This window comes from Haloferax marisrubri (assembly GCF_001469875.2).
Lineage (GTDB): Archaea > Halobacteriota > Halobacteria > Halobacteriales > Haloferacaceae > Haloferax > Haloferax marisrubri.
The window spans coordinates 306,129-360,756 of record NZ_LOPW02000017.1 but is presented as its reverse complement, the minus strand read 5'-3'; the positions used below and the strand labels follow the sequence as shown (position 1 = coordinate 360,756).

The following is a 54,628-nucleotide window of genomic DNA, read 5'->3' as shown; positions in this document are numbered from 1 at the left end:
GCGCGAACTCCTGCGGATGCTGGAGGCCCAAAAGCGCCTCTCGGACCGTGACGACCTCCGCGTCATCGGCACCGCCAGCGCCGCCACCGTGGTCGCGGAGACGCTCGACCCGGACGCCGACGACCTCGACGCACAGATTGCGGCGCTCGAACGCGCGACCGACACCGAGGTCGCCGCCGCGGTCCGCGAGAACGCCGACAACGAGCGCTTCACCGGCCTCCTCGCCGACGACTTCAACCCGACCGCGGCGAGCGCCTCGGCGACGATTGCGGTCGTCACGCACTCGGTTCCGCTGGCCGACGAGGCCGGGGCGGGACAGGGCGGCGAGAGCCCGCTCACCCCGATTCAGCGGACCGCCACGCGGGTCGTCGCCACCGTCGGCGGCGACATCTCCGTCTTCGGGTCGGGCGTCATCGCCGACGAGTTCGGGACGGTCATCGCCGACTCGCTCGTCCTCGTCGTGCCCGCGGCCGTCGTCTTCATCCTCGTCTTCCTCGTCGTCGCCTACCGCGACCTCGTGGACCTGCTGTTGGGGACCGCCGCGCTCGGGATGGCCCTTGTCTGGACGTTCGGCTTCCTCGGCCTCGCGGGCATCCCGTTCAACCAGATTATGATAGCCGTGCCGCCGCTGCTCCTCGCGGTCGGCATCGACTTCGGCATCCACGCGGTCAACCGCTACCGCGAGGACCGCGCCGACGGGTTGGCCGTCGGCGAGGCGATGCGACAGGCGACGGACCAGCTCCTCGTGGCGTTCTTCATCGTCACCGCGACCACCGTCATCGGCTTCCTCTCGAACCTCGTGAGCAACCTCACGCCGATTCGTGACTTCGGCGTCGTCGCGGCCATCGGCATCGTCTTCACCTTCCTCGTGTTCGGCGTGTTCCTCCCGGCGACGAAAGTCGAGGTGGACAGGCTCCGCGAGCGCTACCCGATTCCGACGTTCAGCCAGTCGCCGCTCGGCCGCGAGGGGAGTTCGCCCGGGACGGCCCTCCGAGTCGGCGTCGCGCCCGCCCTCCGCGCCCCCGCCGTCGTCCTCGTCGTCGCGCTCGTCCTCTCGGGGTCGGCGATGTGGTACGCCACCGGCGTGGACACCGAGTTCGGACAGGAGGACTTCCTGCCGCCCGCGGAGGCCCCGGCGTACCTGAAATCCCTCCCAGAGCCCTTCGCGCCGGGCGACTACAGCGTCGTCGCCGACATCGAGTTCCTCGAAGAGCGCTTTTCGTCCTCCCAAAGCGGGGTCGTGACGGTGTATCTGGAGGGCCGACCCACGGACGACGCCTACCTCGAAACGCTCGACCGGGTCGCACAGGACCCGCCGGACACCTTCATCGTCGAGGACCGCCGCGCCGACTCGACGAGCGTCCTCACGGTCATCGACGACGAGGCCAGAGAGAACCCCGAGTTCGCCGCGCTCGTCGCGCGCCACGACCGGGACGGCGACGGCGTCCCCGACCGGAACCTCGCCGAGGTGTACGACGCGCTGTTCGCCACCGACTCGGCCGCCCGCGCCGGCGAGTACCTCGCCGACGACTACCGGAGTTCGCGCGTGGACTACCGCGTGCGGGCCGACGCGGACGACGACGCGGTCGTCGCCGACGCCCGCGAGGTCGCCGCGCGCTTCCGCGGCCCGAGCACCGCCACCGGCGCGGTCGTCGTCTTCTCGGCCATCTCGGACCTCATCCTCGACTCCGCGGTGCAGAGCCTCGCCATCTCGATGGCCGGCACCGGCGCGTTCCTCGTGTTCGTCTACTGGTGGCTCGAACGCCGCCCGTCGCTCGCGCTCGCCAACCTCGTGCCCATCCTCGTCGCGGTCACGTTCGTCGCCGGGACGATGCGACTCGCCGGCATCTCCTTCAACGCCTTCACCGCGACGGTGCTCGCGCTGACTATCGGCCTCGGCGTGGACTACTCGGTCCACGTCGTCCACCGCTTCGTGGACGAGCGCGCCGACCACGACCTCGAAACCGCGCTCGACCGGACGGTCCGCGGCACCGGCGGCGCGCTCGCGGGCAGCATGCTCACGACCGTCTTCGGCCTCGGCGTGCTCGTCCTCGCGGTGCTCTCGGTCCTCGGCCAGTTCGGCCTGCTCACCGCCGCGAGCATCGTCTACTCGTTCCTCGCGTCGATGCTGGTGTTGCCCTCGGCGCTGGTCCTCTGGGACCGGTTCAGCGGCAACGACCCGCTCGTTCCCCTCGGCGGCGTCGAACGCGACTCCGGCGCAGCGGCGACCGCCGACTGAGGGTCGCGTCGACGCTCACGCCCCGCTCGTATTCCCGCTCCTGCTCGTATTCCCGTTCCTGCTCACATCCCGGTTCCCACGCCGAACAGCCGCGTCGACCCCCACGAGAGGACGACGATGCCGACGATGAACACCGCGAGCGCGGCCATCATCGGAAACGGGTCGAGCGACGGCCCGCCGAGGAACGGCCCGCGGACGATGAGAAACGAGGTGCCCATCGAGAGGCCGAGTCCGACGCTCGTGACGAGCGTGAAAAACAGTTTTGCGACGCCGATTCCCCGCGTGTCGTTCCGGAAGCGCATGGGGACAGGTTCCCCGAACCCCGCTTGAACGATTTGGCCGTCTCGTTGATGTTATCGGCCGGCTGTCGGGTTCCCGTCAGCGCTCGACCCGGAAGCCGGTCTCGCCGTCCGGCTCCTCGTAGGTGACTTCCACGTCCTCGACGGTCGCCATCGGACTCCCCTCGTGGCACCACTCGACCATCGCCTCCACGTCGTCGCGGGGGCCCTCGAAGACGGCCTCGACGCGGCCGTCGGAGAGGTTCTTCACCCAGCCGTCGACGCCGCGGTCGCGGGCGGTGTCGCGGGTCGTCGCCCGGTAGTAGACGCCCTGTACGTGTCCCGAGACGTAGACGTGCGCGCGGGTTCGACCGTGCTCGCTCATGGCCCCCGATTCGTCGCCCGTCGCCAAAGGCGTGCTGCCTCGGGCGGCCGGTTCGGTGTCTCCGCCGGCGGCCCGGTCGCCGTCGCTCTATCCCCCGCCGCGACCGCCGTGACCGCCCCGTGCGCCCGCCTCGCACGCATCCAGCGAACCGTCAGCATCTAAGTACGACCCCCACAACGCTGGACTATGGAACTCTTCGGCACCGCCGGTATCCGCGGGAGCGCGACGGAGCGAGTCACGCCGGAACTCGCCCTCAGCGTCGGCCGCGCCGCCGGCCTCGCCGCGCTCGAATCGGACGCGCCCGCCGAGTTCGTCGTCGGCCGCGACGGACGAACGACCGGGCAGGGCCTCGCCGCCGCCGTCGAGGCCGGACTGCTCTCCGCCGGCGCGGACGTGACCCGCGTGGGCGTCGTCCCGACCCCGGCGCTCGCGTTCGCCTCGCGGGGTCGCCGCGGCGTCATGCTCACCGCCTCGCACAACCCCCCGACGGACAACGGCATCAAGATGTTCGTCGACGGGCAGGAGTACGACCGCGACCTCGAACGCGACATCGAGACGCGGGTCGAGGCGAACGCGTCCCCGGCCGACTGGGACGACTGGGGCGCGACGGGGACGAGCGGCGTCCTCGACGCCTACCGAAGCGCTATCGTCGAGTTCGCCAGCCGGCACGGGGCGGACCTCGACGGCCTCAACGTCGCCGTCGACTGCGGCAACGGGATGTCTGCGCTCGGCACGCCGCAGGTCCTCCGCGACCTCGGCGCGCGCGTCGTCACGCTCAACGGGCAGATAGACGGCCACTTCCCCGGCCGCGAGTCGAAGCCGACGCCCGAGACGCTCGCTGACCTCATCGCGTTCGTCGCCGACGGCGACTTCGACTTCGGCATCGGCCACGACGGCGACGCCGACCGCATCGTCATCATCGACGGGAACGGCGAGGTCGTCCACGAGGACACCGTCATCGCCATCGTCGCCGAGCATTACGTCCGCGTCGCCGACGCCGACGACCCCGTCGTCGTCACGACGCCGAACGCCTCAGGCCGCATCGACGAGCGGGTCCGCGAGGCCGGCGGTCGCGTCGAGCGCGTCCGACTCGGCGCGCTCCACGAGGGCATCGCCAGCGCCCGCGCCGGCGGCGGCGACGTGGTGTTCGCGGCCGAGCCGTGGAAGCACATCCACCCGTCGCTCGGCGGCTGGATAGACGGCGTCGCCTCGGCGGCGCTCATCGCCCGCCTCGCCGCCGAGTCCGGCATGGCCGGCCTGCGCGAACCGGTCACGGAGCGCCCGTACCGCAAAGTGAGCGTCCCCTGCCCCGACGAGAAGAAGCGGGCGGCGATGGCGGCGCTCGAAACCTCGCTCCCCGAGGCGATGGCCCCCGAGTCGGTCGATACCGAGTACGGCGTCCGACTGGAGTTCGCCGACGCGTCGTGGACGCTGGTTCGCCCGTCGGGCACCGAACCCTACATCCGCGTGTACGCGGAGGCCGACGACGTTGACGCGCTCGTCGACGAGGTGACGGCGGTCGTCGAAGCCGAAATCGAGGACGCCTGAGCGGACACGAGGCGGTTTCGCCCCGGCGGACGCGACTCGGCGCGGCGCGAACTCGACGCCCGCGGACGTGAACCGCGGACCCGTTCTCGGCGGTTTGCAAACATGGTGATGCGACGCTGTTGAAACCGCGAAACGACACCTTTATGCAATTTTCGCGGCCCCTGTCTCAATAGGAGTTCATAGATATGGACAGACGTTCTTTTGTCAAAGCGGCAGGGGTTGCGGGCATCGCGGGCCTCGCAGGTTGTACGGGCGGACCGTCCGAGGGGAGCCAAGAGACGACGGCGACGACGACCGAGTCGTCCGGCGGCGAGGAAACCACGGCGGCCGAGCAGACGACCGAGGAGTCCGGTCCGTCGGCCTACGTCGGCATGGTTTACGCGCTCGGCGGTCTCGGTGACAAGTCGTTCAACGACGCCGCGAAGCGCGGCATTGAGGAGGCGACCTCGGAGTTCGGCGTCGAGTACGACGAGGCGCAGCCCTCGGCGGCCGAGGAGTTCCCGCAGTTCCAGCGCCGGTTCGCGCAGTCGTCGAACCCGGACTACGACCTCGTGTCGTGTATCGGCTACGCGCAGAAGTCCGCGCTCGCCGAGACGGCACCGAACTTCCCGGAGCAGAACTTCATGATCGTCGACGACACCGTCGACGAGGACAACGTGGCGAGCTATCTGTTCCGCGAGGAGCAGGGCTCGTTCCAGGTCGGCTACCTCGCCGGTCTCCTCACCACGCAGGAGTTCTCGGCTGGCTCCGGTTCGACGACGCCCGACTCGAAGAACGTCGGCTTCGTCGGCGGCGTCGACGCCCCGCTCATCCGGAAGTTCCAGGCCGGCTTCGAGGCCGGTGTGGCGCACGCGGACGAGGAAATCACGGTCGACGCGGCCTACGCCGGGTCGTTCTCCGACTCCGCGAAGGGGAAGGAAATCGCCACGTCGATGTACGACAACGGCGCGGACATCGTCTACCACGCGGCGGGCGGCACGGGCCTCGGCGTCTTCCAGGCGGCGAAAGAGCAGGGTAAGTTCGCCATCGGCGTCGACTCCGACCAGTCGCAGACCGAACCGAACTACTCCGACGTCATCCTCGCGTCGATGGTCAAGCGCGTCGAGTCGGCGGTGTACACCTCCGTCGAGAACGTCGTCAACGACGAGTTCAACGGCGGCACCACGACGACGCTCGGCCTCGAAGAGGACGGCGTCGCCGCCGTCTACGGCGCGGAACTCGGCTCCGAAATCCCGCAGGACGTGAAGGACTCGCTCTCGGAGTCCCGCGAGGCCATCATCGCCGGCGACATCGAGATTCCGACGACGACCGAGTAATCCCGCGACCCGACACTCGCATTTCTTTCGACGCCGCGTCCCGAGCGACGGCATCCGGAATGATGGGGCCAATATTGCCGGTTCCGCACCGCGGACAGCCGAACATGCCCGTGGGTTGAACAGTTCGAATCCACCGAGAATCGCCGCGACGCTCCGTGTGGACCACTCCCGCGCCGACTCGAATCCCACGAGTTTAAGCGAACCCCCCCGAAAAAAGGCTCAAGATGAGCACCGCTGTTCATCTCGACGAAATCACAAAACGGTTCCCCGGCGTCGTGGCGAACGACGACGTGGACCTGACCGTCGAGCGCGGCACGGTGCACGCACTTCTGGGAGAAAACGGGGCCGGAAAGACGACGTTGATGAACATCCTCTACGGGCTCTACGAACCCACGGAGGGGACCGTCCACGTGGACGGGGAACCGCGGGACTTCGACTCGCCCGCGGACGCTATCGACGCCGGAATCGGTATGATTCACCAGCACTTCATGCTGGTCGACCCCATGACGGTCGCCGAGAACATCGTCCTCGGCAACGAACCGCGCAAGTGGTTCGGCACGACCGTCGACCGGGAGCGCGCGCGCCAAGAGGTCATCGACCTCTCGAACCGATACGGATTCGACGTGAACCCCGACGACGCCATCGAGGACGTGAGCGTCGGCGTTCAACAGCGCGTCGAGATTCTGAAAGCACTCTACCGCGGGGCCGACATCCTCATTCTGGACGAGCCCACCGCGGTCCTCACCCCGCAGGAGGTCGAAGAGCTGTTCCGCGTCTTCGAGGAGCTGACCGCACAGGGCAAGACGATTATCTTCATCAGCCACAAGCTCGGGGAGGCCATGCACGCCGCCGACGACATCACCGTCCTCCGAAACGGGAAGAACGTCGGCACCGTGAAGGCCGACGAGACGTCCAACGAGGAACTCGCCGAACTGATGGTCGGCCGCGAGGTCCTCCTCGAACCGAAGGCCGAACCGCAGGAACCGGGCGACGAGGTGCTCTCGGTGCAGCACCTCTCGGCCAAGGACAACCGCGGCATCCCCGCGGTCTCCGACGTGTCGTTCGACATCCGCGAGGGCGAGGTGTTCGGCATCGCCGGCGTCGACGGCAACGGCCAGTCGCAGTTGGTCGAGGCCATCACCGGCCTGCGGACGCCGACCGAGGGATCGATTTCCTACAAGGGCGGAGACATCACCGACGCCTCCCGCCGCTCCCGCATCGCCGACGGGATGGCGTACATCCCCGAAGACCGCCACGAGCGCGGGCTCGTGATGGACTTCGACCTCGTCCAAAACGGCATCCTCGGGAGCCAGCACAGCCCGACGTTCGCCGCCGACGGCCGGATAAACTGGTCCGACGCGCGCGACCACGCGGAGCGAATCATCGACGAATACGACGTTCGACCGCCACACGCCGACGCCGACGCGGAGTCCTTCTCCGGCGGCAACCAACAGAAGTTCATCGTCGGCCGCGAGTTCGAACGCGAACCGGACCTCGTCGTCGCCACCCACCCGACCCGCGGCGTGGACATCGGCGCGATGGAGTTCATTCACGAGCGGCTGTTGACCCTCCGAGCGGAGGGGAAGGCGGTCCTCCTCGTCTCCTCGAAACTCGACGAGGTGCAGGGCCTCTCGGACCGTCTCGGCGTCATGCACGACGGCGAACTCATGGACATCGTAGACCCACGCAACACCACCGAAGAAGAGATCGGCCTGCTCATGGCCGGCGAACGCCCCAACGCCGCCGAGACCGACGCGGAACCGCCGGTGGGTGACGCCCAATGAGCGCGGCCGAGAACGCGAAGGCCGTCCTCCGGCGGCTGACGGCCGCCTCCGCGACGGAGCGCATCCTTATCAGTTTCGCCGCGCTCATCATGGCCGTGCTCGTCGGCGCGGTCATCATCCTCGTCTCCGGCCGCATCACGACGTGCCAGACCGCGGCGACGACGCTGTTCGGCACCGGCTTCTGTTACGACCCCGTCGAAGTGTACCTCGTGCTGTTCAACGGGGCGCTCGGCGAGCCGTTCCTCCTGAACGACCCCGCGCTGTTCAACCCCGACTGGAACCCGCTGAACTTCGGGTTCGCGCTCACGCTCAAGGAGACGACGCTCCTCATCTTCACCGGCCTCTCGGTCGCCGTCTCCTTCCGCGCGGGCCTGTTCAACATCGGGACGCAGGGACAGCTCGTCCTCGGCGGCCTCGCGACGGCGCTGTTTTCGTTCTTCGTCGCGCCGCTGCTCCCGTCGGGACTCGTCGGCGGCCTCATCCTGATTCCGCTCGCCGTCGTCATCGGCGCGCTCGTCGGCGGCCTCTACGGCGCGATTCCCGGCGCGCTCAAGGCCTACGCCGACGCCAACGAGGTCATCACGACCATCATGCTGAACTTCATCGCGGCGCAGATCGCGTTCGTCCTCGTCAGCGAGTTCTTCGGGAACCCCGACTCGCAGGTCGTCGAGACGACGCCGATTCCCGACTGGGCGACGCTCCTCCCGGTGGCGTTCCCGCAGGGCGGCGACTTCTCGATTCTCGCGCTCGCGTTCGGCCTCGCGCTCGTCGTCGCCGTCTGGTTCCTGCTCGAACAGACCTCGTTCGGGTACGACCTCCGGACGAGCGGCGAACAGCCCGAGGCCGCCGAGTACGGCGGCGTCGACGCCAAGCGCACGACCGTCACGAGCATGTTCCTCTCCGGCGCGCTCGGCGGCATGGGCGGCGCTATCTGGGTGCTCATGGTCATGGGCAAGTGGCAGGCCGGCGTCCCCGCGCTCGGGTTCGACGGCATCACCGTCTCCATCCTCGCGGGGAACAACCCGTTCGGGGTCGTCCCGGCGGCGCTCCTGTTCGGGACGCTCAAATCCGGCTCGCTCGCGGTCCAGTTCGGGACCGGCGTCCCGAAACAGCTCGTCGGCGTCCTCCGCGGCCTCATCATCCTGTTCGTCGCGATGCCCGAGTTCTTCCGCATGCTCGGCTCCACCATCGACCTCGAACCGGACCGCGAGACCGTGGCCACGGACGGCGGCCGCCTCGGAGGTGACGACGAATGAGTACGACCACTATCGACCGGCTCCGCGACACCGAACTGTCTTACAGAGCGACCCTCGCCGGCGGGGCGCTGAGCGTCTTCCTGCTCATCGCGCTCCTCGGTCTCGCGTTCCCGAGCAGCATCTGGGGCAACTTCCTCGCCATCCTCACGAGTCGGAGCACGCTCTCGTCGGCGCTCCGGCTCTCGGTGCCCATCACCTTCGCCGCGCTCGGCGGTATCTTCTCCGAGAAGGCCGGCGTGGTGAACATCGGACTGGAAGGCCTCCTCATCATCTCGGCGTTCACCGCGGTCATCACGACGGCCGTCGTCGGCCCCGAGATGACCGTCGTCGGTCTCCCGGCCATCTGGATCGGCTTCTTCGCCGGCATCCTCTCGTCGGTGCTGTTCTCGGCGCTGTTCGCCGTGGTCTGCATCCGCTTCAAGGCCGACCAAATCATCGCCGGCCTCGCCGTCTGGCTCATCGCGCTCGGCCTCGCGCCGTTCGCGGCGACCGTCTACTACGGCGGCGTCAACACCGACAACCTCGGGACGACCCTCGGGACGTGGACGATTCCCGTCCTCTCGGACATCCCGTTTTTCGGCGCGTTCTTCGACGCCGACCCCGCGGTGTACATGATGCTCGTCGCGGTCCCGGCGTCGTGGTACGTCCTGAACCGCACGGCGTTCGGCCGCCACGTCCGCGCGTCCGGTGAGAACCCCAAGGCGCTCGACACCGTCGGCGTCGACGTGAGCCGCGTCCGCTACGCGGGCGTGCTCCTCTCGGGCTTCCTCGCCGGCATCGGCGGCTCCGCGCTGTCGCTCGGTCTCGGCCAGTTCGTCGGGAACAACCAGACGATGGTCAACGGGAAGGGCTTTATCGCCATCGTGGCGTACCTCTTCGGGAACTACAACCCCATCGGCGCGTTCGGCGCGTCGTTCCTCTTTGCGGGGCTGGAGGCCGCCCAGATTCGCCTCCAGCAGGTGCCCGGCTACGCCATCCCCGACTCGCTCATCCAGACGATTCCGTACGTGACGGTTCTCGTCATCCTCGCGCTCGTCGGCCGCACCCGCATCCCGGAGGCGGCGGGCGAGCACTACGACACCGGCGACGACAACCGCTGAGCGGCCCGGAACCCTCGCGTTTCCGTTCTCTCTTTCCTGTTTCTCCGTTTTCGCCCGTTCGAGCGCCGCGTCTCGGTGGGGTCGGCCCCCGTCGGACTCGGCTCGCGCGGTCGGTGCGGGAGTAAAGAGTTTTCAGCCCGCGATATGGAGGTGATACCATGTCCACAGACGAGAACGACACCGCCGAGGAGTCCTCGGCGAGCCCACGGACCCAGTCCGTGGACGTGGTGGTCGTCGGCGCGGGAACCTCCGGCTGTTACGCCGCCGCCACCATCGCGAACGCGGGCTACGACGTGACCATCGTCGAGCGAAAGCCCGCGGAGGAAGCGGGGCACATCGCCTGCGGGGACGCCCTGAAAGGTGCTGACGCCTTCCCCGAGGCGATTCCGAAGTCGAAAATCGAGCCCGCGTTCACCAACACCGAGGTCGACCACGGCCGCTTCGAGATTCCGCAGGAGGACACCGTCCTCGACATCCCGGTCCCCGGCGAACTCGCCGTCATCGACCGCTGGGAGTACGGCCGTCTCATCATCGAAGGCGCGGAGGAGGCCGGCGCCGAACTCCACTACGACACGGTCGTCCAAGACGTGAAACAGGACGACGACGGCACCGTCACCGGCATCGTCGGCAAGCACGACGGCGAGGTCGTCGAGTACGACGCCGACATCGTCATCGACGGCGCTGGCTCGCTGTCGCTCCTGCAGGACAAGGTGGACTTCTCCGACGCCACCTTCGACACGAACGTCTCCTACCAGCACTTCTCGTCGGCGTACCGCGAGGTCGTCGAGGTTCCCGAACCCGTCGAGTGGTCGGACGCGCTCGTGTTCAAGCCGGCCGACATCGCCGCGGGCTACGTCTGGTACTTCCCGCGGACGGAGACGACCATCAACGCCGGCCTCGGCTTCCAGATGACCGAAGATCCGATGAAACTCGTCGACGACCTGAAGCAGGACCTCCGCGAGCGCCCCGAGTTCGAGGGCGCGGAGGTCATCGACAAACTCGGTGCCGCCCTCCCGACCCGCCGACCCTACGACTCGGCGACCGCGCCGGGGTACATGGCCGTCGGCGACGCCGCGGCCCACGTCAACCCGACGACCGGCGGCGGCATCGCCGGCGCGGCCTACGCCGGCAAGTACGCCGGCGAGCAGGCCGCTATCGCGCTCGAAGCGGGCGACGTGGGCGAGGAGATGCTCTGGCGCTACAACCAGCGCGTCATGGACCACTTCGGCGGCCGCTACGCCAGCCTCGACGTGTACAACATCCTCTCGACCGCCGTCGACGTGGACGACCTGATGGGTCTCATCGCCTCCCTCCCCGGCGAGAAGCTCGCAGAAGCGCTCTACTCCGGGACGACCTCGTTCGGTCCCGTCCTCCTCGCGCAGACCGCGGCGTCGAGCTACGGTCACTGGAACCAGATTTACGAGTTCTTCAAAATCAAGCGCCTCGCCGACGAACTGCTGGCCCACTACGGCCGCTATCCGAGTCGGCCGAGCGCCCTCGAAGGGTGGAAAGTCGAGCGGGACCGCATCATGGACGACATCTACGAACTCACGGGCGCGGACCCGAAGTACTGACCCCGGACTCCTCCGCGAACGAGACGTTTCGGAACTCGAACCGGGCACCGCCCTTTTCGCCGGTCGTCGCCGTCACCTCCCAGCCGTGGGCGTCGGCGACGCCGGCGACGATGGCGAGGCCGAGACCGGTCCCACGCGGGTCGGTCGTGTAGCCCGACTCGAAGATGCGCTCTTGTTCTTCCGGCGGGATGCCGGGGCCGTCGTCCTCGACGAAGAAGCCGCCCTCCAGCGGGCCGACGCGGACGTTGACGCCGGGCGACCCGCCGTCGGTGGCGTCGGGAACCGGTCGTCTGACCCCCGGATTCGGTGCCTCGTCGGGCGACGGTCGGCTCCCTGCCGAACTGTGCTCGACGGCGTCGTCGGACGAAATCCGACTGCCCGTGGAACCGTGTTCCACGGCGTCGTCGGACGCGTTCCGGCGGCTCGTCGAGCCGTGTTCGACCGAGTTCCGAAAGAGGTTCTCGAAGACCGCGGTGAGCCGCCCTCTGTCGGCGAGCAACTTCGCGTCGGCCTCGACGGTGAGCCCCGAGGCCCCGAGGCTGGTGTTCGTCACCGCGTCGGCGGCCACGGTGGCGAGGCTGACGGGCTCGACCTCGCCGACCGACTCGCCGGCTCGGGCGAGCTGTAACACGTCCTGGATGAGCGCCTCCATCCGGTCGTGGGCGTCGGCGACCGTCGAGAGGTGTTCGGTTCCGTGGCCCTCGCGGGCGAGTTCGAGCCGCATCTGGGCGACGTTCAGCGGGTTTCTGAGGTCGTGGGTAACGACCGACGCGAACTGGTCGAGCCGGTCGTTGCGGCGGCGCAGGTCCGACTCGCGGGCGTCGCGGTGGGTCGACCACCGAAACGCGCCGACCGCGAGCGCGACCGACCCGACGAGGAGCGTCCCGTCTTCGAAGACGAGCGTGAACGCCTCGGGTTGGGTGACGACCTCGTCGACCGCGTCGGTGACGGCGTAGACGGTGAACAGCGCGGTTCCGGCGTACAGCGGCCGCCAGACCGCCTGCGTGTCGCGGACGCTGCCGATGACGAACGCGCCGGCGACGGGAATCGGAATCAAGAGGAGTTCGACGGCGAACCGGAGCCAGCGCGTCTCGGGGCTGTCGGGGAAGGCGACGACTTGGACGACCGCGACGCCGACGGCGAGGCCGACGACTGCGAGACCCGGACGTAGGTCGGCGTCTTCGGTCGATTCGTCTCCGAGGAGCCCCATCGCTGGCGGCTATGCACGGGGGGGACAAATAACCGCTGGCGGTTCGTCGCGGACGCTTCGGCCGAGCGCGCGCCGGTTCCGTCGGGTCGCGGCGGGCGGAGGTCGCTCGAACGACGCTCTCGGCGCGTCTCAGGCTCGTCTTCGTCGGCTCAGGGTCGGTCGGCCGCGATTCGTTCGACGCTTCCGGCGAGCACGTCGACGGCGATGCGGATGGTCGCTTCGTCCACGTCGAACGTCCGGGTGTGGTGGCCGCCGGGGTGGTCGGTGCCGACGCCGACGTAGGCCGCGAGGCCGCCGTGGTCCTGCACGCGCTGCATGAGGTAGGTCGCGTCCTCGCTCCCGCCGAGGTCGTCGCGGTCGAGGATGGAGTCGACGCCCTCGACGCCCTCGCTCACGCCGCCGACGATGGCCGCGAGCGCGTCGTCGCTCCGGGCGCTCGGCGCCTTCCCTTCGACCCCGATTTCGACCTCGCAGTCGTGCATCGCGGCGGCCGACTCGATGACGGTGTGGGCGCGGTCTTCCATGTACTCCATGAGTTCGGTCGTCGCGCCGCGGACCTCGCCCTCGATGAACGCCTCCTCGGCGACGATGTTCGTGGCGGTGCCGCCGCCCATCAGACCGACGTTGACGCGGGTCGCGCCGTCGGAGTGCCGGGAGATGCCGTAGAGGTTCTGGACGGCCGCCGCGGCCGCGAGGTTCGCGTTCTTTCCCTCCTCCGGCTTCGCGCCCGCGTGGGCCGGCGCGCCGGTGAACTCGGCGCGGAAGTGCGACACCGCGAGGAAGCCGTCGATACCGCAGACGACCTCGCCGGTCGGGTGGTCGAGGCCGACGTGGAGCGCGAGCAGGTAGTCCACGTCGTCGAGGTGGCCGCCCTCGGCGACGGCCTTGCCGCCGGCGACGAGTTCCTCGCTCGGCTGGAAGAACACCTTGAACGTCCCCTCGAAGTCGGAGTCGAGGACGGCGTCGAGGACGCCGAGCCCGATTGTCGCGTGGGCGTCGTGGCCGCAGGCGTGCATGAAGCCCTCGTTCTCGGAGCGGAAGCCCTCGGCAGTCGGGAGGTGGTCGCCGTCCTCGGACTCGGTGATGGGGAGCCCGTCGATATCGACGCGGAGGCCGACGGTCGGGCCTTCGCCGCGTTCGACGACCGCGACCGCGCCGGTGTAGCCGCCGGCGAGGCGGTCGAGGACGTCCTCGCGCGCGCCGGCCTCGCGGGCACGCTCGACCCATGCGTCGATTTCGGCGTCGTCGGGGACGGCCATGCGCTCGTCGGCGTCGAGTATCTCCGGGCCGACGTAGAGCGCGTCGAGGTCGCGCGTCTCCAGTTCGTCGACGAGGCGGGCGGTGGTGTAGAACTCGCGCCACGCCGGTTCGGGGTGGCGGTGCAGGTCGCGGCGAAGCGAGACGAGGTCGTCCATCGTCGCTCGGTGGCTCATGTCTGGACTCTTTTGCCCCGGCGATGATAAACGCTCCCGACGTTTCGTGGCCGAGAAACGCAAGTTTGGAAGAAATAGTTGGAGGAAATTCGTGCCTATTATATACCCCAGTCAATCTCTGACAAACGATGCCAGAAGAACCGGACATCGAGCTCAGTTTCCGCGGCGGGCGCCTCGTGAGCGCCCTGCCCATCGCCCTGTTCATCGCGTGGGCGATTTTCCAGAGCGGTATCCTCGGTATCGGCGATACGACCGGCCTCGTCGCGGGGATGCTGACAGGACTCATCGCGGGACTGCTGTTCGTCCGGGGAGACTGGAAGGACTACGCGGACGTCATCTTCGCCGGCATGACCCGTCGGGTCGCCGCGACGGCGGTCGTCGCGTGGCTCTGGGCGGGCATGTTCGCAGAGACCATTCAGGTCGGTGGCTTCGTGGACGGCCTCGTCTGGGCGGCCACGGTCCTGAACGTCGGTCCGGGGCTGTTCCCGGCGGTGACGTTCCTGCTCGCGGCGCTGTTGGCGACCGGTATCGGCACCGGCTACGGCACCGCAATCGCCTTCACGAGTCTCGTCTTCCCGGCGGGACTGCTCCTCGGCGCGAACCCCGTGTTGCTGTTCGGCGCGATTCTCTCCGGCGCGGTGTTCGGGGACAACCTCGCGCCCGTCAGCGACACCACCATCGTCTCCGCGGTCACGCAGGACGCCGACATCGGCGGTGTCGTCGCGTCCCGCGTGAAGTACGCCGTCGTCGCGGCGGCGCTCGCAATCGCGGCGTACCTCGTCGCCGGCTTCGGTATCCCCGGCGTCTGGGGCGGTATGCCGCACATCGACGTGGCCGGTGAGGTTTCGGCGTCGGTGTCGCCGTGGGGGCTCGTCCACCTGCTCGACATCGCCCTCGTCATCGTCCTCGCCGTCCGCGGCCGACACATCATCGAGGCCGTCTCGTGGGGGCTGCTCCTCGCGGCGGCGTTCAACGTCGCGCTCGGCGCGGCGAACCTCGTGGACGTTTCGGCCGGGAGCATGCTCCTGTTCAGCGCGCCGCAGAACGGCCTGACGCAGGCGGTCGAGGCGCTCCCGCTCGTCGGGGCCGTCGTCGAGACGGTCCCCGCGGGACAGGTCGGCGTCGGCGGGAGCGTCTACTCCGGCGCGGCCGGCTTCTTCCCGCTTATCGTCCTGACGCTCTTGCTCGTCGCGGGCGCGGAAATCATGCGCGCCGGCGGCGGCTTCGACGCGATTCAGGAGCTCGTCATCGACCGCGTCGCCACGACGGTCCGCCGCGCGGAGACCACGATGGTCGTCGGGACGGCGCTCGTCAACGCGACGGTCACCATCAACACGGCGGCCGAAATCGCCATCGCGCCCTACATCGCCACCCTCGGCAAGCGCTTCAACATCAACGGCTACCGCCGCGCCAACATCCTCGACGCCAACACCTCGGCGCTCGGGTACATCTTCCCCTGGGGCGGCGGCCTGCTGGCCGGCTACGGGGCCATGCAGGGCCTCGTCGGCGGCGAGGCGACGCCGTGGTTCACGGCCGAGATGCTCGTGAACCCCGCGTCGGTCTTCCCCTACGTGTTCCACGGTTGGTTCCTCGTGGCGGTGTTCCTGTTCGCCGCGTGGACCGGCTACGGCCGCGAGTACGTCTCTGACCGCACGAGTGAGGAGGTGAGCCGCGTATGAGCCGCCTCGGCAAGCTCTTGGCCGGCTGGACGTTCCGCACCGCGACACCGACGTTCGAACCCGGCGAGGTCATCACGGCCTACGTCAGCGAGCGCAACGGCGACGGGCTCACCGTCCGCATCGGCGACTCGGTCATCCGGGTCGAAGACGGCGAGGACGCGGCCGTCGAGGACAAGATTCGGCTTGAGGTCACGTCGTTCGACGCGGCCAACCACGTCGGTACCGGTGACGTGGTCGAGGTGCTCGGACCGGACGTCTGAGCGGCCGAAAAACCGGGGCGAAAAAGCGCAGCCCGCGTCTCTTTTTGCGTTCCGTCGCCGCCGTCAGCGACGGTGACCGAGCGGTTTCTTCTGTTCGACTTCGATTTCGAGGTGGACGCTGTCGGGGAACTCCTTGAGGCCGACCTCGCGGGCGATTTGGTCCGCGCCGTGGATTTCGAGCCGACGGGTGTACACGGGGTAGGACCACGACGAGAACTGATCGCCGGGCTGGAGCGTCCGGTACTGCGGGACGCTCACCTGTTTCGGCTGGTCGGAGTGAGGGCCGCGGCACTCCGCGCCCTTCCGCTCGATGAACTGCTTGAGGTCGTCGACCACTCGGTCGAGGACCGCCTTATCACCGCTTTGAAAGGTGAGTTTCGTGACGAAGGCCATAGCTGGGTACTACTGCTTGTTGCACGCTCCGACGGTAAAAGCGCATCTACACGAACCGGGACTGCTGGGCTCCACACACCGAATCCCGAGTAAAAAACCGTGCGAACGCGCTACAGCCTCCGATACCCTCTTAAAGGGTGGCACGTTTATTTCGGGTAATGGCAGTCGAAGCGGTCAGCGCTGGAGCCATTCTCTTCCGCGACACCCGCGGCCGGAGGGAGTACTTACTCCTGAAGAGCCGTCCCGGGGACTGGGAGTTCCCGAAAGGCGGGGTCGAAGGGGACGAGGAGCTTCAGCAAACGGCAATCAGGGAGGTCAAAGAGGAGGCTGGAATCCAAGATTTCCGCCTCATCGACGGCTTCCGCGAGGACTACAGCTACGTCTTCGAGGCGAACGGTACGACGATTCACAAGACGGTCCACCTCTTTATCGCACGCTCGTTCGAGGCGTCCGCGGAGCTCTCGACGGAGCACCGCGACCTCCAGTGGCGCGACTACGAGCAGGCCATCAACACCATCACGCAGGACGGCCCCCGCGAGATATTCGAGCGCGCCCACGAGTTCCTCGACGAACTCGCCGAGCGGAACGAGGGCGAACACAAGTACCTGAAGTAGCGTCGGTCGGTTCGGCCGACGCCCGAGACGCGACGCCCGCGAGCGACAGCGCCGCGAGTCGGCGCGGGGGGCGCAGGCGGCGCGGACGGCAACACCCGCGGCGTCGGCTGCGTCGTCGTCGGGCCGCGCGCCGAAGCCGCCCGACCGAAACGCCTTCGGCTCCCCGCCGCAACTCCCGGTCGTGAGCGACGCCGCCGACCGCGACCCCGAGTTCGCCTTCGAGCTACGGGTCTGCCGCTGGGCCGAACTGGCGTGGCACCCCGACGGCCCGCGCCCCGCGTTCGTCGCCCGACAGCTCGGCACCCGAGAGCGCCGCTGGGACACCGTCGTCGTCGAGGTCGCCCCCGAGGCGTTCGCCGCCCGGCGCGCCCTCTCGACCGACGGCTTCGACTCGGACCTCCTGCGCGTCGTCCGCCACGCGCCCGCCGAGTGGGCGTGGTACAGAGACGCCATCCCCGAACCCGACTTCCCGTGGCGACACGTCGTGCCGGCGGTCCACCGCGCCGCGGGACTCGGGCTCGTCGAGAAGCGCCGCGGCTCGCGGAACCGCGTCGAGTACCGCCGGACCGCGCCGTACCCCGACTGGGTCGAGCGCGTCGTCGCCATCGAGAACAAGCCGAACCTCGACGCCAGCGCCGCCCGCGCGCTCGCCGACCAACTCGAACACGACGTGTCGCGGGCGCTCGCCGACGAGGTCTGGGTCGCCACCGAGGTGACGGGGCGACGGGTCGAACCCGCCCTGCTTGAGGACCTCCCGGTGGAAGTCGGCATCCTCGGCATCGACGGCGACTCGGCGGAGGTGCTGTGGCACCCGAGTTCGCTCTCGCCCGACCCGGCGGACGCCCGGCGGCGACTCGTCCTCGCCGAGCGCGCCTACGACCGCGGCTGGCGGAACTACGTGGACACGATGCGACCGGACTGCCGGCACTTCGAACTCGACCGGCGCGGCCGGGCGCTCGTCCCGCGGTGCGCCGCGAAAGACTGTTATCAGAGCCAGCGCGAGTGCGCCCACTCGTGTCCGTCGTTCGAGCCGGAGCCCCCGTCGTGGCGGATGAAGGGCTGGCCAATCGAGGGCGGCCCCGGGAAGGGCGTGCGACGGGTTCTGGAGGCGCGGCGCGAGCGCGCCAGAGACCGCGCCGAACGCGGTAGTGAGAACGCCTAAATCCGAGCCTCTCTGACCGAGCGATATGGAACGATTCCAGAACACGAGCCTGCCGGACTGGGACTGGTGGGGAAAGCTCTGGCCGACGCCGGGCGAGACGCTTCGGGAACTCGGGCTGTCGTCGGGCGATACCGTCGCCGAAATCGGCTGTGGAAACGGCTACTTCGCGCTCCCCGCGGCGCGAATCGTCGCGCCGGCCCCGGTGTACGCGGTCGACCTCGACGACGGACTGGTCGCGGAACTCGAACACCTCGCCGACCAGCAGCGCATCGACAACGTGGTGACGGTCCGCGGCGACGCCCGCGAGCTATCGACGCACCTCTCGGACCCCGTCGACGTGGCGCTCTTCGCGAACGCGTTCCACGGGGTCGACGACCGCGACGAGTTCCTGACGGAAGTCGCGTCGGTCCTCGCCGACGACGGCCGGTTCGTCGTCGTCAACTGGCGACCGCTCTCCCGGTCGGAGACGACAATCGCCGGCGAGCCCCGCGGCCCCCCGACCGACCTGCGTCTCGGTCCCGAGGAGACAGCGGAGATAGTCGAGGATGCGACCGACCTCGCGGTGACGGCGGAAATCGACATCCCGCCGTACCACTACGCGCTGGTGTTCGAGCGGCGAGCGTAGCGACCGCGGAAACGGGGATTAGACGACTTCCACGTCGACCTCGTCGCGCTCGACGGCGAGGCGGAACGTGGGGACGGTCCGGTAGACGACCTCGATGACGCCCTTCCGGCGGAGGCTCTGGAGGGCGCGGCGCACGTCGTCCACGTCGGGGTCGATGTCGAACTCGTCTCGGAGCTTGTTGAGGACGCTGACGACGCTCTCGGAGCGCTCGTCGGGGCCGGCGACGACCTCGAAGACGCGGGCTTCGAGCGAGGGGACGCGGATGACGCTCGGGACGGACTCGGCCTCGTCGTCGCCCTCGACGCCGGGTTCGACGCCGACGAGTTCGGCCGCCTCGGCCGTCGCGCGGATGAGGCTGTTGTCGTCGCGGTAGTAGTAGTCTTTCAGCTCGGATTCGAGGTAGCGGTGGACTTCGCTCCCGCTTTCGAGGTCCCAGCGGTTCTGTAACTCCTTGTTCTTCGTCGGCTGGAGCCGGACGATGTCGGCGAGGCGTTCTTTCGCCTCGTCGGAGAGCGTCATATCGGTGGATTCGACGGAGGGGGTATAACGTTGTTCTGGATTCTTCAGCGCGACCGCCGAACGTTAATTATTATCCCTGTCCCTTGCGTCGGCTCGACTATGAGCTGGGACACCCTCCGACTCGACTGGGACGGCGACGTGGCGACCATCACCATCGACCGCCCCGAGCAGATGAACGCGCTCAACGCGGACACGCTCGACGCGCTCGAAGACGCCCTCGACGAGGCCGAAGACGGCGGCGCGCGGGTGGTCGTCCTCACCGGCGCGGGCGAGAAGGCGTTCATCGCGGGCGCGGATATCAGCTACATGAAGGACATCGGGTCGCCCGCCGCGCAGGCGTACGCCGAGCAGGGCCACCGCATCGCGACGCGCTTGGAGGAGTTCCCCGCGCCGACCGTCGCGGCCATCAACGGCTACGCCTTCGGCGGCGGCATGGAGTTCGCGCTGGCGTGCGACCTCCGGGTCGCCTCCGAGCGCGCGCTCCTCGGGCAGACCGAAATCGACCTCGGCATCATGCCCGGCTGGGGCGGGAGCGTCCGCCTGCCGGCGCTCGTCGGCGACGAGGTCGCGCGGCGGCTCATCTTCTTCGGCGAGCGCATCGACGCCAGCGACGCCCACGAGTACGGCATCGTCGGCGAAGTCGTCGCCCACGACCAACTCGAATCGCACGTCGAGGAACTCGCCGCGGAACTCGCGTCGAAGCCGCGGCACGCCCTCGCGGGCGCGAAGGCCGCCATCAACATGTCCCACGACGCGCCGCGAGACGCCGCGCTCGACTTCGAGGCCCGCGTCTGGAGCGGCCTGTTCGGCACCCACGACCAGCGCGAGGGGATGGAGGCGTTCCTCGACAAGCGCGACCCAGACTTCGAATAGGAAAACGAGCGGGAGAATCCTTTTCGACGGCGTTATCGGCAACTCAGCCTCGCTATCTCCCCAATATAGTCGTGCTAGCACGGCTCCTACAACTGCTAATACGCTCTATGTATAATGAATAATCGTGCAAGAATCCATCACGCTCGGTCGCGTCGAATCCCTCCTCGAAGACCTCTCGTACCCGGTCTCGCGCCGGGACGCCGCGACTTCCCTCGACGGTGTGACGGTGCTCATGGCCGACGGGAACGCCGACCTCGGTGAGTTAGTCCGGAACTGCCTCACGAGCGAGTTCACCGACGCGAAGGACCTGTACTACGAACTGAACAACGCGATGCCCATCGAGGCGCTCGGCGAACCGGGGCAGTCCGACGGCGACGCCTGAGTCGCCCGCTCGGCACCGGCTTTTTTCAGCGCTCACCCCCGCGAGCGCGTCGCAATCCTGACGCTTAAGTCCTTCAAGCGGTAGGACGTACTATCATGGAGTTTTGCGACGACTGCGGGTCCCTGATGACGCCGCAAGACGGCGTTTGGGTCTGTCCGAACGGCCACGAGAAAGCGCGCGACAGCGAAAAGGAGAAGTCGATGGTCACGACCGAGGGCCAGGAGTCCAGCGAGGTCGTCGACATGTCCGACGTGGACAACGCCGACATCGGCCCGACGACGAAGACCATCTGTCCGAAGTGCGGCCACGACGTGGCGCGCTACGAGATGAAGCAGATTCGCTCGGCCGACGAGTCCGAGACGCGTTTCTTCACCTGCGTCGAGTGCGACCACAAGTGGCGCGAAGACGACCACTAAGCGACTCGCCTTTTTCAGCCCTCCGTCCGTAACGCGGGGTATGTCCGACGCGCTCGCCCCGCCGACGCTCCCGCCGCTCGACGGGTGGGTCCGCGTCAGCGACGCGACGGACCGCCCGTTCGAACTCGGTCCCGTCAGCGTCGTCGCCCGGACCGTCGTCTACGAAGACGCCGCCATCCGCGAGCGCGTCCCGGCGACCGCCGACGGCCCGTGGCGCTTTCTGTTCGCCAGCCGCCTCGAAATTCGGCCGCACACGCCGCCGTCGAAGGCGCTGACGAAACTCGTCGGCAAACGCGCGAGCGCCGGCTTCCGGTCGCGCCTCGAAGCCCGCGGCTTCTCCGACGTTCGGCGCGTCGAGTCGCGGACGCTCCGGGTGCGAGTCGGCGGCGGTGGCGACGAGACTGATTCCGCCGACGGCGAGCCCGATTCCAGCGGCGCGGAGACCGAAGCCGAGGCCGACGTGGTTCGCTACGCCGCGACCGTCGAACTCGCCGGGGTCGAACTCGCGGCCGACGCCTACCTCGCGGTGACGCCGGTCGACGGTGAGTTCCTCCTGACCGGCGGCGCGTACCCCCGCGAGGTCCGCGGCGGCGACGCGGAGACGGCGGCGGGGCTCCGCGAGGCAATCGACCCGGAGCGGTTCAGAGAAGAGTTGTTTCGCGTGATTCGCCGCGTCGGGTGAGACGACGCGAACGGGTCGAAGAGCGTGGCCCGACTGCGTCGGACTCGCTCACTCGTTGCGGGCGAAGACGAGGTAGCCGGTGTGGCCGACGCCGGCGGTCGAGGGGCGCGACCCGCGGTCGTTGAAGTCCATATGTCGCTGAATAGTCTCGAACGTCTCCACGTCCGAGAGGCCAACCTCTCTTGCGGCTTCGACGGCCGCGCGCGTGCCCTCCACGAACGGGGAGTAGACGGCGACGTAGCCGCCGGTCACGAGCAGGTCGGGCGCGTGGCGGACGACCTCGGGCGCGTTCTCGGTGTCGAGCGTCAGCACGTCGAACTTCGAGTCCGCGAGGTCGTCGACCTCGTCGGTGATGTCGCCGGTGCGAACGTCGACGCGCTGTTCGACGCCGGCGAGTCGCATGTTCTCGCGGGCGACGTCGGCGAACTCGGCGTCGCGTTCGAACGTCGTCACGTCGACGCCGAGGCGACCAAGGTACGCCGAGAGGACGCCCGTGCCGGTGCCCGCGTCGAGGACGCGCTCGCCGGCCGCGACGCCGGTGTGGCCGACGATGAGGCCGATATCGCGCGGCATCATCGGCGCGCCGGTGCGCTCGAAGTGGTTGAAGAGGTCCGGGCCGCGCGGCTCGCGGACGAGGAACTCCTCGCCGATGTGGGTTTCGAGCGTCTGACCGGCTTCCACGTCCTCGGGGACGGTGAGCATCCCGAGGTCGGTGTGGAGTTCGTCGCCGGGCGCTCGGAGGTACTCCCGGTCCCCGTGGACGAGGAGTATCACTCCAGTCGCGCGATGGCCGCGGCGAGGTCGCCGTCTTCGGCCTCCAGCGCTTCGCGGGCCTCGTCCTCGGGGACGCCGGCGCGCTGGGCCACGATGGCCACGTCGTCGGCCGGGATGGCGTCGGCGGCCTCGGTGGACTCGTCGCCGCCGTCGTCACCGGCACCGAGTTCGCGCGTCTCGGGCTCGCCGACGATTTGGTAGGTCTCCTGGCCCTGCGCGTCCATGCGCGTGACCTGGGCGTCGCTGAAGACGAGTTCCTCGTCGGCCGTCTTGATGACGACCTCCTCGGCCTCGAGCTCCGTCACGTCGATGCCCATCTGCTTCATCATCTGCTTCATCTTTCGCGGGTTCATCCCGCCGCCTCCAAACATACCCGAAGGGTCGGGGTCGGCGCTCAAAAGCGTGGCGAACGTCGGTGCGCGGCGGCCGGCGCGCGCGCCGACTTCGAGCGCCTATTCGACCCGCGTGCTGACCGCGAGGCCGCTTCCAACCGGGAGGACGATGGTCTCGTACCGCGGGTCGGCCCGCACCGCGTCGAGGAACGCCGCGATGCCGCGGGTGTCGGCGTCGGCCCCGTCGAGGGCCTCGGCCCGCCCTTCGCTCCAGTCGGTGAGCGCGCCGAAGTCGACCGGGCCGCGCATCACGTTGTCGGCGACGACGACCCCGCCTTCGGCGACGCGGTCAGAGACGAGGTCGAACGCCTCGGCGTAGCGGTGTTTCTGGTGGTCCAGAAGGACGAGGTCGAACTCGCCGTCGACGCCCTCGAACAGGTCGAGCGCGTCGCCTTCGAGGAAGGTCGTCCGGTCGGCGAGGCCGGCGCGGTCGAGAAAGTCCCGCGCCATGTCGAGTTCGTGGGCGTCGTGTTCGGTCAGGTAGAGTTCGGCGTCGTCGGCCATGCCCTCGGCGAACCACGTCGCGGAGTAGCCGAACCCGGAGCCGAACTCGAACAGCCGCGTCGCGTCCGTGAGATGCGCGAGGACGCGGAGGACGCCGCCCGCCTCGGGACCGATGATGGGAAAGCCGTGCTCGTCGGCGTAGGCGGCCATCTCGGACTGCACCGCGTCGTGTTCGGGCGCGGTCGCCGCGAGGAACCGCCGCGTCTCGTCGGTCAGGATGTCCATGGCGAAGCAGGGCGCGCGAGCGACATAAAATCGGTCGCCGCGGCCGCGTTCGCGGGTTCGCTCGCCACGCTCGCGGTCGTCGTCACAGTCGGAGATGGCGACCGATATCCGCCGACCCGCGTACGCTTAAGTAGGGACAAACCACATCTTCGACCATGTTTGATCCCGACGAGCTCGAAGAGATTCGGGAGGCGAAAGCCGAGTGGGAAGAGGAGACGCTGGGGCCGACGCTCGACCGCTTCGGGGAGCGCAAAGAGGAGTTCACGACCGACACGGGCGGCAACGTCGTCGAGCGACTCTACACTCCCGACGACGCCGACGTTGACTACGACGAGGACGTTGGCTTCCCGGGCGAGAAACCGTACACGCGCGGCGTCTACCCGACGATGCACCGCGGGCGGCTCTGGACGATGCGGCAGTACGCGGGCTTCGGGACGGCCGCCGAGACGAACGAACGGTTCCGCTACCTCATCGACAACGGCTCGTCGGGGCTGTCGCTCGCGTTCGACCTGCCGACGCAGATGGGCTACGACTCCGACGCGATGATGGCCGCCGGCGAGGTCGGGAAGTCGGGCGTCGCCATCGACAGCCTCCACGACATGGAGACGGTGTTCGACGGCATCGACCTCGGCGAGGTCTCCACGTCGATGACCATCAACGCCCCGGCGGCCGTGCTGCTGGCGATGTACGTCGCCCTCGGCGACAAGCAGGGCGTCCCCCGCGAGGAGCTTCGCGGCACCATCCAGAACGACATCATGAAGGAGTACATCGCGCGGAACCTCTACATCTTCCCGCCGGAGCCGTCGATGCGGCTCATCACGGACATCTTCGAGTTCTGCGCGGCGGAGACGCCGAAGTTCAACACCATCTCTATCTCCGGCTACCACATCCGCGAGGCCGGTTCGACCGCCGCCCAAGAGGTCGCGTTCACCCTCGGCAACGGCATCCAGTACGTGCAGGCCGCGGTCGACGCCGGCCTCGACGTGGACGACTTCGCCCCCCAGTTGTCCTTCTTCTTCAACGCCCACAACAACATCCTCGAAGAGGTGGCGAAGTTCCGCGCCGCCCGGCGGATGTGGGCGAAAATCATGGAAGAACGCTTCGGCGCGGAGAACCCGAAGTCGATGCAGTTGAAGTTCCACACCCAGACCGGCGGGTCGACGCTCACCGCCCAGCAGGTCGAGAACAACGTCGTTCGGGTCGCCTATCAGGCGCTGGCGGCCGTCCTCGGCGGCACGCAGTCGCTCCACACCAACGGGAAGGACGAGGCGTTGTCGCTGCCGACCGAGAAATCGGTCCGCACGGCGCTTCGCACCCAGCAGATTCTCGCCCACGAGTCGGGAGCGGCGGACACTATCGACCCGCTGGCGGGCAGTTACTACGTCGAGTCGCTGACCGACGACATCGAAGACGAGGCGTTCGACCTGCTCGACGAGGTGGACGACCGCGGCGGCATGCTCGACGCCGTGAAAAACCAGTGGGTCCAGCGGGAGATTCAGGACGTGGCCTACGAGCGCCAACGCGAGATAGAAGAGGGCGAGCGCGTCATCGTCGGCGTCAACGAGTATCAGGTGGACGAGGAGCCGACCGTCGAAGTGCAGGAGGTCTCCGAGGAAGAAGAGCAAAAACAGGTCGAGTCGCTCGAAGCCCGGAAGGACGACCGCGACGAGGAGGCCGTCGAGGCCGCCTTGGAAGACATCCGCGCCGCCGCGAACGGCGACGAGAACCTCCTCCCGCTCATCGTCACGGCGGTCAAGGCCTACGCGACGGTCGGCGAGATATGCGGCGTCCTCCGCGAGGAGTTCGGCGAGTACGAACCCGGCATGGCCTGAGCCGGCCCCGCGAGTCGGGGCGACCAGCGCCGGCGGTCGCGTTCCGTCTCCGCTCAGTCCGACCGCCCAGCTCGTCTCGGCCCGTGCCAACTAGTCACTAGGATTATACTTTCGCCCGGCTAACGAGTTTTATTATCACCCCCCGAGTGGAGACAATCGAGGCTTATGATGCCGCTTATCGCATTCTAAACCCGTCACACGCCCGGCCGCCGTCTGTCGGCGCGAGGTTCGCGCCACCAGTCGCTCGACGTTCGAGCGGCGGCCGTCGCGTTGCGGGGCTCTTCGACCGGAGAGCCCCCGGTATCGCATCCGATTGTCCACCTCACCAGACGAATGTCACGAAGACGCTCCAGAGACAGTCGTACCGTCTCCGACTATCGCCCCTCGCATCACCGCCCCGCGCCCTCGCTGGCGACGCAGGCCGTCCTGCTCGCCTCGATGGCCGCGGTCGTCGCGGTCGTCACCTACCCCGTGGCGTCGCTCGCGGTCGCCGTCACCGTCGCCGCCATCGTCGCCGTCGCCCGCGCCGTCGTCACCCGGGCCGACCGCTCGATGCTGACGGTTGACGTGCCCGGCGTCCCCGTCGAGGTCACGGTCGCCCGGACCACCCGCGACTGAGGCCCGACCCGACGCCGTGAATCCCACACCGCACCCATTCCCACGCCCGCTCACGACTCCCGCGCGCCTCCCACGCCGCACGTCTTTCACGGTTTGCTCGCCCCTCGCGTCCCGCTCTTGACGCGCGCTTCCGCGCTCATTTTCGTTCCCCGTTCCCGACTCGTTTCACGGCTGTCCCGTCACTCACCGACTCCGACGAACCGGCCCCGAAGCACCCGAGCGACCGCCACGACGAGCATCGCTTGGAGATAGCCGAAGACGGCGAGCGCCGGGTAGAACGTCGCCGTCTCGCGGACGCCGAACTCGTTGGCCGCGAGCGTGTCGAAGAAGAAAGCGGCCACGAGCGCGGGGTAATCGACGACCCAGATTTCTATCGGCACCACGCCGAAGAAGCCGACTGCCCACACGGCCGCGAGTCCGGCGAAGACAGCGACCGTGGCTCGGGTTGTGGCGAGTCGGACGAACCCGCGTGCGAGCCGCCGCGGGTCGCGGACGACGCGCCGGGACGTCGGCGTCACCGTCGGCTCACGCCACGTCGGCGTTCGACTCGGACGCGGGTTCCGCGTCGGTGTCGGAGCCGCCGACGAGTGTGACGGCGGTCCCGTAGGCCAGAATCTCGGCCGCGCCCTGGGCCACCTCGGCGGTCACGTACCGGACGCCGACGACGGCGTCGGCACCCATCGCCTCCGCCTCGGCCACCATCCGCTCTGTCGCCTCGTCTCTCGCCTCGGCCATCAGCCCGGTGTAGGACTTGAGCTCGCCGCCGACGATGTTTCGGAGGCCCTGCGTGATGTCGCGGCCGACGTTTCGGGCGCGAATCGTGTTCCCGCGGACGGCACCCAGCGTCTCCTCGATGTCGCGGCCGACGACCGACTCCGTTGTGGTTACTATCATGACATGACTATCGAACCGTCTGGGTTTATCCGTTGCGCCCGACGAACTGGAGGCATGCATTTCGACCACGTCGGAATCGCCACCCCCGACGCCGCCGGGCTGGCCGCGCTGTTCGCGGAGCTGTTCGACGCGCCCGTGGCTCACGAGGAGACGTTCGACGGCATGTCGGTCGTCTTCCTCGAACTCGAAAACGGCTACTTCGAACTGCTCGAACCCCACGAGGAGGGTGCCATCTCGAAGTTCCTCGACAAGCGCGGCGGCGGCATCCACCACGTCGCCATCGAGACCGACGACATCGAGGGCGCGCTCCGGACCGCCGAGGCCGCCGGTATCGACCGCATCGACGAGGAACCGCGCCCCGGTGCGTGGGGCCACGAGGTCGCCTTTCTCCATCCTAAATCCACGGGCGGCGTCCTCGTCGAGTTCGTCTCGCACTAAGCGATGACGGGAGACTCCCCCGACGACACGGCCGACGACGACGCGCTCGCGGACGAGACACCCGACGACACAGCCGCAGGTGACGGTTCGACCGGCGACGATGGCGACGCCGCCGCGAACGACACCGACGCCGGAGGCCGCGGGTTCGCCGGGCCGATGCGCGACTGGCTCTCCCACCGGGTCGCCGCGACGCCCGACCGCCGGGCGCTCATCCACGCCGCGACCGGCGACTCGTGGACCTTCCGCGAACTCGACGCGCTCGTGGACGAGACGGCCGGGCAACTCGCCGCGCTCGGCGTCGAGGCCGGCGACCACCTCGGCGTCGTCTTGGACCCCGGCATCGACTACGTCCGACTCATCCACGCCGCGACGCGGCTCGGGGCGGTGCTCGTCCCGCTCAGCGACCGGCTCACCCCCGACGAGGTCGGCCGCAACGTCGAACTCGCGGACGTGACGACGCTCGTCTGCGGCGAGTCCACCGAATCGACGGCGGTCGAGGCCACGACCGACGTGCCCGTCGTCTCCGTGGACGACCCGCGCTGGGAGGGCGTCATCAACCTCTCGTCCATCGCGCCGAAGCGGGTCGAGCCCGCGGGCTGGTCGCTCTCGGAGACGATGCTCCTGCTTTTCACCTCGGGGACGACCGGGACGCCGAAGGCCGTGAAACTCACCATGGGTAACCTGCTCGCCAACGCCGTCGCCGGGGCGTTCCGACTCGGCATCTCGCCGGGCGACCGATGGCTCGTCACGCTCTCGTTGCACCACATGGGCGGCATCGGCCCGATTCTCCGCGGCCCGCTGTACGGGACGACAATCGTCCTCCGCGAGGGGTTCGACGCCGGCGGCGCGGCCGACGACATCGGCAAGTACGACGTGACGGGCGTCTCGCTCGTGCCGACGATGCTCAAGCGGATGCTCGACAGCAGGGGGACGCTCTCGGACTCGCTCCGCGTGGTGCTCCTCGGCGGCGCGCCCGCGCCCGACGAACTCGTCGAGCGCTGTCGGAACTACTCGGTGCCGGTCTACCCGACCTACGGCATGACCGAGACGGCCTCGCAGGTCGCCACCGCGACCCCCGACGAGGCGTTCGCCGACCTGGGGACCGTCGGGCGACCGCTGTTTTTCACAGACCTCTGGGTCGTCGACGAGGACGGCACCGCCGTCGAACCCGGCACGCCGGGCGAACTCGTCGTCGCGGGACCGACCGTCTCGCCCGGCTACTACCGGAACCCCGAGGCGACCGCGGACGCCTTCACCGACGCCGGCCTCCGGACCGGCGACATCGGCTACCGCGGCGACGACGGCCTCCTGTACGTCTTGAACCGGAAGGACGACCGCATCATCACCGGCGGCGAGAACGTCGACCCCGGCGAGGTCGCTGCGGTCCTGCGGGACCACCCCGACGTGGACGACGCCGTCGTGCTGGGCGTCCCCGACTCCGAGTGGGGCGAGCGCGTCGCCGCGCTCATTGTCCCCGCCGACCCGGAGAGCCCCCCGGACGACGAGGACCTCGACGCCTTCTGCCGCGAGCGGCTCGCCGGGTTCAAATGCCCGCGACTGGTCGAGACCGCGGACGAACTCCCGCGGACCGTCTCGGGGACCATCGACCGCGAGGCGGTCCGCGAGCGACTGGTCGCGGCCAAGCCCGTCGCGGAGGCCGAACCGGAGCGCGCGGCCGATTACGACGACGGCGATGACGGCGACGACGACGAGACCGACGACGACGAGACCGACGACTCCGAGGCCGAATCCGGCGAGACGACGCCCGCGAGCGACGCCGACGAGGCCGCCATCGACGACGCCGAGGGCGACGCGACCGTCGCGGACGCGGAACGCGACGGAGACGACGGCGACGAGACGATAGCCGACGAAGACGAACGCAGCGACGCCGAGCGCGTGGAGGGAGACACGGGCGACAGCGGTGGCGGCGACGAACTCGTTCCCGACCGCGACGAGGAGTGAACGCGCCCGCGGGTGAAACCAAACCCACAGCCCGCGTCTCGCCGAGTCGTGTCCAAACAATCATTATGTTTTACCGCAAGAGGACAGTATGGTAGGTGCTACCAACCAGACGCTTCGGCCGTTCCTGTGGCGCGCGGGTAAGCTCTTTCCGGACCGCGAAATCGTCTCTCGGACCGCCGAAGGGCTGGAACGCTACACGTACGCGGAGTACGAGGGGCGCGTGGCACAGCTCGCGGGGGCGCTTTCGGACGCCGGCATCGGCGACGGCGACCGGGTGGCGACGTTCTGCTGGAACCACAACCGGCACTTCGAGACGTACTTCGGCGTGCCCTCGATGGGCGCGCAGTTGCACACCATCAACCCGCTTCTGCCCGACCACCACATCCAGTACATCGTCGAGAACGCGGAAGACCGCATCATCTTCGTGGACCCGTCGCTCGCGCCGAAACTCGCCGGCGCGGTCGACGAGGACGCCTTCGCCTCCGTCGAGCAGTTCGTCGTGATGGCCTCCGAGGTGCCGGACGACGTGGGGCTGTCCCCGGTGACGGACTACGAGTCGTTCGTCGCCGACTACCCCGACGAGTACGACTGGCCGGACCTCCCGGAGGACCAGCCGGCGGGGATGTGCTACACCTCGGGGACGACCGGCGAGCCGAAGGGCGTCGAGTACTCCCAGCAGATGCTGTGGGCGCACACGATGGCGACGCTCCCCAAGTCCGGCCTCGACATCGGCGCGGAGGACGTCATCATGCCGGTCGTGCCGATGTTCCACGTCAACGCGTGGGGCCTGCCGTTTTCGACGACCGCGGCGGGCGCGAAACACGTCTATCCCGGCCCGTCGCCGACGCCCGAGGACCTCGCGAAACTCATCGAGGAGGAGGGCGTGACGATGACCGCGGGCGTGCCCACGGTGTGGCTCGGCCTGCTCGACTACCTCGACGAGCACGACGCGGACATCTCGTCGCTCGAACGCATCATCATCGGCGGGTCGGCCGCGCCCAAGTCGGTCATCCGCCGGTTCGACGAGGAACACGACGTGGACGTGCTCCACGCGTGGGGCATGACGGAGATGTCGCCGGTCGGCACCGTCGCCCACCTCAAGCCGGGGATGGAGGACCTCCCCGCCGAAGAGCAGTACGAAAAGCGCGCCAAGCAGGGCCTGCTCGCGCCGGGACTGGAGATGCGCGTCGTCGACGACGACGGGAACGAGGTCCCGTGGAACGGCGAGGACTTCGGGGAACTGTGGGTGCGCGGGCCGTGGGTGACGACCGAGTACTTCGAGCGCCCCGACGCGAACGAGGAGGACTACGAGGGCAACTGGCTGAAGACCGGCGACGTGGTCACGGTGGACGCAGACGGCTACGTCCAAATCGTCGACCGGGCGAAAGACGTCATCAAATCCGGCGGCGAGTGGATTTCGTCGCTCGAACTGGAAAACAGCATCATGGCCCACGACGACGTGGCCGAGGCGACCGTCATCGGCGTCCCCCACGAGCGCTGGCAGGAGCGCCCCGTGGCGTTCATCGTCCCGAAGGGCGGCGTCGACGAGGACGCGCTCAAAACCGAACTCGTCGCGCTCGTCGAAGACGAGTTCCCGAAGTGGTGGGCTCCCGACGAGGTCGTCTTCATCGAGGAGGTGCCGAAGACCGCGACCGGCAAGTTCGACAAGAAGGTGCTCCGCGATCAGTACGACGACTCGTCGCTCATCGAGGGCAAAACGCCCGACGAGGAGGCCCCGTCGGACGAGTGAGTGCCGGGTCGGTCGTGGATTCTAACGAAGAACTAGTTTGAAGTTTATACTGGTTCCATACACTATTTTTACTGTACAATCCTATGGCGTGGTATGGAACTTCTCGACGACTCCATCGTGCCCGAACACGCCCGCGACCTCAAGCAGGAGGCTCGGGAGTTCGCCGAAGAGCACATCGAACCGGTCGCGGAGGAATACTACGAGTCCGGCGAGTATCCCCACGAGGTCCTCCAGGCGGGGATGGACGCGGGGCTCGTCGCGCAGGACATCTCCGAGGAGTACGGCGGGAAGGGCTTCGACCTCCAGCAGATTCTCGCCATCTCCGAGGAGTTCTACCGCGCCGACGCCGGCATCGCGCTGACGCTCCAACTCGCCTCGTTCGGGTGCGAGATTATGGAGGACTACGGCAGCGAAGAACAGAAGGAGAAGTGGCTCCGACCGGTCGCCGAAAACGACCAGATTTCGGGGCTCGCGGTCTCCGAACCGCAGACCGGTTCCGACATGGCCGGCATGGAGACGACCGCGGAGAAGACCGACGACGGCTACGTCCTCAACGGCGAGAAGTACTGGGTCGGTAACGCCGTCGAGGCCGACTGGCTGACGGTGTACGCCAAGACCGCCGACACCGACGACCGCTACTCGAACTACTCGATGTTCATCGTGCCGACGGACACGCCCGGCTACGAGGCCGAGCACATCCCCGAGAAGATGGGCATGCGCGCGTCCAAGCAGGGCCACATCGTCTTCGACGACTGCGAGGTGCCCGAGGAGAACCTCATCGGCACCGAGGGCGGCGGCTTCTACATGCTCGCGGACTTCTTCAACCACGGCCGCATCATCGTCGGCGGCCACAGCCTCGGCCTCGCCGCCGCCGCCATCGAGGAGGCCTGGGAGTTCGTCCACGACCGACAGGCGTTCGGCCGCAACGTCTCGGAGTTCCAGGCGGTCCAGCACATCCTCGCCGACATGCGCATGGAGTTCGAGGCGGCCCGCGCGCTCAACTGGCGTGCCGCGGAAAAGGTCGAAAACAACGAGGACGCCGGCTTCTGGGCGGCCGCCGCCAAGACGAAATCGACCGAGACGGCGGTCGACGTGGCCGAACGCGGCATGCAACTTCACGGCGGCCGGTCGGTCCTCAACGAGTACAAGATTTCGCGGGTCTACCGCGACGTGCGCATCCCGGTCATCTACGAGGGCGCGAACGAGATTCAGCGCAACCTCATCTACCGGCAGGGCGCGCTGTAAGGCGGCCCCGTCGCGGCCCACAGAACTGACAACTCGTTTTCCGGTTTGGCATCGCTTGACCGGAACGCAGTTACTATTTGAACGTCGTACCTTGACTCAGCATCAATGGTACGCACGAGTGTTATCGGCTGTGGAAACATGGGGAGCGCCCTTCTCACCGGTCTCTGGAAGGCGGGCGGCCACTCCGTCATCGCCTGCGACCTCGACCCCGACGCCCTCGCCGCGGTCGCCGACTACTGCGACGAGACGACTGACGACGTGTCGCGCGCGGCCGACGCCGACGTGGTGTTCGTCGCGGTCAAGCCCGACATCGTCGAGGCCGTCCTCTCGGAACTCGACCTGTCTCCCGACCAGACGCTCGTCACTATCGCCGCGGGCGTCCCGACCTCGTTCGTCGAGGCGCGCACCGACGCCCGCGTCGTCCGCATCATGCCGAACCTCGCCGCCGAGACCCGCGACATGGCCGCGGCGGCGACCGGCGACCTGACCGACGAGGTCCGCGAGCTCCTCTCGGACGTGGGAGAGTTCGTCGAGGTTGAAGAATCGCAGATGGACATCGCAACCGCGGTCAACGGCAGCGGCCCGGCCTTCGTCTTCTATCTCATCGAGGCCGTCACGCAGGCCGGCGTCGCGGGCGGACTCTCCGAGGAAGACGCCGAAATCCTCGCTGCCCAGACGTTCAAGGGCGCGGCCGAGACCGTCGTGCAGGACGACCGCACCGCCGACGAACTCATCGACGCGGTCTGCTCGCCGAACGGGACGACCATCGAGGGAATGGAGGTCCTCTGGGACAGCACCGCCGACGAGGCCGTCACCGAGGCCGTCGTCGCGGCCGAGCGCCGGTCGAAGGAGCTCGCGGAGGACTTCGCCGATGAGTGAACTGAGCGAGACGAGCGAGGCGACCGGGACGGCCGAAGTCCCCGACCCCGACCCCGACGCGGTCGCCGCCGCCCGCGACGACGCCGCCGAGGCGGACCGCGTCATCGTCAAGGCCGGCACCAACTCGCTGACCGACGACGACTCCAACCTCGACGACGACAAACTCGACAAGCTCGTCGACGACATCGAATCGCTCCTCTCGCGCGGCAAGGAGGTGCTTCTCGTCTCCTCGGGCGCGGTCGGTGCCGGCATCGGTCGCCTCGACCACCCCACGGCGGACCGCGACACCCTCGAAGCGTCGCAGGCGCTGTCGACGGTCGGCCAGAGCCTGCTCATGCACCGCTACACCGAGAGCTTCGAGCGCTACGACCGGAAGGTCGCCCAGATACTCATCACCCAGCACGACCTGGAGAATCCCGAACGGTTCACCAACTTCCGGAACACGGTCGAGACGCTTCTGGAGTGGGGCGTCGTGCCCATCATCAACGAGAACGACGCGGTCGCCACGGAGGAACTCCAAATCGGCGACAACGACATGATTTCGTCCAACATCGCGGTCGGCATCGGCGTCGACCTGCTCGTGACGCTCACCGACGTGGGCGGCGTCTACACCGGGAACCCGAAGGAGGACCCCGACGCCGAGCGCATCGAGGTCGTCGGCGACAACTACAGCGACGTGGAGGACATCGTCACCGCGAGTTCGACCGGCGGCTTCGGCGGCATCCAGACGAAGGTCCGCGGCGCGCGCGACGCCGCCGAGTACGGCATCCCCGCCGTCATCGCGCAGTCGACCGAACCCGACGTACTGGCGAAGATAGCCGAGCGCGAATCGGTGGGAACAATGTTCCTCCCCCTCGATGGTGAACTCGATGACTGAGCGAGACACGACCGCGCAGGTCGAACAGGCACAGTCGGCGGCGCTTCGCCTCGCCAACGTCGAGGAGGCCGACCGCGACGCCGCGCTCGGAGCCATCGCGGACGCCATCCGCGACAACAGCGAGGCGATTCTCGCGGCCAACCGCGAGGACGTCGAGGAGGCCGAGGCGATGCTCGCGGAGGGCGAGTACACGCAGGCGCTCGTGGACCGCCTCAAACTCGACGAGGCGAAACTCGACGACATCGCCGGGATGGTCGAGTCCGTCGCCGAACAGGACGACCCGCTCGGCGAGACGCTGGAGGCGAGAGAACTGGACGAGGACCTCGAACTCTACAAGCTCTCTGTCCCCATCGGCGTCGTCGCGACCATCTTCGAGTCGCGGCCCGACGCGCTCGTCCAAATCGCCGCGCTGGCGCTGAAGTCCGGCAACGCCGTCATCCTCAAGGGCGGCAGCGAGGCGAGCGAGTCGAACCGCGTGCTGTACGAGATGATTCTGTCCGCCACCGAGGAGCTCCCCGACGGCTGGGCGACGCTCATCGAGGCTCACGAGGAGGTCGACCGCCTGCTCGAACTCGACGACATGGTGGACCTCGTGATGCCCCGCGGCTCCTCGGAGTTCGTCAGCTACATCCAGGACAACACCCAGATTCCCGTCCTCGGCCACACGGAAGGCATCTGCCACGTCTACGTCGACGAGGCGGCCGACCTCGACATGGCCGCGGACATCGCCCTCGACGCGAAGGTGCAGTACCCCGCGGTCTGCAACGCCGTCGAGACGCTCTTAGTCGACGAGTCCGTCGCGGCCGACTTCCTGCCGGCGGTCGTCGAGCGCTACCGCGACGAGGGCGTCGTCCTCCGGGGCGACGAGGCGACCCGCGAGCACGTCGATATCGACCCCACGACCGACGACGACTGGGACACCGAGTACGGCGACCTCGAACTCTCCGTCAAGGTCGTCTCGGACCTGTACGACGCGGTGGACCACATCAACGCCCACGGGTCGAAGCACACCGAATCCATCGTCACCGACGACGCCGAGCGCGCCGAGACGTTCATGACCGGCGTCGACGCCGCCAGCGTCTTCCACAACGCCTCGACCCGGTTCGCCGACGGCTACCGCTACGGCCTCGGTGCCGAGGTGGGCATCTCGACGGGCAAGATTCACGCCCGCGGCCCGGTCGGCCTCGAAGGCCTGACGACCTACAAGTACTACCTCGAAGGCGACGGCCAGTTGGTCGCCACCTACGCCGGCGAGGACGCCGTCCCCTTCACCCACGAGGCGCTCGACGCCGAGTGGAACCCCGGCCACCGAAGCCGACGGGACTGAGCGCGCTGGGCGCCTTTCGGTCGTCGCTCCGCGTTTCGAGTTCCCGCGGCAAATAGAACTATATCCCTGACAGTCGCCTCTCCGGTAGAGTCGTTCTCGGCCGCGACTCGGTGACTCAATGGATTTAGACGAATTCGTCAGCGCGCACGCACCGTCCGAAGGCGGCGACTCCTTCGAACTCGAAAACTCGAAGCTCCTCGACGTGGCCCTCGACGGGAACGTCATGGCCAAAGCCGGGTCGATGGTCGGCTACACCGGCGACATCTCCTTCGAGCGCAAGTCCGCCGGCGGCCTGAAGGGGATGCTCAAGAAGAAGGCCACGGGCGAGGGCGACGTCATGATGCAGGCGACCGGCACCGGCCACCTCTACCTCGCAGACCAGGGCAAGGAGGTCCAGATTCTCGAACTCGACGCGGGCGAGGAATTGAGCGTCAACGGCAACGACGTGCTCGCGTTCGAATCGAGCGTGAACTGGGACATCAAGATGCTGACGAGCATCGCCGGCACCTCCTCGGGCGGCCTGTTCAACGTCTTCCTCGAAGGCCCCGGCCACGTCGCCGTCACGACCCACGGCGAACCCATCGTCCTCCAGACGCCGGCCAAGACCGACCCCAACGCGACCGTCGCGTGGAGCGGGAACGTCTCGCCGTCCTCGAACCGCGACATCAACATCAAGGGCCTGCTCGGCCGCTCGTCGGGCGAGTCCTACCAGCTCGAATTCGCGGGCGAGGGCGGCTTCGTCATCGTCCAACCGTTCGAGGAAGTCGGTCCCGGCGAGTAGTCGGCCGTCCCGGCTCGATTCCCGTTTTCGCGGCGTCGGACCCGTTCACATTGCTTCAGTCGCGACTCCGTGCGGGCCGAAACGACGCGTATCTCTAGTGCCCGACGGAGATATATTGACTGCCTGAACGGTTATGTCCGCTCCGTCCTAATCCCGGCGTATGGCTGACATCAGCGTCCACCTGGTCGACCGCGGTCGCGTTCTCACGGACATGGGGTACGTCCTCGACGGCTACACCATGGGGAGCGCGTCGAACCGGAGCCCGGACCACGAAACGGCCGAGTTCGTGGTCTGGAACGCCGTCATCGACGGCCCCGACCGGACGGTGCTGTGGGACACCGGCGCGAATCCCGCGGCGGGCGACGGCTACTGGCCCGCCCCGCTGTACGAGGCGTTCGAGTACGTCGACGCCGCGGAGCACACGCTCGAAGGCGACCTCGACGCGGTCGGCTACGACATCGCCGACATCGACGCGGTGGTGATGAGCCACCTGCACCTCGACCACGCCGGCGGTCTCGCGGAGTTCGCGGGCACTGACATCCCGATTTACGTCCACGAGGAGGAACTGAAGTTCGCGTACTACTCGGCGAAGACGACCGAGGGCTCCATCGCGTACCTCGCGTCGGACTTCGACCACGACCTGAACTGGAACGTCGTCCACGGCGACGAACACACGCTGTTCGACGGCTTCCGACTCATTCACCTGCCGGGCCACACCCCTGGCGTGCTGGGCGCGCACATCGAGACGCCCGACGGCGACGTGCTCGTCGCGGGCGACGAGTGCTACGTCGAGGGCAACTACGCCGACGAGATACCGCTCGGTCCCGGCCTGCTCTGGAGCGAGCGCGACTGGTTCGAGAGCCTCCAGAAAGTGAAGGAACTCGAACGCCGGACCGGCGGCGACGTGCTGTTCGGCCACGACCTCGACCGGTTCGAGTCGTTCGGCGACGGCTGGAACGTCTGAGTCGGGCGGACGGCGCGCTCGTCGGGCGCTGATTTTCCGGACGCACCTCAAACGGGCGACAGCCACCGCTCTCGTCGCGTCGGAAAAACGGTGAAAAGGGAACCGCAGGGATGGTGGGGTGGGATGGGGTGGGGTTGGTGGGGGGATTGGATGGCTGGTGGAGACGACGCCCCGGCCTAAATCATGAGTTGCACGTCGGCGTCGGCCATGTGCTGGAGGGCCGTCGCCGCGCCGACGCCGGTGGTGACGCCGTCGTAGAACTCGGCTTCGTCGTAGCCCATCAGTTCGATGGTCATCTGGCAGGCCTGGAGGTCCACGCCCATGTCGAGGGAGGTCTCGATGAGTTCCTCGACGGTCGCGGTCCCGTTTTCCTGAATCTTCTTTTCCATCATGCTCGTGGCGACGTTGTCCATGAACGGCAACGCGGCCACGGCGTTCGGCATCGGCATGCTCGGGTTGCCGACCGCGCTGAGCTTCAGGTTCTTCGACTTCTTCTCGTGGAGGATGTCGAGTCCCCAGAACGTGTGGAAGACCACGACGTCCCAGCCGAAGGCGGCCGCCGTGCTGGCGAGGATGAGCGGCGGGTACGCCATGTCGAGGGTGCCTTTGGTCGCGATGATGGTCATCGACTTCTGTCCGTCGTCGTCGGTCGCCTCCCGGAGGTCGGAGACCTCTTCCTGCAGGGCTTGGACCTGCGCTCTGAGGTCTTCGACGGAGGCGGCTCCCGCGTCGACGGGCGCGTCGGCGTCCGAGCTCATTCCTTCTGGATGAAGTGGCGGAAGACCGCGTCGCCGTCTTCCTCGGCCTCTTCCTGTTCGAGCATGGAGACGCCGTCGGTGGAGTCGGCCCAGCCCTTCAGGTCGCTCATACTGCCGGAGTCGGTCGCGACGACCTGCAGAATCCCGCCGCTTTCGAGGTCGTCGACCGCGCCGCGGGTCTTGACGACGGGCATCGGGCAGGACAGTCCTTTCACGTCGAGGGTCTCGGTGGGTTCGTATGTACTCATTTTCGAAGTCACCTGTGTTGGGTGTATTCCACAATATAGTGGTGCTTCGTAAAAGTGTGTCGGTTCTTGGGCAGACTACACAATACCTATGTTCAGAGACGATATGTGCGGTAATCGGCCATATAAGTCCATATAGAGCCATTATACGCCCGCGTGAGTGCGAAATCGCACTAGAATCCGCCAACACCCCTCGATTGAGTATTGCACGGATTCCAAACTACCATCCGAAAGCTTAAGTCGAACCACCCGATAGTGGGTGATGCATACATGACCGTTCCAGACCTGCCGGAACTCGAAGTCGACGTGCCAGTCATCGAACCCGAGACGCTCAAATCTCGCATCGACGAGGGCGAGTCGCTCACCATCCTCGACAACCGCGTGCCGTCGGAACACGAGGACTGGCGCATCGACGGCGAGAACGTTTCGCACGTCAACATCCCTTACTTCGAGTTCCTCGACGAGGAGCTCGACGAGTCGCTGTTCGAGGACCTGCCCGAGGACGAGGAGTTCGTCGTCCTCTGTGCGAAGGGCCACTCCTCGGAGTACGTCGCCGGGCTCCTGATTCAGGAGGGCTACGACGCCGTGGCGCTCGAACGCGGCATGAACGGCTGGGCGAGCATCTACGAGTACACCGAACTGGAGACCGACGGCGACGCGCTCGTCGCGCAGTATCAGCGCCCCTCCAGCGGCTGTCTGGCGTACCTCGTCGTCGACGGCGACGAGGCCGCCGTCGTCGACCCGCTTCGCTACTTCGCCGACGAGTACGTCGCCGACGCGAAAGCGCTCGGCGCGGAACTGAAGTACGCCATCGACACGCACATCCACGCCGACCACATCAGCGGGGTCCGCACGCTGGTCGAAGACCACGGCGTCACGGGCGTCATCCCCGAGGACGCCGAAGCCCGCGGCGTCGACTACGACACGCCCTACGAGACCATCGCGGACGGCGAGACGCTCACCGTCGGCGACACCGATATCGAGGCCATCCACACGCCCGGCCACACGACCGGCATGACGACCTACAAGGTCGACAACGTGCTGTTCACGGGTGACGGCCTGTTCATCGAGTCGGTCGCCCGCCCCGACCTCGAAGACGGCGACGAGGGCGCGCCCGACGCGGCCGGAATGCTCTACGACTCCCTGCAGGAGCGCGTCCTCTCGCACGACGACGACGCCATCGTGGCCTCCGCGCACTTCAGCGACGCGGCAATCCCCGCCGACGACGGCAGTTACACCGCCACGCTCGGGGAACTGAAGGACACGATGGACGCACTTTCGATGCCCAAAGACGAGTTCGTGGAGTTCATCCTCTCGGACATGCCGCCGCGGCCAGCCAACTACATCGACATCATCGAGACGAACCTCGGCGTGCAGGAGTCGGACGACGACCGCGCCTTCGAGCTCGAACTCGGGCCGAACAACTGCGCGGCCAGCAACGAAGCCCTGACGAACTAAATGTCTGGTCTGACGCCGCTCCTCGTCGAGGGGCTCTTCCCGAACGGTATCGCGCACTACGCGCTCGGCGGCCTCCTCATCGGACTCGGGACCGCCGTCATCTACCTCGGGACGGGCATCATCGCCGGCGCGAGCACCTTCCTCGAATCGACGCTGTCGTACGTCTCCGACCTCCCGCGGTTCAACAAGGCGAAGTACGTCGCCTCGCGGGACTGGCGGGTCGTGTTCACCCTGAGCATCGTCGCCGGGGCCGCGCTCTACACCGTCCTGTTCGGCGACGGCTGGTGGGTCTCCGACGTGCAACCGTGGCGCTTCGCCGTCGGCGGCGTGCTCGTCGGCGTCGGCACCCGCATCGGGAAGGGCTGTACGTCCGGCCACGGGGTCTGCGGCGTCGGCTCGCGCTCGCGGACCTCGCTCGTCAACGTCGCCACGTTCATGCTCGTCGCCATCGGGGTCGCACAGCTCCTGAGCGCGCTGGGGGTGTCGCCGTGAGCGACGAACGCGGACTCGGGTTCATGCTGGTCGTCATCGCGGGCGGCCTGATATTCGGGTTCGGCCTCGCCGTCAGCAACATGGCCCGACCGGAGGTCGTCATCGACTTCCTCCAGTTCGACGACTTCGGCCTCGTCTTCGTGATGGGCGGGGCCGCCGTCGTCACCGGAACCGTCTTCGCGCTCGCCGAGGCGTTCGGCGACCGCGCGCCCCTCACCGGGCGCGACTACGGCCGCCGCCTGAAGTCGTTCGACAAGAACGTCGTCGTCGGCGGGGTCGTCTTCGGCGCCGGCTGGGGTATCTCCGGCATCTGTCCCGGCGCGGCCTACGCCAGCCTCGGCGTCGGCAACTACCCCATCCTCATCGCTATCGGCGGGATGTTCGTCGGTGCGTACCTGCAGGGGCTCTGGCGCGCCCGCCGCGCCGAGAGCGCCGCGACCGGCACCTCCGCCGACTGAGCCCCCCGCCGAATCGGATTTCGTTCTTTCCTGCTTCGTCTCTCGACCGCAGAGCGACGGCGACGGAGCGCCCGTCGCCCCGCTCTGGAGGACTGTCGAATCGGCCGATGACTCACGCGCGCTGTCGAGCGCCGGTGCCCGTTTCCGCCGAGAGCGGGTCGTTCGGCGGTCGCCGTAGATCCCCGCGAACGCCGTTGTGAGCGACTCTCGACCGCGATTCCTCTGGGGTGTTGTGCTCCGATATAGTATTGCACAATAAGCAAACACCTATTTTGTCATAGATAGCGGAGAAATATGTTCGTAATGTCGTGTGATACAAAATATGGTCCGACTGAGTGGTATTTCTATGGTCTTTCTATAACTTATGTATATGCAATCGCGATATGGTCTTGCACAGTATTCCCAAAAGCGTTATATCCTCACTCCGGTTAGCCAGCCATGTACAAGAAAGTATGATGCGTGCAATACACTCTGAGCGCCCCGAGGGGTGCTGGTAAGATGTTCGGAATCGAGACGTTGAGCGGGAACGCACAGGCCGCCGCGCTCGTCGGCGTCGTTCTCGTCGAGGCGATGGTGCTGTACGTCGGCTACGGCGCGCTGACCGCCGCGCTCGGACCGACCGTTCGCAAGGCCATCGGTGGTGAGTGAGCGTGTTCGAGCTATTCGGCATGTCGGCCGGGATGCTGGCGCTCTTCGTCGCGTTCGGCGTCCTCATCGGCGTTCTGTTCGGCTTCTTCGGCATGGGTGGGTCGTTCCTCGTGACGCCCGCGCTCCTCGTCATGGGCTATCCCTCGCGCGTGGCCGTCGGCTCCGGCCTCGCGTTCGTCTTCGGGACCTCCGTCATTGCGACGCTGAAGCACCGCGACCTCGGGCAGGTCGACTACAAACTCGGTATCTCGATGATTATCGGGACCACGGTCGGCCTCGAAGTCGGGAAGGAAATCGTCCTCTACCTCGAAGAACTCGGGCTCGCCGGTAACATCATCAGCGTCACGTACGTGCTCTTGCTCGGCGGAATCGGGCTGTTCGTCACCTACGAGGCGCTGAAGGGCGGCGACGGCGGCGGCGTCAGCCACGACGTAGACGGCGACGCCGACATCGACGCCGACGACATCCCCGAGCTGGCGAAGAAGATTCAGAGCTACTCGCTCCCGCCGATGATAACGCTTCGCGGCGGCGTCAAGGTCTCGCTGTGGATGATTCTCCTGGTCGCGTTCGCCACGGGGCTCCTCTCGGGCTTCCTCGGCGTCGGCGGCGGCTTCATCCGCATGCCCGCGCTGTTCTACCTCATCGGTGTCCCGGTGCCCATCGCGGTCGGGACCGACCTGTTCGAAATCATGTTCTCGGGCGGTATCGGCTCGTTCCTCTACGCGCAGTCCGGCGGCGTCGACCTCTCTATCGTCGCGCCGCTCCTCGCCGGCTCGGCGCTCGGCGCGCGCGTCGGCTCCGCCGCGACCTCCATCGTCAACGAGGACGAAATCAAGATTTACTTCGGCCTGATGCTGCTCCTCGGCGCGCTCGCGGTCGCCGTGCGGCAGGCCGGGAACTACCTCGGCATGGGCGTCCTCGACTACGTCAGTCTCGCGCTCATCCTCGGGTCGGCGCTCATGGTCTCCGGCGCGGTGCTCTACAGCGCCGTCAAGTCCATGCGCGCGCCCTCCGCCGCCGGGAGTTCGACCGCCGACTGACGGCGACGACTCGCACGCGAACCGCACTCGCATCGAACGCGAATCCGCGACACCGGGCCGCCGTTTCTCCCCTGGTGTTGTGCAAACTATACAAACCCTTTTGAGGGCTGACCACGTAGCCCGAACCGATAATGGCTAGCTCGATGGTCGAATACCTGCAATCGGACATGGAGTGCGAGGGGCTCCTCGAGTGTCTCCACGGACTGAAGCAACTCGACCGGCGGTGTTTCGAGGTGCTCGTCGAGACCGACGAACATCTGACCGTCGACGAGGTCGCCGAAGCGGTCGAACGGGAGCGCTCGACCGCCTACCGCTCCATCCAGCGCCTGCTGCAGGCGGGCCTCATCCAGAAGGAACAGGTGAACTACGAACACGGCGGCTACTACCACGTCTACCACCCGACCGACCCCAACGAGGTCGCAGACGACATGCAGCGCATGCTCAACGACTGGTACGCCCAGATGGGCACGCTCATCCAGGAGTTCCGCGACAAGTACGACGAGAAAATCGTCCCCGCGGAGTGAATTCTCTCGGCCGACGAGCGGCCGCCGCCCTCGGTTGGTCCGGGTCCCAAATCGATTAGGTTCCGTATTCAACGGCACAGGGTCCATAGCTATTGCCACGACCCCCGTATGTCGAAGAGTAAAAGCAGTCCCCGAAACAACGAGTTCGTCGAAGAGTGCACGTCGTGTGAGTCGCGGACGCCGCACGACGTCTCCATCGAAATCAAGACCGAGAGCCGGAAACGCGAGAACCGCGAATTCTCTCGTGAGCCCTACCGTGTCACGCGCTGTACCCGCTGTGGGAACACGCAGTCCCAGCGCATGAACGACGCGTGAGCGAGACCGCCGCCGGCCGGCACCCGACCACACTCGACTGCGTCCGAGTCCGAACGACCACGCCCGCGACACCGACGTAGCCACGGTCCGAGCCATGACACAGACCCACCCCTCCGACACCCCGACCGTCCTCCTCGTCGACGACGAGGCCGCCCTCGCCGATAGCCTCGCGTTGTGGCTCGAACGCCGCTACCACGTCCGAGTCGCCTACTCCGGGCGCGAGGCCCTCCAGGCGTTCGACGACGACGTCGACCTCGTCTTCCTCGACCGCAACCTCCCCGGTCTCTCCGGCGAGTCCGTCCTCGAAGAACTCCACCGCCGGGTCGACCCGGCGTCGTTCGGTGTCGTCATGCTCAGCGCCACGCCCGGCGACGAACTCGCCGACCTCCCCGCTGACGACGTGCTCACGAAACCAGTCACCAAACGCGACGTCTTCGACGCCGCCGCTCGACTCGTCGGCGACGCGCCCGAAGCAAACCTCGATTAATCTCCTCTCGGCCGCCCGTAACCGCCCGCCTCAGTCGTCCGCCGGCGCGGGATTCAACTCGTCGAAGTACGTCTCGATGAGCTTTCGCTCCGCCGTCCGGAGGTGTTCGTGGAGCGTCGGCGGTGAGATGCCGAGCGAGTCGGCGACCTCCTCGGCCGTGCTTCCGCGGGGCCACTCGAAGTAGCCGGAGACGAGCGACGTTTCGAGGACCGTCCGCTGCCGGTCGGTCAACTTCGAATCGAGCGCCCGCCGGAAGGAGTCGGGCGACTGGACGGACCGTTCGACCTCGCGCTTGGCGACGACGGAGACGCCGGTGGCGGCAGTCGTCACCGCCTCGACGAGCGCGCCGTGGTCGGCGTCGGCCGCGACGTGGAGCGCGAGACTGCCGCTCCCCTCGGAGAGCGTCAACCGCTCCACGCTCGCGCCGTGGTCGATGGCGGTCGAAAGCACCGCCTCGGCGTCGGTTCGGAGTTCGACGACGGATTCCTCGTCGCCCTCGGAGACGACGCGGGCCTGCGAGACGTCGTCGGAGTCGATTGCGGCCGCGACCACGTCGCTCCCCGACGCGTCGGCGACGCTGACGAAACAGGTGAGTTCGTCGCCGGCGCGGGTGACACCGTCGAGCGAGAGCCGGCAGTCGAGCGTCGCCGAGAGCCGGGCGAGTACGCCGGCGTCGCAGCCGACCTGAAACTCCAGTTCGACGACGCTGTCGCCGTTGAGCAGTTGTTTGCTCTGGGTCGCGTTGATGCCGTTGCCGACGGTCGCGCCGAGGTCGGAAAACAGCCCCACGGACTCGTCGTCGAAGCCGTCGGTCTCGTCGTAGACGACGAGCGCGCCGTACATCGTATCGCGGTAGTCGATGGCGACACAGAGCGCCGAGACCGTGTCGAGGGCGTCGGCGTCGTCGCCGAACACGGCCGCGCGGTGCGCCTCGGAGATGTCCTCGAAGACGAAGCCGTCTTCGACCATCCCGTCGATGTCGAACGCTTCGTCGACGAAGTCGAGGTCGACACTCGCGGGGTCGAGGCCGTGGCCCGCCGCCGCGGTACACCGGAGCGTGCCGGCGGCGGTTCGCCTGAGGACGACGGCGGCCTCGTGGGCGCTCGCGACCGTGTCGCAGACGGTCTGTTCGATTTCGTCGCGGGTCCGCGCGTCGATGAGCGCCCGGTCGATGTCGCGGAGGAGTTCGTTGGTCCGGTTCAGGCGGTCGAGTTGCGCCTCGCGGTTTCGAATCGCCGCCTCGTGTTCGGCCCGCACCGCCTCCAGTCGGCTCCGGAGGTCGGCCAGCGCCTCCGGTTCGCGGAGTTCCTCTACGTCGCGGCTGTCGAGCGCCGCCTCGGTGGATTCGAGCGCGAAGTACTCGCGGACCTCGGACTCGAACCCCGAGCGCACGAGCAGTTCCTCGACCGTCTCTTTGACCTCCGCCTCCGAGACGGGCTTGACGAGGTAGGCGTCGAACGGCATGTCGACGATGTCGGTGTCGGGTTCGACCGCGGTCATCATCGCCACGCGGCAGTCGAGGCCGCGCTCGCGAATCTCGTCGAGCACGTCGTCGCCCGTGACGTTCGGCATCCGGCGGTCGAGGAGGACGACGTCGACGTCGTCGTCGAGTCGGTGGAGAGCTTCTTCACCGCCGTAGGCGGTCTCGACGGCGAACCGCTCGCCGTCAAGCCAGTACCGGCAGGTGTCTGCGAGGTCCTCGTCGTCGTCGACCACGAGGACGACCTGCTCGGCGGCCCGCTGTTCGGGGCTCTCGCGCGCCGAGCGTTCGGTGACCATCGTATCGAACACACAGTAACGGCGGACAGTAATATATCTGCCCATCGAAACAGGTGGAATTTAGGCGGTTCAGTGACCCGATTCGGCCGTCTCTGACGGTCGGGTCACCGCCGACCGACCGCGGGGAGAACACGGACGGAACGCGGGCAGAACGCGAACGGAGCGCGGGCAGAACTCGAACGGAGCGCGGGCGGAACCCGGACCGCACTCACGCCCGCGGGAGCGTGATGACGAACGTGGCTCCGCCGCGGTCGTTGTCCTCGATTTCGACCGTCCCGCCGTAGCTCTCGACGATTTCGCGGACTAGAAACAGACCGAAGCCGTTGCCCGGGTTCGACAGGTCCTCGATGCGCTGGTCGACGATGCGGTGTTTCTCCTCGTCGGGAACGCCCGGCCCGTTGTCGGAGACGCGGAGTTCGACCACGTCGTCGCCGGCGGCCACCTCGACTTCGACCGTCGGGTTCGGCTTGTCGTTGTGCTGGACGGCGTTCTTCAGCAGGTGTTCGACGACCTCGTCCAGCAGGTCGTCGGCGACGACCGAGATGTCCGGCAGTCTCCCGACGGCGACGCTCGCGGCGTCGGACTCCCGGCGGAGCGAGTCCACGCCGTGGTCGACCGCCTCGTCGATTCGCCGCGGGCGGAACTCGTGGGACTCGCGCTCGACGATGACTTTCATGAACGTCCGCATCGTCCCGACGAGTTCGGTCATCTCGCGGACGCGTCCCTGTATCGTTTCGAGGTGGGTCAGCCCCGCGTCGTCCACGAAGTCCTCGACGATGTCCGCCCGCGCGCCGACCACGTTCAGCCCGTTGAGGAGGTTGTGGCGGATGATGCGGTTCACGAACTCCAGTCGCTCCTGTTCGCGGCGCAACTCCCGCTCTCGCTCCTTGCGGGCGGTGATGTCGTGGCCTTCGAGGACCAGAAGCGACACCGTGCCGTCGCCGTCGCGGACCGGGGTGACGGAGAAGTCGATGACGACCGGCCGGTCGGTGTTCTCCCGTTCGATTTCGACCTCGTAGCGGACGAACTCCCCCTCGGCCGCGCGGCCGAGAGCGGCCCGGAGGTCGGCGATGCGCTCGTCGTCGCCGCGCCACCACGGCGTCTCCCACGCTCGCATCCCCACCACGTCGTCGCGGTCGGCGTCGACGAGGTCGAGCGCGGCGTCGTTCACCCGGAGGACCGTGCCGTCTGGCTCGACCAGTCCGATGTACTGGAAGGTGCTGTTGAACACCGCGTCGAGCTGTTGCTCGCGGCGCTTCCGTTCGGTCATGTCGCGGGTCACCTTGGCGAAGCCGATGACCTCGCCGGCGTCGTCGGTCAGGGCGGTGATGGTGACCGACGCCCAGAATCGGGTGCCGTCGGCCCGGACGCGCCACCCCTCGTTTTCGACCCGCCCCTCGGTCCGCGCTCGGCCGAGGAGACGCTCGGGCAGGCCGTCTTCGGCGTCCTCGTCGGTGTAGAACGTCTCGATGTGCTTCCCGAGTATCTCCTCCGCGTCGTAGCCCTTGATGGCCGCCGCGCCGCGGTTCCAACTCTCGACGCGCCCCGAGGCGTCGAGGCGGAACAGCGCGTACTCCTCGATGTCCTCGACGATGCGCGAAAACGCCTGCTCGCGGCGTTCGAGTTCGCGCTCGCGCTCCCGTCGGACGTGGGTGTCGATGCCGTGCGCGACGGCGTGGCCGAGGTTCGAAATCGGCTCGTCGAGCTCCGCGGTGAACGCCCGCTCGTGTTCGGCGTACATCGTGAGCACGCCGTAGCGCGTGTCGTCGTAGACGAGCGGCACCGACGCCGCCGAGCGGTAGCCGCGTTCGAGCGCCGGCTCGCGGAACGGCCCGAACGCTGGCTCGTCGGCGATGCTGTGGGTCGCCTGCACCGCGTTCGACCGGACCGCGCGGCCGACGGGGCCGTTGCCCTCGGGACGCGCCGCCGACACCGACACGTCTATCTCGTCGAGGTAGCCGTCCTCGTCGCCGGCCCACGTGGTCGGCTCCACGTCACCCGTCGTCTCGTCGACGACGCCGACCCACGCGAACCGGAGTTCGTCGGTCTGGACGAGTCGCTCGCAGACCTGTCGTTCGATGTCCGCGCGCCCGGCGGCGTCGACGATGGTCTCGTTCACGTCCGCGATGACCTCGTTGAACGTCGCGAGGATGTCCAGCCGCTGGCGCAGTTCGCGCTCGGTCGCCGACGGGTCGTCGGCCGACTGCGGAGACCCGTCAGTCATCCGACCTGCCCCCCCGTGAATCGTCGTCCCGCCGTGCGTGCATACCCCGACTCTAACCCCCACCGACTTGTGCGTTTCTCGGTCGGCCCGAGTCGTCCCTAACCACGTAGGGCCGTGAATTACTACTGACCGTTCCATTCGATTATATGGCCACAGTGACCTGCCCGGGTCACTCGTCGTGCCCGCACGCCCCCACGGCGGAATACGACAACCCCCCCCTCACTCCGCCTAGGGGACGTGTCCCTGCCCAAACCCCAACTCCCTTTCCGCGAAATCGACCGACGAGCCGCGGGTGTTTCGTTCGTGTTCCTGACGCATACATTCATTTCTAGCCGAGGCAGATACAAGACCAAAAGGACGCTTCACCGCGCCATTTACGCCCGATGAGCACATACGTGCAACCTATGAAGAAAAACGAACTCATCCACGTGCACACACTCCTCGTGGAGATCGCCAGCGACTACCGCGACCGCGGCGTGCTCACGAGCGCCGACCTCGAACCGTACCACCAACTGGGAATCGGCCCGATGGCCCTCCGGGACTGCCGTGCCGACCACGAGCGCGCCGTCCGAACGCTCATGACCGTGCTCGCGGTCTGCGCGGCGCGCGACCTCGACCGCGACGCGGACGCGGTGCCCGGCCGACACCTGCTTCGGACCGACGAGGCGGCCGACACCGACGCCGACCAGCGCGTTACGTCACACTGATCTTTTCTTTGCAGACCACCCCTCGAACAGCGGCGGCACCGGCCGACGGGTGGACCTAAGAGCGCCCGGTGAGACGCCCCCGGTATGCGACTCGAAGACTACTGGGGCGTCGGTCCGAAAACCTCGGACCGACTGGAATCGGCTCTCGGCAGGGAGGGGGCGGTCGCCGCCATCGAGTCGGCCGACGTGCGGGCGCTCGTCGACGCCGGCGTCACCCGCGGGCGGGCGGTTCGCATCCTTCGCCGCGCCGACGGGCAGGCCGGTATCGACGCGCTGGCGACCCGCGACGCCCGGAACGTGTACGACGACCTGCTGTCGCTGGCGAGCGACCGCGCGCTGACCGAACACGCCGCCGACCGCATCCGCGTCCTGACGCCGCTTCCGACCGTCGAGTCCCGGCGCGACCGCCTCGACCGCATCCTCTCGGCGCGGGAGGCGTGGGCCGACCTCGACGACGACGCCCGCGACGCCGTCGAGGAGGCGTTCCGCGAGTACGACGAGGCCGGCGAGACCGAGCGCGCCGCGGTCCGCGCCGCGCTCGAACTCAGGGAGGCCGGACTCCGCGGCGAGCCGTTCGACGCGCTGGAGGAGGCAGACCCGGACGCCCTCCGCGACGCGCTCGGCGCGCTCGGCTACGTCGATAAGGACGGCTCGGTCGCCGCGGGTGCCGACGACCGCCTCGACAGCCTGCGGAGCCGGCTCGACACCGCGAAGGAACTCCAATCCGGCTCGTTCGACGTGCTCGAAACCATCCAGTCGCGGGGCGTCCGCTCGTTGGACGACTTCCGCGCCGCGTTCGTCCAGTACGTCGCTCAGGAGACCGCCCTCTCGCGCGGCGAGGTCGAGGCGGTCGCCGCCGAGGACGCCCGCGACGCGACCGACTTCGTGAGCGCGTCGCTCCGGGCGCTCGTCGAGGACCTCGAAGCCGACGCCGACGCCCGCGAGGAGACCGTCGCCGAGGAGCTACGCGACCGCATCTGGGCCGCCCGCGACGACGTGGACCTCGCGGTCGAGGCCGTCGACGAGGTCGCGCTGTCGCTGTCGCTCGCGCGGTTCGCCGACGAGTACGACCTGACGCCGCCGGACATCGCCGAGACGGGGCTCGCGGTCTGCGGCGCGCGCAACCTCTTCATCGACGACCCACAACCCGTCTCCTACGCCGTCGGCGACCACGAACTCGCGTGCGCGTCGGGGCCGACGCCGCCGGTCGGCGACCGCGTGTCGGTCCTCACCGGGGCAAACAGCGGCGGGAAGACGACCCTGCTGGAGACGCTCTCGCAGGTCGCCATCCTCGCGTCGATGGGGCTTCCGGTCCCCGCCGAGTCGGCGGTCGTCGGCCGGTTCGACTCCGTCGTGTTCCACCGCCGGCACGCGAGCTTCAACGCGGGCGTCCTCGAATCGACGCTCAAGTCAATCGTCCCGCCGCTGTCGGGCGACGGGCGGACGCTGATGCTCGTCGACGAGTTCGAGGCCATCACCGAACCGGGCCGCGCGGCCGACCTGCTCAACGGCCTCGTGAACCTCACCGTCGAGCGCGACGCCTTCGGCGTCTACGTCACGCACCTCGCGGACGAACTGAGCCCGCTCCCGCCGGAGGCGCGCATCGACGGCATCTTCGCCGAGGGCCTGACCGACGAGTTGGAACTGCGCGTGGACTACCAGCCGCGGTTCGGGACGGTCGGCAAGTCCACGCCGGAGTTCATCGTCTCGCGGCTGGTGGCGAACGCCCGCGACCGCGCCGAGCGCGCCGGCTTCGAGGCGCTGGCGGCGGCTGTGGGCGAAGAAGCGGTACAAAAGACGCTGTCCGACGCCGAGTTCGTCGGCTGAGCCGACGCGGCGGCGAGGAGGGGCTATCGGCGGCGTGCGTTCTCATCGGGTGCGCGGCGACCGCGTCGGCCTCGGCGACTCAGCACATCTCGTCGAGCGAGATGAACGCGTCGGCGTCGGCTGTCAACCACGCCTCCATCTGGTCGCAGCAACTGTCGCGCCGGGGGTAGACGGTCACTTGGTCGGGGCCCCCTCGATAGGTGACGACGACACTATGGAGAAGGCAATCCCCGGTGGTATCCGCGCCGGTGCGGTCAACAGTCCCTGCAACCGAATCCTGAGAGGCGGGCAATTCGGACATTCGCCGTCACGTATACAAACGCGACCGTGATTACATAACCTTCACTAAGTGTGGTAGTGATTGACAATACCCGTTGGTTACAAAACGTTGCACCAAGTGGGAGTACGGAGTGATACATAGCCGCGGTTCCCCCCGAGTGAGTGTGGATTCCACAGTTCCGCGGGGGTTACCGCCCCGTCGGGCGACTTCTGCCGGCGGAGACGGGTTGAAGTGCCCGGGACCGCCATCTGGGTGTCGATGGTCGATCCCACGTCCGATTTGGAAGAGAACGTAGACCCAGAAGACGCCCCGACCTGCGCGACGTGCGGGGAGCCGATTGCGAACAATCCGACGCACCGCGTCGTCACGTGGGTCGAAGACGGTGCCGTACAGGCCCGGCACTTCTGCGACGACGACTGCCGGGACGCGTGGGACGACGAGCGGTAGCTCCTTTCTGACGGTCGCCCGCGGGGCGGACACCTCGCGCGACTACTCGACCGACGACCAGAACTGGTCGAGACCGAAGCCGAGCATGTCCGGACTGACGGGTCTGAACTCCTCGCGCTCCTGTGCCGGCAGGTAGTCGCGGACGCCGTTCCACGAGTCGCGGGCGTACCGGGCGTCCACGAAGACGCGGACGCCGACCTCGTCGGTGCCGCGGATGACGCGGCCGATTGCCTGTCGCGCCTTTCGCACCGCGGGCACCGTGAGTGCGGTCTCGAACCCGTTTCCGAACTCGCGGTCGTAGGCCGTCTTCACCGCGCGGGTCCGCGGCGACGACGTGTTGATGAGCGGGACGCCGCAGACGACGGCGGCCGAGAGCTTGTCGCCGCTGTAATCGACGCCCTCGGTGAGCGTGCCGCGGAGGCTCGTCACGAGCACTTTCCCCTCGCCGCCGAAGAAGTCGCGCTTGAGCCGCTCCGTGGCCCCGTCGTCGGACGACTCGTCGAGGAGGACGGGCTTGCCCACACGGGCTTCGAGCGCGCCCGCCATCCACTCGGCCTCGGCGTAGTTCGGCATCCCGACGAGGACGTTGCCCGGCGACCGCTCGCACACCTCGACGGCGGCGTCGGTGTACGCGAGCCGCGTCTCGTTTTCCTCGCCGGGCGGCCCGCGGTTGCTGTGGGTGAACTTCGGCACGTCGACGGCGAAGCTCGCGCGGTTCGACTCGGGGAAGCCGAGGCCGAACGTCCGCTCTGCCACCGGGCGACCGTCGTCGGCGAGGGCGTCGAGGCCGGTCACGCGCCGGAACACGTCGATGGGTTCGAGCGTCGCGCTCATGAGGACGCCGCCGCCGAAGTCGCCGAGGCGCTCGGCGATGGCCTCGCCGGGGACGCAGTTGTGGACCGACAGCCGGGCGTTGTAGGCGCGCCGCCACGACTCCGGCGGCTCCATCTCGTCCCACGTCCGTTCGAGTTCGATTTCGCGGAAGTGCTTCTCGTGGTCCGCGTAAGCCCACGTCGCCAGCGCCCGGCCCGCCGCGGGGGCGGCCCGGCGCTTGTCGTCTTCCTCCACCGAGTCGAGGATGCGGGCGACCGCCGAGCCGGTCGCCTCGGCGCGGACCCACGTCCCCTCGTCGTGGCCGTTGTCGTCCGCCCACTCGGTGAGTTCGTCGACGCCGGGCTCCTCGGGGTCGCGCAGGGGGAGTTCCTCGTCGTCGAGTTCGGTGAGGTCGGCGCGCCAGCCGACGTACTCGCGGTCGAGGTGCGCGGTCACGCGGCGGTCGAGTTCCTCGCGGAGGTCGCGGATGAAGTCCCGGGTCTCCTCCAGTTCGCGGAGCGTCACGTCGGCCTCCTGTAGCTCTCCGCGGACGAGTTCGGCGTCGACGGTGGACTTGCCGGCGTCGTCGAACTTCACGGGCTGGATGACGCGCGTGAACTCGCTTTCGGCGTCGCGGAGCGTCCGGTCGCCGACACCGACGGAGACGAGGTCGCGGACGCGGGGTTCGAGCATGTGCGCCTCGTCGCAGATGACGAACGTCGAGTCGTCGACGAGCGCGCCGGTGAACGTGCCGACGGTCGTCGGGTCGAACGCGTGGTAGTAGTTGCCGACGACGACCTCGACGTGGGGCAACAGCGCGCCCATCACGGAGTGGGGACACGACCCCGCGCCAGCGGCCAGCGAGACGAGGTCCTCGGTCGCGATGAGCCCTTTGTCGTCGAAGTCGAAGGGGACGGCCTCGATTGGGTCGCCGTCTTCGGGGAGGTCCGCGAGGAAGTTCGCGTAAAAGGGGCAGTACTCCACGTCCTCGTACTCCGGCATCGACTTCGGGTACGGCGTCGGGTCGCCCGCGGTTTCGAGGTAGTTCGGGCCCGCGGTCGTCGAACCGGTGTCGAGGAGGCCGGTCTGTTGCTCGCGGGCGTCCTTGGCGAGGGCCTCGGCGCTGGTCCGGCCGCCGTCACCGACGAGCCCGCGGGTCCGGTCGCGGAGGCCCTCACAGCGGTCGTAGACGGTCGAGTCGTCGATGCCGCCACAGCCCTCGCGGCTGTAGGGACACACGTCGGACTTGCCGACGAGCGTGAGCCCCGAGACGGGTTTCCAGTCGGTCGGGAGGTTCTCGTTGATGGTTCGGAGGTCGGCCTCGAACTGCCGGAGCTGTTGCTTGACGCTCGTGAGGACGAAGACGCGCTCGTAGTCGGAGTCGGGGTCGCGGACGAGTTCGATGCCGGCGGTGAGCGCGAGCATCGTCTTGCCGGTCCCGCACGCGCCCTCCACGACGGCGAAGCCGTCGTCTCGGGCGGTCTGTATCGCGGTCTCGATTCCGTCGGCCTGCTCCGGGTACGCCTCCGGGTGGCCGAACACCTCCTGCCAGGTCACGCTCTGTGGTCCAGTTGCGACGGCCATAGGGGTGTCGGTGACTGGCCGCGTTCCCGTACTTGAACGTTCGCGCGAACGTGAGCGCCGGGGCCGTCGGCGCTATTCGAGGAAGGAGGCGATGGCCTCGGTGAAGGCCTCGCGGTCGCCGCCGTCGCCGCCGACGCAGACGACGAACGGCGCGCCCGCGGCGGCGTACACCTTCATCTCGCGGCCCTTCTCGGAGTAGCGGGTGCCGGCGACGTGGACGAGGTCGGCGTCGATGAGGTTCCCGAGGTGGTGGCGGGCGTTCTGGACGGAGGTCTCGACCCGCGCCGAGAGTTCGGTCGCCGTCGCCGGCGAGTCCTGTAGACACGAGAGCAGGTCGCGGGCGGTGTCACAAGAGAGGCTTCCGAGGAGTTGCTCCGTCTCGTCGTCGTCGAGCCAATGGACCCGCGGGGCGGTCTCGTCGCTCGTATCGACGGTTCCGTCGGACGGCAGCAACCCTGACATACAATCGACATTTCGGGGCGGGAAGTAAACCGTTTCGGGAGTCAGGCGCTCGACGGGTCGGTCCGATCGACGCCCGGCAGTCGATTCACCGCGTAGAGGACCGCAAGCGCGGCGACGAACACCGCGAGTCCCCCGGCGAGCGTTCTGAAGACCGCCTCGAAGGCGTAGTTCGCCTCCGTCAGGAAGCCGACCGCGCCGCTCCCGTTGGCCTCCAAGAGGAGCGCCGCGCCGCTGAACACGGCGTAGGCGCTCCCGCGGGCGTCGCTGGGGAGCGACGAGAGCATGAACGTGTCCAGCGCGGGAAACAGGCTGTGGATGACGTAGCCGAGCACCGCGACGACGACGGCGACGGCGACGAAGCCCTGCGCGTACGTCAGCGCGACGAGCGCGCCGATAAAGGCGACGAGCAGGCCGAAGATGTATGGGACGTGCGGGAGGTTGTCCGCGAGGCGGCCCGACAGCGAGAACGCGGGGACGCCGGCCGCGAAGACGATGGTGAGCATCGTGCTCGCGGTGGCGGCGTCGAACGCCTTCGCCTGCGTCATGTACGACACGAGGAAGTTGAACAGGCCCTGCCAGACGAACCCCGCGGGCGCGATGAGGAGGATGCCCGTGAGGATGAGTTTCCAGTGGCCGAGCGCGGCGGAGAAGTCGCGGTCAGCGCCCGTGCCGGCCCCCGCGCTCCCGTCTCGGGAGACGGCGTAGAGGAGGAGCGTCACGAGCGCGCCGGCGGCCGCCAGCACCCAGAACGTCTCGCGCCACGAGTACGACGCGAGGATGAAGACGACGACGGGCGCGGCGACGACGGCGGCGACCTGACTGGCCGCGCCGTGGATGCCGACCATGCGGCCGACGCGCTCGGGGAACAGTTCGCCGACGAGCGGGGTCGC

The 54,628-nt window shown here is 68.0% G+C and carries 57 protein-coding genes (2 of these 57 only partly in view); 38 read left to right on the top strand and 19 right to left on the bottom strand.

The window, feature by feature from the left end; genetic code table 11:
• A protein-coding gene (locus AUR65_RS14045; RefSeq protein ID WP_058567457.1) for an efflux RND transporter permease subunit crosses the window boundary here: on the top strand, nt 1-2,239 show its 3' portion. It extends 272 nt beyond the left edge of the window; the window shows 2,239 of its 2,511 coding nt (coding positions 273-2,511); its start codon lies beyond the left edge, outside the window; the stop codon is at nt 2,237-2,239.
• 62 nt (nt 2,240-2,301) lie between these two features.
• Here the strand turns inward: AUR65_RS14045 and AUR65_RS14040 are convergent, their stop codons facing one another.
• Complete coding sequence (locus AUR65_RS14040) at nt 2,302-2,541, bottom strand: hypothetical protein (protein WP_058567456.1); 240 nt, start codon at nt 2,539-2,541, stop codon at nt 2,302-2,304.
• Between the two features lie 76 nt (nt 2,542-2,617).
• Nucleotides 2,618-2,902 (bottom strand): acylphosphatase, encoded by a 285-nt coding sequence (locus tag AUR65_RS14035; RefSeq protein ID WP_058567455.1) that lies wholly within the window; start codon nt 2,900-2,902, stop codon nt 2,618-2,620.
• A 186-nt stretch (nt 2,903-3,088) separates the two neighbouring features.
• On the opposite strand from AUR65_RS14035, the gene AUR65_RS14030 reads away from it, so the two are divergent.
• The 6 genes from AUR65_RS14030 (at nt 3,089) to AUR65_RS14005 (ending at nt 11,480) form a co-directional block, all read left to right on the top strand.
• Nucleotides 3,089-4,450 carry a phosphopentomutase/phosphoglucosamine mutase gene (locus tag AUR65_RS14030; protein ID WP_058567454.1) on the top strand — a complete coding sequence of 454 codons (1,362 nt, stop codon included), beginning with the start codon at nt 3,089-3,091 and terminating at the stop codon, nt 4,448-4,450.
• Between the two features lie 185 nt (nt 4,451-4,635).
• Entirely contained in the window at nt 4,636-5,766 is a 1,131-nt protein-coding gene (locus tag AUR65_RS14025) for a BMP family lipoprotein (RefSeq protein ID WP_058567453.1), read from the top strand.
• A 224-nt stretch (nt 5,767-5,990) separates the two neighbouring features.
• On the top strand, nt 5,991-7,550 hold the full coding sequence (locus AUR65_RS14020; protein ID WP_058567452.1) for an ABC transporter ATP-binding protein: 1,560 nt from the start codon (nt 5,991-5,993) through the stop codon (nt 7,548-7,550).
• A complete protein-coding gene (locus AUR65_RS14015) occupies nt 7,547-8,806 on the top strand; it encodes an ABC transporter permease (protein WP_058567451.1) in 1,260 nt (419 codons plus the stop codon). The genes AUR65_RS14020 and AUR65_RS14015 overlap by 4 nt, the downstream gene beginning before the upstream one ends.
• Entirely contained in the window at nt 8,803-9,906 is a 1,104-nt protein-coding gene (locus AUR65_RS14010; protein WP_058567450.1) for an ABC transporter permease, read from the top strand. Before AUR65_RS14015 ends, AUR65_RS14010 begins: the two co-directional genes overlap by 4 nt.
• Nucleotides 9,907-10,064: 158 nt before the next feature.
• Nucleotides 10,065-11,480 carry a geranylgeranyl reductase family protein gene (locus tag AUR65_RS14005; protein WP_058567449.1) on the top strand — a complete coding sequence of 472 codons (1,416 nt, stop codon included), beginning with the start codon at nt 10,065-10,067 and terminating at the stop codon, nt 11,478-11,480.
• On the opposite strand, the gene AUR65_RS14000 is transcribed toward AUR65_RS14005, so the two are convergent.
• Nucleotides 11,455-12,690, bottom strand: coding sequence for a sensor histidine kinase (locus AUR65_RS14000; protein ID WP_058567448.1), 1,236 nt, complete (start codon nt 12,688-12,690; stop codon nt 11,455-11,457). The genes AUR65_RS14005 and AUR65_RS14000 overlap by 26 nt on opposite strands.
• A 149-nt stretch (nt 12,691-12,839) precedes the next feature.
• The gene (locus AUR65_RS13995; RefSeq protein ID WP_058567447.1) at nt 12,840-14,123 is read right to left on the bottom strand and encodes an amidohydrolase; all 1,284 of its coding nucleotides are present in this window, start codon (nt 14,121-14,123) and stop codon (nt 12,840-12,842) included.
• A 128-nt stretch (nt 14,124-14,251) separates the two neighbouring features.
• Between AUR65_RS13995 and AUR65_RS13990 the strand changes: the two genes are divergently transcribed.
• The gene (locus AUR65_RS13990) at nt 14,252-15,802 is read left to right on the top strand and encodes a Na+/H+ antiporter NhaC family protein (RefSeq protein ID WP_058567446.1); all 1,551 of its coding nucleotides are present in this window, start codon (nt 14,252-14,254) and stop codon (nt 15,800-15,802) included.
• On the top strand, nt 15,799-16,062 hold the full coding sequence (locus tag AUR65_RS13985; protein WP_058567445.1) for a DUF7513 family protein: 264 nt from the start codon (nt 15,799-15,801) through the stop codon (nt 16,060-16,062). Before AUR65_RS13990 ends, AUR65_RS13985 begins: the two co-directional genes overlap by 4 nt.
• Before the next feature lie 63 nt (nt 16,063-16,125).
• Here AUR65_RS13985 and AUR65_RS13980 read toward each other — a convergent pair whose 3' ends face one another.
• Nucleotides 16,126-16,455, bottom strand: coding sequence for an uS10/mL48 family ribosomal protein (locus AUR65_RS13980; protein WP_004969907.1), 330 nt, complete (start codon nt 16,453-16,455; stop codon nt 16,126-16,128).
• A gap of 158 nt (nt 16,456-16,613) precedes the next feature.
• Here AUR65_RS13980 and AUR65_RS13975 point away from each other — a divergent pair, with 158 nt between their 5' ends.
• The 3 genes from AUR65_RS13975 (at nt 16,614) to AUR65_RS13965 (ending at nt 18,856) form a co-directional block, all read left to right on the top strand.
• On the top strand, nt 16,614-17,069 hold the full coding sequence (locus AUR65_RS13975; RefSeq protein WP_004977131.1) for a bis(5'-nucleosyl)-tetraphosphatase: 456 nt from the start codon (nt 16,614-16,616) through the stop codon (nt 17,067-17,069).
• A 181-nt stretch (nt 17,070-17,250) separates the two neighbouring features.
• The gene (locus AUR65_RS13970) at nt 17,251-18,231 is read left to right on the top strand and encodes a DUF5787 family protein (RefSeq protein ID WP_058567444.1); all 981 of its coding nucleotides are present in this window, start codon (nt 17,251-17,253) and stop codon (nt 18,229-18,231) included.
• A gap of 25 nt (nt 18,232-18,256) precedes the next feature.
• Nucleotides 18,257-18,856 (top strand): class I SAM-dependent methyltransferase, encoded by a 600-nt coding sequence (locus AUR65_RS13965; protein ID WP_058567443.1) that lies wholly within the window; start codon nt 18,257-18,259, stop codon nt 18,854-18,856.
• Between the two features lie 18 nt (nt 18,857-18,874).
• Here the strand turns inward: AUR65_RS13965 and AUR65_RS13960 are convergent, their stop codons facing one another.
• On the bottom strand, nt 18,875-19,375 hold the full coding sequence (locus AUR65_RS13960; protein ID WP_058567442.1) for a DUF5797 family protein: 501 nt from the start codon (nt 19,373-19,375) through the stop codon (nt 18,875-18,877).
• Between the two features lie 99 nt (nt 19,376-19,474).
• On the opposite strand from AUR65_RS13960, the gene AUR65_RS13955 reads away from it, so the two are divergent.
• The 4 genes from AUR65_RS13955 (at nt 19,475) to AUR65_RS13940 (ending at nt 21,728) form a co-directional block, all read left to right on the top strand.
• Nucleotides 19,475-20,248, top strand: a complete 774-nt coding sequence (locus AUR65_RS13955) for an enoyl-CoA hydratase/isomerase family protein (protein WP_058567441.1) — start codon at nt 19,475-19,477, stop codon at nt 20,246-20,248.
• Nucleotides 20,249-20,372: 124 nt separating this feature from the next.
• Nucleotides 20,373-20,630 (top strand): hypothetical protein, encoded by a 258-nt coding sequence (locus AUR65_RS13950; RefSeq protein WP_058567440.1) that lies wholly within the window; start codon nt 20,373-20,375, stop codon nt 20,628-20,630.
• Between the two features lie 95 nt (nt 20,631-20,725).
• A complete protein-coding gene (locus AUR65_RS13945) occupies nt 20,726-21,046 on the top strand; it encodes a transcription factor S (RefSeq protein WP_049905217.1) in 321 nt (106 codons plus the stop codon).
• 40 nt (nt 21,047-21,086) lie between these two features.
• Nucleotides 21,087-21,728 (top strand): hypothetical protein, encoded by a 642-nt coding sequence (locus AUR65_RS13940; protein WP_058567439.1) that lies wholly within the window; start codon nt 21,087-21,089, stop codon nt 21,726-21,728.
• Between the two features lie 48 nt (nt 21,729-21,776).
• Here the strand turns inward: AUR65_RS13940 and AUR65_RS13935 are convergent, their stop codons facing one another.
• From AUR65_RS13935 to AUR65_RS13925, 3 genes are all read right to left on the bottom strand, one after another.
• On the bottom strand, nt 21,777-22,502 hold the full coding sequence (locus tag AUR65_RS13935) for a tRNA (adenine-N1)-methyltransferase (RefSeq protein WP_058567438.1): 726 nt from the start codon (nt 22,500-22,502) through the stop codon (nt 21,777-21,779).
• A complete protein-coding gene (locus tag AUR65_RS13930; protein WP_084816459.1) occupies nt 22,499-22,873 on the bottom strand; it encodes a nascent polypeptide-associated complex protein in 375 nt (124 codons plus the stop codon). The genes AUR65_RS13935 and AUR65_RS13930 overlap by 4 nt, the downstream gene beginning before the upstream one ends.
• An 81-nt stretch (nt 22,874-22,954) precedes the next feature.
• Nucleotides 22,955-23,623: an O-methyltransferase gene (locus AUR65_RS13925; protein WP_058567436.1), complete on the bottom strand. Its 669-nt coding sequence runs from the start codon at nt 23,621-23,623 to the stop codon at nt 22,955-22,957.
• A 155-nt stretch (nt 23,624-23,778) separates the two neighbouring features.
• Here AUR65_RS13925 and AUR65_RS13920 point away from each other — a divergent pair, with 155 nt between their 5' ends.
• Both AUR65_RS13920 and AUR65_RS20280 read left to right on the top strand, forming a co-directional pair.
• Nucleotides 23,779-25,455 (top strand): acyl-CoA mutase large subunit family protein, encoded by a 1,677-nt coding sequence (locus tag AUR65_RS13920; RefSeq protein WP_058567435.1) that lies wholly within the window; start codon nt 23,779-23,781, stop codon nt 25,453-25,455.
• A 333-nt stretch (nt 25,456-25,788) separates the two neighbouring features.
• Nucleotides 25,789-26,073, top strand: coding sequence for a hypothetical protein (locus AUR65_RS20280; protein ID WP_233194375.1), 285 nt, complete (start codon nt 25,789-25,791; stop codon nt 26,071-26,073).
• A gap of 179 nt (nt 26,074-26,252) precedes the next feature.
• On the opposite strand, the gene AUR65_RS13910 is transcribed toward AUR65_RS20280, so the two are convergent.
• A complete protein-coding gene (locus AUR65_RS13910; protein ID WP_058567433.1) occupies nt 26,253-26,591 on the bottom strand; it encodes a hypothetical protein in 339 nt (112 codons plus the stop codon).
• Between the two features lie 7 nt (nt 26,592-26,598).
• Nucleotides 26,599-26,967 carry a YbjQ family protein gene (locus tag AUR65_RS13905; protein WP_058567432.1) on the bottom strand — a complete coding sequence of 123 codons (369 nt, stop codon included), beginning with the start codon at nt 26,965-26,967 and terminating at the stop codon, nt 26,599-26,601.
• Between the two features lie 54 nt (nt 26,968-27,021).
• On the opposite strand from AUR65_RS13905, the gene mce reads away from it, so the two are divergent.
• From mce to AUR65_RS13860, 9 genes are all read left to right on the top strand, one after another.
• On the top strand, nt 27,022-27,405 hold the full coding sequence (gene mce / locus AUR65_RS13900) for a methylmalonyl-CoA epimerase (RefSeq protein ID WP_058567431.1): 384 nt from the start codon (nt 27,022-27,024) through the stop codon (nt 27,403-27,405).
• A 3-nt stretch (nt 27,406-27,408) separates the two neighbouring features.
• Nucleotides 27,409-29,367, top strand: a complete 1,959-nt coding sequence (gene menE, locus AUR65_RS13895) for an o-succinylbenzoate--CoA ligase (RefSeq protein WP_058567430.1) — start codon at nt 27,409-27,411, stop codon at nt 29,365-29,367.
• Between the two features lie 88 nt (nt 29,368-29,455).
• Complete coding sequence (locus tag AUR65_RS13890; RefSeq protein ID WP_058567429.1) at nt 29,456-31,117, top strand: long-chain fatty acid--CoA ligase; 1,662 nt, start codon at nt 29,456-29,458, stop codon at nt 31,115-31,117.
• A 93-nt stretch (nt 31,118-31,210) separates the two neighbouring features.
• Complete coding sequence (locus AUR65_RS13885) at nt 31,211-32,362, top strand: acyl-CoA dehydrogenase family protein (protein WP_058567428.1); 1,152 nt, start codon at nt 31,211-31,213, stop codon at nt 32,360-32,362.
• Between the two features lie 105 nt (nt 32,363-32,467).
• On the top strand, nt 32,468-33,241 hold the full coding sequence (gene proC / locus AUR65_RS13880) for a pyrroline-5-carboxylate reductase (RefSeq protein ID WP_084816458.1): 774 nt from the start codon (nt 32,468-32,470) through the stop codon (nt 33,239-33,241).
• Nucleotide 33,242: 1 nt separating this feature from the next.
• Entirely contained in the window at nt 33,243-34,118 is an 876-nt protein-coding gene (gene proB / locus AUR65_RS13875) for a glutamate 5-kinase (protein ID WP_394337344.1), read from the top strand.
• Nucleotides 34,111-35,445: a glutamate-5-semialdehyde dehydrogenase gene (locus AUR65_RS13870; protein WP_058567425.1), complete on the top strand. Its 1,335-nt coding sequence runs from the start codon at nt 34,111-34,113 to the stop codon at nt 35,443-35,445. The genes proB and AUR65_RS13870 overlap by 8 nt, the downstream gene beginning before the upstream one ends.
• 118 nt (nt 35,446-35,563) lie before the next feature.
• On the top strand, nt 35,564-36,226 hold the full coding sequence (locus AUR65_RS13865) for an AIM24 family protein (RefSeq protein ID WP_058567424.1): 663 nt from the start codon (nt 35,564-35,566) through the stop codon (nt 36,224-36,226).
• Between the two features lie 160 nt (nt 36,227-36,386).
• Nucleotides 36,387-37,190, top strand: coding sequence for an N-acyl homoserine lactonase family protein (locus AUR65_RS13860; RefSeq protein WP_058567423.1), 804 nt, complete (start codon nt 36,387-36,389; stop codon nt 37,188-37,190).
• 176 nt (nt 37,191-37,366) lie between these two features.
• Here AUR65_RS13860 and AUR65_RS13855 read toward each other — a convergent pair whose 3' ends face one another.
• Both AUR65_RS13855 and AUR65_RS13850 read right to left on the bottom strand, forming a co-directional pair.
• Nucleotides 37,367-37,948 (bottom strand): DsrE/DsrF/DrsH-like family protein, encoded by a 582-nt coding sequence (locus AUR65_RS13855; protein WP_058567422.1) that lies wholly within the window; start codon nt 37,946-37,948, stop codon nt 37,367-37,369.
• A complete protein-coding gene (locus tag AUR65_RS13850; RefSeq protein ID WP_058567421.1) occupies nt 37,945-38,196 on the bottom strand; it encodes a sulfurtransferase TusA family protein in 252 nt (83 codons plus the stop codon). The genes AUR65_RS13855 and AUR65_RS13850 overlap by 4 nt, the downstream gene beginning before the upstream one ends.
• Nucleotides 38,197-38,463: 267 nt before the next feature.
• Here AUR65_RS13850 and AUR65_RS13845 point away from each other — a divergent pair, with 267 nt between their 5' ends.
• From AUR65_RS13845 to AUR65_RS13815, 8 genes are all read left to right on the top strand, one after another.
• The gene (locus AUR65_RS13845) at nt 38,464-39,651 is read left to right on the top strand and encodes an MBL fold metallo-hydrolase (RefSeq protein WP_058567420.1); all 1,188 of its coding nucleotides are present in this window, start codon (nt 38,464-38,466) and stop codon (nt 39,649-39,651) included.
• On the top strand, nt 39,652-40,143 hold the full coding sequence (locus AUR65_RS13840) for a YeeE/YedE family protein (protein ID WP_008093165.1): 492 nt from the start codon (nt 39,652-39,654) through the stop codon (nt 40,141-40,143).
• A 23-nt stretch (nt 40,144-40,166) separates the two neighbouring features.
• Entirely contained in the window at nt 40,167-40,601 is a 435-nt protein-coding gene (locus tag AUR65_RS13835) for a DUF6691 family protein (protein WP_058567564.1), read from the top strand.
• Between the two features lie 498 nt (nt 40,602-41,099).
• Nucleotides 41,100-41,249, top strand: a complete 150-nt coding sequence (locus tag AUR65_RS20050) for a DUF7512 family protein (RefSeq protein WP_199180608.1) — start codon at nt 41,100-41,102, stop codon at nt 41,247-41,249.
• 20 nt (nt 41,250-41,269) lie between these two features.
• Nucleotides 41,270-42,289: a sulfite exporter TauE/SafE family protein gene (locus AUR65_RS13830; RefSeq protein ID WP_058567563.1), complete on the top strand. Its 1,020-nt coding sequence runs from the start codon at nt 41,270-41,272 to the stop codon at nt 42,287-42,289.
• Nucleotides 42,290-42,432: 143 nt separating this feature from the next.
• Nucleotides 42,433-42,813 (top strand): helix-turn-helix domain-containing protein, encoded by a 381-nt coding sequence (locus AUR65_RS13825; RefSeq protein WP_004977164.1) that lies wholly within the window; start codon nt 42,433-42,435, stop codon nt 42,811-42,813.
• Nucleotides 42,814-42,921: 108 nt separating this feature from the next.
• The gene (locus AUR65_RS13820) at nt 42,922-43,128 is read left to right on the top strand and encodes a DUF7835 family putative zinc beta-ribbon protein (protein WP_058567419.1); all 207 of its coding nucleotides are present in this window, start codon (nt 42,922-42,924) and stop codon (nt 43,126-43,128) included.
• A gap of 94 nt (nt 43,129-43,222) precedes the next feature.
• Nucleotides 43,223-43,615, top strand: coding sequence for a response regulator transcription factor (locus AUR65_RS13815; RefSeq protein ID WP_058567418.1), 393 nt, complete (start codon nt 43,223-43,225; stop codon nt 43,613-43,615).
• A gap of 30 nt (nt 43,616-43,645) precedes the next feature.
• Here the strand turns inward: AUR65_RS13815 and AUR65_RS13810 are convergent, their stop codons facing one another.
• Both AUR65_RS13810 and AUR65_RS13805 read right to left on the bottom strand, forming a co-directional pair.
• Nucleotides 43,646-45,394: a bacterio-opsin activator domain-containing protein gene (locus AUR65_RS13810; RefSeq protein ID WP_058567417.1), complete on the bottom strand. Its 1,749-nt coding sequence runs from the start codon at nt 45,392-45,394 to the stop codon at nt 43,646-43,648.
• A 208-nt stretch (nt 45,395-45,602) separates the two neighbouring features.
• Complete coding sequence (locus tag AUR65_RS13805) at nt 45,603-47,618, bottom strand: sensor histidine kinase (RefSeq protein ID WP_058567416.1); 2,016 nt, start codon at nt 47,616-47,618, stop codon at nt 45,603-45,605.
• Nucleotides 47,619-48,022: 404 nt separating this feature from the next.
• Between AUR65_RS13805 and AUR65_RS13800 the strand changes: the two genes are divergently transcribed.
• Nucleotides 48,023-48,325: a UPF0058 family protein gene (locus tag AUR65_RS13800; RefSeq protein ID WP_058567415.1), complete on the top strand. Its 303-nt coding sequence runs from the start codon at nt 48,023-48,025 to the stop codon at nt 48,323-48,325.
• An 84-nt stretch (nt 48,326-48,409) separates the two neighbouring features.
• The gene (locus tag AUR65_RS13795; protein WP_058567414.1) at nt 48,410-50,152 is read left to right on the top strand and encodes a DNA mismatch repair protein; all 1,743 of its coding nucleotides are present in this window, start codon (nt 48,410-48,412) and stop codon (nt 50,150-50,152) included.
• Between the two features lie 79 nt (nt 50,153-50,231).
• On the opposite strand, the gene AUR65_RS20615 is transcribed toward AUR65_RS13795, so the two are convergent.
• Entirely contained in the window at nt 50,232-50,453 is a 222-nt protein-coding gene (locus tag AUR65_RS20615) for a DUF7511 domain-containing protein (protein ID WP_058567413.1), read from the bottom strand.
• Nucleotides 50,454-50,690: 237 nt separating this feature from the next.
• Between AUR65_RS20615 and AUR65_RS13785 the strand changes: the two genes are divergently transcribed.
• Entirely contained in the window at nt 50,691-50,879 is a 189-nt protein-coding gene (locus tag AUR65_RS13785; protein WP_058567412.1) for a DUF7576 family protein, read from the top strand.
• Nucleotides 50,880-50,921: 42 nt separating this feature from the next.
• Here AUR65_RS13785 and AUR65_RS13780 read toward each other — a convergent pair whose 3' ends face one another.
• From AUR65_RS13780 to AUR65_RS13770, 3 genes are all read right to left on the bottom strand, one after another.
• A complete protein-coding gene (locus AUR65_RS13780; RefSeq protein WP_058567411.1) occupies nt 50,922-53,276 on the bottom strand; it encodes an ATP-dependent DNA helicase in 2,355 nt (784 codons plus the stop codon).
• Nucleotides 53,277-53,348: 72 nt separating this feature from the next.
• Nucleotides 53,349-53,738 (bottom strand): ArsR/SmtB family transcription factor, encoded by a 390-nt coding sequence (locus AUR65_RS13775; protein ID WP_058567410.1) that lies wholly within the window; start codon nt 53,736-53,738, stop codon nt 53,349-53,351.
• Between the two features lie 41 nt (nt 53,739-53,779).
• On the bottom strand, nt 53,780-54,628 hold the 3' portion of the coding sequence (locus tag AUR65_RS13770) for an MFS transporter (protein ID WP_058567409.1). 336 nt of this gene lie beyond the right edge of the window; 849 of the gene's 1,185 nt are visible here — the last part of the coding sequence; the start codon falls outside the window, past its right edge — the gene reads right to left on this strand; the stop codon is at nt 53,780-53,782.

Excerpts from the sequence above, each read along its gene's own strand:
- AUR65_RS13885 (WP_058567428.1), top strand. The coding sequence starts at position 31,211 with ATGGAACTTCTCGACGACTCCATCGTGCCCGAACACGCCCGCGACCTC.
- AUR65_RS14020 (WP_058567452.1), top strand. The coding sequence starts at position 5,991 with ATGAGCACCGCTGTTCATCTCGACGAAATCACAAAACGGTTCCCCGGC.
- AUR65_RS13925 (WP_058567436.1), bottom strand. The coding sequence starts at position 23,623 with ATGGACATCCTGACCGACGAGACGCGGCGGTTCCTCGCGGCGACCGCG.
- AUR65_RS20280 (WP_233194375.1), top strand. The coding sequence starts at position 25,789 with ATGTCACGAAGACGCTCCAGAGACAGTCGTACCGTCTCCGACTATCGC.
- AUR65_RS13985 (WP_058567445.1), top strand. The coding sequence starts at position 15,799 with ATGAGCCGCCTCGGCAAGCTCTTGGCCGGCTGGACGTTCCGCACCGCG.
- AUR65_RS13920 (WP_058567435.1), top strand. The coding sequence starts at position 23,779 with ATGTTTGATCCCGACGAGCTCGAAGAGATTCGGGAGGCGAAAGCCGAG.
- AUR65_RS20615 (WP_058567413.1), bottom strand. The coding sequence starts at position 50,453 with ATGTCCGAATTGCCCGCCTCTCAGGATTCGGTTGCAGGGACTGTTGAC.
- AUR65_RS13930 (WP_084816459.1), bottom strand. The coding sequence starts at position 22,873 with ATGTTTGGAGGCGGCGGGATGAACCCGCGAAAGATGAAGCAGATGATG.
- AUR65_RS14015 (WP_058567451.1), top strand. The coding sequence starts at position 7,547 with ATGAGCGCGGCCGAGAACGCGAAGGCCGTCCTCCGGCGGCTGACGGCC.
- AUR65_RS14030 (WP_058567454.1), top strand. The coding sequence starts at position 3,089 with ATGGAACTCTTCGGCACCGCCGGTATCCGCGGGAGCGCGACGGAGCGA.
- AUR65_RS13965 (WP_058567443.1), top strand. The coding sequence starts at position 18,257 with ATGGAACGATTCCAGAACACGAGCCTGCCGGACTGGGACTGGTGGGGA.
- mce (WP_058567431.1), top strand. The coding sequence starts at position 27,022 with ATGCATTTCGACCACGTCGGAATCGCCACCCCCGACGCCGCCGGGCTG.
- AUR65_RS13825 (WP_004977164.1), top strand. The coding sequence starts at position 42,433 with ATGGTCGAATACCTGCAATCGGACATGGAGTGCGAGGGGCTCCTCGAG.
- AUR65_RS13865 (WP_058567424.1), top strand. The coding sequence starts at position 35,564 with ATGGATTTAGACGAATTCGTCAGCGCGCACGCACCGTCCGAAGGCGGC.
- AUR65_RS14005 (WP_058567449.1), top strand. The coding sequence starts at position 10,065 with ATGTCCACAGACGAGAACGACACCGCCGAGGAGTCCTCGGCGAGCCCA.
- AUR65_RS13795 (WP_058567414.1), top strand. The coding sequence starts at position 48,410 with ATGCGACTCGAAGACTACTGGGGCGTCGGTCCGAAAACCTCGGACCGA.
- AUR65_RS13835 (WP_058567564.1), top strand. The coding sequence starts at position 40,167 with ATGCTGGTCGTCATCGCGGGCGGCCTGATATTCGGGTTCGGCCTCGCC.
- AUR65_RS13995 (WP_058567447.1), bottom strand. The coding sequence starts at position 14,123 with ATGAGCCACCGAGCGACGATGGACGACCTCGTCTCGCTTCGCCGCGAC.
- AUR65_RS13990 (WP_058567446.1), top strand. The coding sequence starts at position 14,252 with ATGCCAGAAGAACCGGACATCGAGCTCAGTTTCCGCGGCGGGCGCCTC.
- AUR65_RS14025 (WP_058567453.1), top strand. The coding sequence starts at position 4,636 with ATGGACAGACGTTCTTTTGTCAAAGCGGCAGGGGTTGCGGGCATCGCG.
- AUR65_RS13845 (WP_058567420.1), top strand. The coding sequence starts at position 38,464 with ATGACCGTTCCAGACCTGCCGGAACTCGAAGTCGACGTGCCAGTCATC.
- AUR65_RS13775 (WP_058567410.1), bottom strand. The coding sequence starts at position 53,738 with ATGTCAGGGTTGCTGCCGTCCGACGGAACCGTCGATACGAGCGACGAG.
- AUR65_RS13810 (WP_058567417.1), bottom strand. The coding sequence starts at position 45,394 with ATGGTCACCGAACGCTCGGCGCGCGAGAGCCCCGAACAGCGGGCCGCC.
- AUR65_RS13890 (WP_058567429.1), top strand. The coding sequence starts at position 29,456 with ATGGTAGGTGCTACCAACCAGACGCTTCGGCCGTTCCTGTGGCGCGCG.
- AUR65_RS13785 (WP_058567412.1), top strand. The coding sequence starts at position 50,691 with ATGGTCGATCCCACGTCCGATTTGGAAGAGAACGTAGACCCAGAAGAC.
- AUR65_RS13850 (WP_058567421.1), bottom strand. The coding sequence starts at position 38,196 with ATGAGTACATACGAACCCACCGAGACCCTCGACGTGAAAGGACTGTCC.
- AUR65_RS14040 (WP_058567456.1), bottom strand. The coding sequence starts at position 2,541 with ATGCGCTTCCGGAACGACACGCGGGGAATCGGCGTCGCAAAACTGTTT.
- AUR65_RS13975 (WP_004977131.1), top strand. The coding sequence starts at position 16,614 with ATGGCAGTCGAAGCGGTCAGCGCTGGAGCCATTCTCTTCCGCGACACC.
- AUR65_RS13780 (WP_058567411.1), bottom strand. The coding sequence starts at position 53,276 with ATGGCCGTCGCAACTGGACCACAGAGCGTGACCTGGCAGGAGGTGTTC.
- AUR65_RS13830 (WP_058567563.1), top strand. The coding sequence starts at position 41,270 with ATGTCGGCCGGGATGCTGGCGCTCTTCGTCGCGTTCGGCGTCCTCATC.
- AUR65_RS13960 (WP_058567442.1), bottom strand. The coding sequence starts at position 19,375 with ATGACGCTCTCCGACGAGGCGAAAGAACGCCTCGCCGACATCGTCCGG.
- AUR65_RS13805 (WP_058567416.1), bottom strand. The coding sequence starts at position 47,618 with ATGACTGACGGGTCTCCGCAGTCGGCCGACGACCCGTCGGCGACCGAG.
- AUR65_RS13905 (WP_058567432.1), bottom strand. The coding sequence starts at position 26,967 with ATGATAGTAACCACAACGGAGTCGGTCGTCGGCCGCGACATCGAGGAG.
- AUR65_RS13815 (WP_058567418.1), top strand. The coding sequence starts at position 43,223 with ATGACACAGACCCACCCCTCCGACACCCCGACCGTCCTCCTCGTCGAC.
- AUR65_RS14035 (WP_058567455.1), bottom strand. The coding sequence starts at position 2,902 with ATGAGCGAGCACGGTCGAACCCGCGCGCACGTCTACGTCTCGGGACAC.
- AUR65_RS14010 (WP_058567450.1), top strand. The coding sequence starts at position 8,803 with ATGAGTACGACCACTATCGACCGGCTCCGCGACACCGAACTGTCTTAC.
- AUR65_RS13955 (WP_058567441.1), top strand. The coding sequence starts at position 19,475 with ATGAGCTGGGACACCCTCCGACTCGACTGGGACGGCGACGTGGCGACC.
- AUR65_RS13940 (WP_058567439.1), top strand. The coding sequence starts at position 21,087 with ATGTCCGACGCGCTCGCCCCGCCGACGCTCCCGCCGCTCGACGGGTGG.
- AUR65_RS13820 (WP_058567419.1), top strand. The coding sequence starts at position 42,922 with ATGTCGAAGAGTAAAAGCAGTCCCCGAAACAACGAGTTCGTCGAAGAG.
- AUR65_RS13800 (WP_058567415.1), top strand. The coding sequence starts at position 48,023 with ATGAAGAAAAACGAACTCATCCACGTGCACACACTCCTCGTGGAGATC.
- AUR65_RS13840 (WP_008093165.1), top strand. The coding sequence starts at position 39,652 with ATGTCTGGTCTGACGCCGCTCCTCGTCGAGGGGCTCTTCCCGAACGGT.
- AUR65_RS14000 (WP_058567448.1), bottom strand. The coding sequence starts at position 12,690 with ATGGGGCTCCTCGGAGACGAATCGACCGAAGACGCCGACCTACGTCCG.
- AUR65_RS13945 (WP_049905217.1), top strand. The coding sequence starts at position 20,726 with ATGGAGTTTTGCGACGACTGCGGGTCCCTGATGACGCCGCAAGACGGC.
- AUR65_RS20050 (WP_199180608.1), top strand. The coding sequence starts at position 41,100 with ATGTTCGGAATCGAGACGTTGAGCGGGAACGCACAGGCCGCCGCGCTC.
- AUR65_RS13855 (WP_058567422.1), bottom strand. The coding sequence starts at position 37,948 with ATGAGCTCGGACGCCGACGCGCCCGTCGACGCGGGAGCCGCCTCCGTC.
- AUR65_RS13870 (WP_058567425.1), top strand. The coding sequence starts at position 34,111 with ATGACTGAGCGAGACACGACCGCGCAGGTCGAACAGGCACAGTCGGCG.
- AUR65_RS13980 (WP_004969907.1), bottom strand. The coding sequence starts at position 16,455 with ATGGCCTTCGTCACGAAACTCACCTTTCAAAGCGGTGATAAGGCGGTC.
- AUR65_RS13860 (WP_058567423.1), top strand. The coding sequence starts at position 36,387 with ATGGCTGACATCAGCGTCCACCTGGTCGACCGCGGTCGCGTTCTCACG.
- proC (WP_084816458.1), top strand. The coding sequence starts at position 32,468 with ATGGTACGCACGAGTGTTATCGGCTGTGGAAACATGGGGAGCGCCCTT.
- menE (WP_058567430.1), top strand. The coding sequence starts at position 27,409 with ATGACGGGAGACTCCCCCGACGACACGGCCGACGACGACGCGCTCGCG.